The sequence below is a fragment of the Kitasatospora sp. NPDC097691 genome, assembly GCF_040302665.1.
In the GTDB taxonomy this organism is placed as follows: Bacteria; Actinomycetota; Actinomycetes; order Streptomycetales; family Streptomycetaceae; genus Kitasatospora.
In genome coordinates this window covers 1-49,750 of the sequence record NZ_JBEORY010000064.1, presented here as the reverse complement: position 1 = coordinate 49,750, position 49,750 = coordinate 1, and the positions used below count along the sequence as shown (strand labels likewise).

General features: G+C 74.0%; 43 protein-coding genes. 22 read left to right on the top strand and 21 right to left on the bottom strand.

The window, feature by feature from the left end:
- The first annotated feature begins 471 nt into the window (after positions 1 to 471).
- Both ABTY56_RS32285 and ptsP read left to right on the top strand, forming a co-directional pair.
- Positions 472 to 921: a PTS sugar transporter subunit IIA gene (locus ABTY56_RS32285; protein ID WP_350632911.1), complete on the top strand. Its 450-nt coding sequence runs from the start codon at positions 472 to 474 to the stop codon at positions 919 to 921.
- 101 nt (positions 922 to 1,022) lie between these two features.
- Positions 1,023 to 2,693, top strand: coding sequence for a phosphoenolpyruvate--protein phosphotransferase (gene ptsP / locus ABTY56_RS32280; protein ID WP_350632910.1), 1,671 nt, complete (start codon positions 1,023 to 1,025; stop codon positions 2,691 to 2,693).
- Positions 2,694 to 2,777: 84 nt separating this feature from the next.
- Here ptsP and ABTY56_RS32275 read toward each other — a convergent pair whose 3' ends face one another.
- From ABTY56_RS32275 to ABTY56_RS32265, 3 genes are all read right to left on the bottom strand, one after another.
- On the bottom strand, positions 2,778 to 4,814 hold the full coding sequence (locus tag ABTY56_RS32275) for an acetoacetate--CoA ligase (protein WP_350632909.1): 2,037 nt from the start codon (positions 4,812 to 4,814) through the stop codon (positions 2,778 to 2,780).
- 131 nt (positions 4,815 to 4,945) lie between these two features.
- A complete protein-coding gene (locus tag ABTY56_RS32270) occupies positions 4,946 to 5,494 on the bottom strand; it encodes an NUDIX domain-containing protein (RefSeq protein ID WP_350632908.1) in 549 nt (182 codons plus the stop codon).
- 50 nt (positions 5,495 to 5,544) lie between these two features.
- Positions 5,545 to 6,462: an NUDIX hydrolase gene (locus tag ABTY56_RS32265; RefSeq protein ID WP_350632907.1), complete on the bottom strand. Its 918-nt coding sequence runs from the start codon at positions 6,460 to 6,462 to the stop codon at positions 5,545 to 5,547.
- Positions 6,463 to 6,649: 187 nt separating this feature from the next.
- Between ABTY56_RS32265 and mmuM the strand changes: the two genes are divergently transcribed.
- The 5 genes from mmuM to ABTY56_RS32240 all read left to right on the top strand — a co-directional run bounded on the left by mmuM (position 6,650) and on the right by ABTY56_RS32240 (position 12,909).
- Complete coding sequence (gene mmuM, locus ABTY56_RS32260; RefSeq protein WP_350632906.1) at positions 6,650 to 7,594, top strand: homocysteine S-methyltransferase; 945 nt, start codon at positions 6,650 to 6,652, stop codon at positions 7,592 to 7,594.
- A 139-nt stretch (positions 7,595 to 7,733) separates the two neighbouring features.
- Entirely contained in the window at positions 7,734 to 8,498 is a 765-nt protein-coding gene (locus ABTY56_RS32255; RefSeq protein ID WP_350632905.1) for an IclR family transcriptional regulator, read from the top strand.
- 284 nt (positions 8,499 to 8,782) lie between these two features.
- Positions 8,783 to 9,508, top strand: coding sequence for an MIP/aquaporin family protein (locus ABTY56_RS32250; protein WP_502893230.1), 726 nt, complete (start codon positions 8,783 to 8,785; stop codon positions 9,506 to 9,508).
- 110 nt (positions 9,509 to 9,618) lie between these two features.
- Entirely contained in the window at positions 9,619 to 11,139 is a 1,521-nt protein-coding gene (gene glpK, locus ABTY56_RS32245; RefSeq protein ID WP_350632903.1) for a glycerol kinase GlpK, read from the top strand.
- Positions 11,140 to 11,313: 174 nt separating this feature from the next.
- Positions 11,314 to 12,909 carry a glycerol-3-phosphate dehydrogenase/oxidase gene (locus tag ABTY56_RS32240; RefSeq protein ID WP_350632902.1) on the top strand — a complete coding sequence of 532 codons (1,596 nt, stop codon included), beginning with the start codon at positions 11,314 to 11,316 and terminating at the stop codon, positions 12,907 to 12,909.
- 128 nt (positions 12,910 to 13,037) lie between these two features.
- Here ABTY56_RS32240 and ABTY56_RS32235 read toward each other — a convergent pair whose 3' ends face one another.
- On the bottom strand, positions 13,038 to 14,258 hold the full coding sequence (locus tag ABTY56_RS32235) for a metal-dependent hydrolase family protein (protein WP_350632901.1): 1,221 nt from the start codon (positions 14,256 to 14,258) through the stop codon (positions 13,038 to 13,040).
- Positions 14,259 to 14,403: 145 nt separating this feature from the next.
- Here ABTY56_RS32235 and ABTY56_RS32230 point away from each other — a divergent pair, with 145 nt between their 5' ends.
- Entirely contained in the window at positions 14,404 to 15,024 is a 621-nt protein-coding gene (locus ABTY56_RS32230) for a TetR/AcrR family transcriptional regulator (protein WP_350632900.1), read from the top strand.
- Positions 15,025 to 15,106: 82 nt separating this feature from the next.
- Here the strand turns inward: ABTY56_RS32230 and ABTY56_RS32225 are convergent, their stop codons facing one another.
- Both ABTY56_RS32225 and ABTY56_RS32220 read right to left on the bottom strand, forming a co-directional pair.
- Positions 15,107 to 16,495, bottom strand: coding sequence for a GntT/GntP/DsdX family permease (locus tag ABTY56_RS32225; protein WP_350632917.1), 1,389 nt, complete (start codon positions 16,493 to 16,495; stop codon positions 15,107 to 15,109).
- A 2-nt stretch (positions 16,496 to 16,497) separates the two neighbouring features.
- Positions 16,498 to 17,052, bottom strand: coding sequence for a gluconokinase (locus ABTY56_RS32220; RefSeq protein WP_350632899.1), 555 nt, complete (start codon positions 17,050 to 17,052; stop codon positions 16,498 to 16,500).
- A gap of 150 nt (positions 17,053 to 17,202) precedes the next feature.
- Here ABTY56_RS32220 and ABTY56_RS32215 point away from each other — a divergent pair, with 150 nt between their 5' ends.
- Both ABTY56_RS32215 and ABTY56_RS32210 read left to right on the top strand, forming a co-directional pair.
- Positions 17,203 to 17,898, top strand: coding sequence for a FadR/GntR family transcriptional regulator (locus ABTY56_RS32215; protein WP_350632898.1), 696 nt, complete (start codon positions 17,203 to 17,205; stop codon positions 17,896 to 17,898).
- Between the two features lie 175 nt (positions 17,899 to 18,073).
- Positions 18,074 to 18,496 (top strand): hypothetical protein, encoded by a 423-nt coding sequence (locus tag ABTY56_RS32210; protein ID WP_350632897.1) that lies wholly within the window; start codon positions 18,074 to 18,076, stop codon positions 18,494 to 18,496.
- Positions 18,497 to 18,629: 133 nt separating this feature from the next.
- On the opposite strand, the gene ABTY56_RS32205 is transcribed toward ABTY56_RS32210, so the two are convergent.
- The 4 genes from ABTY56_RS32205 to ABTY56_RS32190 form a co-directional block, all read right to left on the bottom strand.
- Positions 18,630 to 19,406 carry a metallophosphoesterase gene (locus tag ABTY56_RS32205; protein WP_350632896.1) on the bottom strand — a complete coding sequence of 259 codons (777 nt, stop codon included), beginning with the start codon at positions 19,404 to 19,406 and terminating at the stop codon, positions 18,630 to 18,632.
- Positions 19,407 to 19,425: 19 nt separating this feature from the next.
- Positions 19,426 to 23,988 (bottom strand): hypothetical protein, encoded by a 4,563-nt coding sequence (locus ABTY56_RS32200; protein WP_350632895.1) that lies wholly within the window; start codon positions 23,986 to 23,988, stop codon positions 19,426 to 19,428.
- Positions 23,989 to 24,033: 45 nt separating this feature from the next.
- Complete coding sequence (locus tag ABTY56_RS32195) at positions 24,034 to 24,909, bottom strand: hypothetical protein (protein WP_350632894.1); 876 nt, start codon at positions 24,907 to 24,909, stop codon at positions 24,034 to 24,036.
- A 193-nt stretch (positions 24,910 to 25,102) separates the two neighbouring features.
- On the bottom strand, positions 25,103 to 26,641 hold the full coding sequence (locus ABTY56_RS32190) for a hypothetical protein (RefSeq protein WP_502893229.1): 1,539 nt from the start codon (positions 26,639 to 26,641) through the stop codon (positions 25,103 to 25,105).
- A gap of 185 nt (positions 26,642 to 26,826) precedes the next feature.
- Between ABTY56_RS32190 and ABTY56_RS32185 the strand changes: the two genes are divergently transcribed.
- From ABTY56_RS32185 to ABTY56_RS32165, 5 genes are all read left to right on the top strand, one after another.
- A complete protein-coding gene (locus ABTY56_RS32185; RefSeq protein WP_350632893.1) occupies positions 26,827 to 27,936 on the top strand; it encodes an IPT/TIG domain-containing protein in 1,110 nt (369 codons plus the stop codon).
- Positions 27,937 to 28,109: 173 nt separating this feature from the next.
- Positions 28,110 to 28,676, top strand: coding sequence for a hypothetical protein (locus tag ABTY56_RS32180; RefSeq protein ID WP_350632892.1), 567 nt, complete (start codon positions 28,110 to 28,112; stop codon positions 28,674 to 28,676).
- Between the two features lie 164 nt (positions 28,677 to 28,840).
- Positions 28,841 to 29,605, top strand: coding sequence for a LamB/YcsF family protein (locus tag ABTY56_RS32175; RefSeq protein WP_350632915.1), 765 nt, complete (start codon positions 28,841 to 28,843; stop codon positions 29,603 to 29,605).
- A gap of 92 nt (positions 29,606 to 29,697) precedes the next feature.
- Positions 29,698 to 30,318, top strand: a complete 621-nt coding sequence (pxpB, locus tag ABTY56_RS32170) for a 5-oxoprolinase subunit PxpB (RefSeq protein ID WP_350632891.1) — start codon at positions 29,698 to 29,700, stop codon at positions 30,316 to 30,318.
- Positions 30,319 to 30,601: 283 nt separating this feature from the next.
- The gene (locus ABTY56_RS32165; protein ID WP_350632890.1) at positions 30,602 to 31,465 is read left to right on the top strand and encodes a 5-oxoprolinase subunit C family protein; all 864 of its coding nucleotides are present in this window, start codon (positions 30,602 to 30,604) and stop codon (positions 31,463 to 31,465) included.
- 50 nt (positions 31,466 to 31,515) lie between these two features.
- On the opposite strand, the gene ABTY56_RS32160 is transcribed toward ABTY56_RS32165, so the two are convergent.
- Together ABTY56_RS32160 and ABTY56_RS32155 are read right to left on the bottom strand one after the other, a co-directional pair.
- Positions 31,516 to 31,920 carry an aminoglycoside phosphotransferase family protein gene (locus tag ABTY56_RS32160; RefSeq protein ID WP_350632914.1) on the bottom strand — a complete coding sequence of 135 codons (405 nt, stop codon included), beginning with the start codon at positions 31,918 to 31,920 and terminating at the stop codon, positions 31,516 to 31,518.
- A 264-nt stretch (positions 31,921 to 32,184) separates the two neighbouring features.
- Entirely contained in the window at positions 32,185 to 32,955 is a 771-nt protein-coding gene (locus ABTY56_RS32155) for an alpha/beta fold hydrolase (RefSeq protein ID WP_350632889.1), read from the bottom strand.
- A 126-nt stretch (positions 32,956 to 33,081) separates the two neighbouring features.
- Between ABTY56_RS32155 and ABTY56_RS32150 the strand changes: the two genes are divergently transcribed.
- The gene (locus ABTY56_RS32150; RefSeq protein ID WP_350632888.1) at positions 33,082 to 33,615 is read left to right on the top strand and encodes a PadR family transcriptional regulator; all 534 of its coding nucleotides are present in this window, start codon (positions 33,082 to 33,084) and stop codon (positions 33,613 to 33,615) included.
- 115 nt (positions 33,616 to 33,730) lie between these two features.
- Here the strand turns inward: ABTY56_RS32150 and ABTY56_RS32145 are convergent, their stop codons facing one another.
- A complete protein-coding gene (locus ABTY56_RS32145) occupies positions 33,731 to 34,333 on the bottom strand; it encodes a DUF4396 domain-containing protein (protein WP_350632887.1) in 603 nt (200 codons plus the stop codon).
- A gap of 147 nt (positions 34,334 to 34,480) precedes the next feature.
- On the opposite strand from ABTY56_RS32145, the gene ABTY56_RS32140 reads away from it, so the two are divergent.
- Complete coding sequence (locus ABTY56_RS32140; RefSeq protein WP_350632886.1) at positions 34,481 to 35,224, top strand: class I SAM-dependent methyltransferase; 744 nt, start codon at positions 34,481 to 34,483, stop codon at positions 35,222 to 35,224.
- A gap of 296 nt (positions 35,225 to 35,520) precedes the next feature.
- A complete protein-coding gene (locus ABTY56_RS32135; RefSeq protein ID WP_350632913.1) occupies positions 35,521 to 36,363 on the top strand; it encodes an undecaprenyl-diphosphate phosphatase in 843 nt (280 codons plus the stop codon).
- Between the two features lie 96 nt (positions 36,364 to 36,459).
- Here the strand turns inward: ABTY56_RS32135 and ABTY56_RS32130 are convergent, their stop codons facing one another.
- The gene (locus ABTY56_RS32130) at positions 36,460 to 37,971 is read right to left on the bottom strand and encodes a HEAT repeat domain-containing protein (RefSeq protein WP_350632885.1); all 1,512 of its coding nucleotides are present in this window, start codon (positions 37,969 to 37,971) and stop codon (positions 36,460 to 36,462) included.
- A gap of 287 nt (positions 37,972 to 38,258) precedes the next feature.
- Between ABTY56_RS32130 and ABTY56_RS32125 the strand changes: the two genes are divergently transcribed.
- Positions 38,259 to 38,834: a PAS domain-containing protein gene (locus ABTY56_RS32125; protein WP_350632884.1), complete on the top strand. Its 576-nt coding sequence runs from the start codon at positions 38,259 to 38,261 to the stop codon at positions 38,832 to 38,834.
- Positions 38,835 to 38,988: 154 nt separating this feature from the next.
- On the opposite strand, the gene ABTY56_RS32120 is transcribed toward ABTY56_RS32125, so the two are convergent.
- On the bottom strand, positions 38,989 to 40,470 hold the full coding sequence (locus tag ABTY56_RS32120) for a DNA-binding protein NsdB (RefSeq protein WP_350632883.1): 1,482 nt from the start codon (positions 40,468 to 40,470) through the stop codon (positions 38,989 to 38,991).
- 581 nt (positions 40,471 to 41,051) lie between these two features.
- Here ABTY56_RS32120 and ABTY56_RS32115 point away from each other — a divergent pair.
- Positions 41,052 to 42,290 (top strand): aminoglycoside phosphotransferase family protein, encoded by a 1,239-nt coding sequence (locus ABTY56_RS32115; RefSeq protein ID WP_350632882.1) that lies wholly within the window; start codon positions 41,052 to 41,054, stop codon positions 42,288 to 42,290.
- 64 nt (positions 42,291 to 42,354) lie between these two features.
- Here ABTY56_RS32115 and ABTY56_RS32110 read toward each other — a convergent pair whose 3' ends face one another.
- The 4 genes from ABTY56_RS32110 to ABTY56_RS32095 all read right to left on the bottom strand — a co-directional run bounded on the left by ABTY56_RS32110 (position 42,355) and on the right by ABTY56_RS32095 (position 45,721).
- The gene (locus ABTY56_RS32110; protein ID WP_350632881.1) at positions 42,355 to 43,827 is read right to left on the bottom strand and encodes an acyl-CoA dehydrogenase family protein; all 1,473 of its coding nucleotides are present in this window, start codon (positions 43,825 to 43,827) and stop codon (positions 42,355 to 42,357) included.
- 163 nt (positions 43,828 to 43,990) lie between these two features.
- On the bottom strand, positions 43,991 to 44,074 hold the full coding sequence (locus tag ABTY56_RS32105) for a putative leader peptide (RefSeq protein ID WP_350526312.1): 84 nt from the start codon (positions 44,072 to 44,074) through the stop codon (positions 43,991 to 43,993).
- A gap of 115 nt (positions 44,075 to 44,189) precedes the next feature.
- Complete coding sequence (locus ABTY56_RS32100; protein ID WP_350632880.1) at positions 44,190 to 44,684, bottom strand: hypothetical protein; 495 nt, start codon at positions 44,682 to 44,684, stop codon at positions 44,190 to 44,192.
- A gap of 806 nt (positions 44,685 to 45,490) precedes the next feature.
- Complete coding sequence (locus ABTY56_RS32095; protein ID WP_350632912.1) at positions 45,491 to 45,721, bottom strand: DUF397 domain-containing protein; 231 nt, start codon at positions 45,719 to 45,721, stop codon at positions 45,491 to 45,493.
- Between the two features lie 403 nt (positions 45,722 to 46,124).
- On the opposite strand from ABTY56_RS32095, the gene ABTY56_RS32090 reads away from it, so the two are divergent.
- Positions 46,125 to 46,664 (top strand): PTS-dependent dihydroxyacetone kinase phosphotransferase subunit DhaM, encoded by a 540-nt coding sequence (locus ABTY56_RS32090; protein WP_350632879.1) that lies wholly within the window; start codon positions 46,125 to 46,127, stop codon positions 46,662 to 46,664.
- Positions 46,665 to 46,686: 22 nt separating this feature from the next.
- Here ABTY56_RS32090 and ABTY56_RS32085 read toward each other — a convergent pair whose 3' ends face one another.
- Complete coding sequence (locus tag ABTY56_RS32085) at positions 46,687 to 47,175, bottom strand: NUDIX hydrolase (RefSeq protein WP_350632878.1); 489 nt, start codon at positions 47,173 to 47,175, stop codon at positions 46,687 to 46,689.
- Positions 47,176 to 47,843: 668 nt separating this feature from the next.
- Positions 47,844 to 48,068, bottom strand: a complete 225-nt coding sequence (locus ABTY56_RS32080; RefSeq protein WP_350632877.1) for a hypothetical protein — start codon at positions 48,066 to 48,068, stop codon at positions 47,844 to 47,846.
- 525 nt (positions 48,069 to 48,593) lie between these two features.
- On the opposite strand from ABTY56_RS32080, the gene ABTY56_RS32075 reads away from it, so the two are divergent.
- The gene (locus ABTY56_RS32075) at positions 48,594 to 49,631 is read left to right on the top strand and encodes a polysaccharide deacetylase family protein (RefSeq protein WP_350632876.1); all 1,038 of its coding nucleotides are present in this window, start codon (positions 48,594 to 48,596) and stop codon (positions 49,629 to 49,631) included.
- Positions 49,632 to 49,750 lie beyond the last annotated feature (119 nt).

The following is a 49,750-nucleotide window of genomic DNA, read 5'->3' as shown; positions in this document are numbered from 1 at the left end:
AAGGAACGGACGCTTCCTTCGGACCGCCTTCCAGCGGACCCTCCGGGCTTCGTTCTTTCGTGTTTCCAGCTTACCAGATGTTTTCCGCTCCGTTTACCGGAGCTTTTCGCATCTGAAATCTGGCGTTAACCGCCGAGTTGCGGCGACTCGACCAACCATAGCGGGTCGGTGACCGCAGCGCGAATCGAGGCGCGCCCGGCGTCACCCGTATGGCGGCATGATTTGTTGCTCTCGCGAGCATATACAGCAATGGTCCCGATTCGCCAAGATGCCTGTAGAGTGCGGCGCATCGGCCGAGAGGACTAGACCACTCGTGGGCCGGCGGGACGCCGGCCGGCAGGTGGGCGGAGGGCGGGTTGTTCGCCCTGGAATGTTGACAGATGTCCGAAGTTGACATGATTTAGGCTTCAGCTGATCGTCGTGCCGCTCCTCGCGGCCGCTCGCTGTACTGCGCACTTGGGAGGCACAACCATGACCACTGTGACGTCGCCGCTGACCGGCCGGGTCGTCGGGCTCGCCGGCGTGCCCGACCCGGTGTTCTCGGGCGCGATGGTCGGTCCCGGTACGGCGATCGACCCGGTTCGTCGGCCCACCGAGGCGGTCGCGCCGGTGGACGGGGTCGTCGTCTCCATGCACCCGCACGCCTTCGTCGTCGTGGACGCCGAGGGCCACGGGGTGCTGACCCACCTCGGGATCGACACCGTCCAGCTCAACGGCGAGGGCTTCGAACTGCTCGTCAACAAGGGCGACACGGTGACCCGCGGCCAGGCCGTCATCAAGTGGGACCCGGCCGCCGTGGAGGCCGCCGGCAAGTCGCCGATCTCGCCGATCGTCGCGCTGGAGGCCGCTCCGGACTCGCTCGGCGGCCTGCGGGAGGACGGCGAGGCCGACTCCGGCGACGCCCTGTTCAGCTGGAGCTGACCTCTCGACCACGGACACACACCCGCCCCGCAGGAAGTGACGGGGCGGCCCGGCACTCAGCGGTTCCCGGCGGGGCCGCTCATCTCAGCGGAGACAGGTAGATGGAGAAGACACTGCGCGGCGTGGGTGTCAGCCACGGGGTCGCGATCGGCCAGGTGCGGCACATGGGGACGGCAGTGCTGGAGCCCCCGGCCACCCAGATCCCGACCGAGGACGCCCCGCGGGAGCAGGCGCGGGCCCAGGCCGCCGTGGAAGCGGTCGCCGCCGACCTGATCGCGCGCGGCAACCTGGCGGGCGGCGAGGCGCAGGCCGTTCTGGAGGCCCAGGCGCTGATGGCGCAGGACCCGGAGCTGATGGCCGACGTGTCCCGCCGGATCGCCGTCGGCAGCAGTGCCGAGCGCGGCGTGTACGACGCGTTCGCCGCCTACCGCGCATTGCTCGCCTCCGCCGGGGAGTACCTGGCCGGTCGGGTCGCCGACCTGGACGACGTGCGGAACCGGATCGTGGCCCGGCTGCTCGGGGTGCCGATGCCGGGTGTGCCGGACAGCGACGAGCCGTACGTGCTGTTCGCGCGGGACCTCGCGCCGGCCGACACCGCGCTGCTGGACCCGACGCTGGTGCTCGGCTTCGTGACCGAGGAGGGCGGGCCGACCAGCCACAGCGCCATCCTGGCGCGGGCGATGGGCGTGCCGGCGGTCGTGGCGCTGCCCGGTGCCACCGATGTCGCCGAGGGCACCGTCGTCGCGGTGGACGGCAGTTCGGGCGATGTGCTGCTGGAGCCGTCGCAGGAGAAGCAGGACGAGCTTCGGACGGTCGCCGCCGAGCGCAAGGCCGCGCTGGCCGCCTCCTCCGGCCCGGGGCAGACCTCCGACGGGCACCGCGTCCCGCTGCTGGCCAACGTGGGTGGCCCGGCGGACGTGCGGGCCGCGCTGGAGAACGGCGCCGAGGGCGTCGGCCTGTTCCGTACCGAGTTCCTGTTCCTGGACGACTCGGCGAAGGCTCCCAGCGAGGAGAAGCAGGTCGAGGCGTACCGCAAGGTGCTGGAGGCCTTCCCCGAGGGCCGGGTCGTGGTCCGGGTGCTCGACGCGGGCGCGGACAAGCCGCTGGACTTCCTGACCCCGGTGGACGAGCCGAACCCGGCGCTCGGCGTGCGCGGTCTCCGTACCCTCCTGGAGCACCCCGAGGTGCTGCGCACCCAGCTGCGGGCGCTGGCCACGGCGGCCGAGGGTCTGCCGGTGCACCTTGAGGTGATGGCCCCGATGGTGGCCGACCGCAAGGACGCCAAGGACTTCGCGACGGCGTGCCGCGAGGCCGGGCTGCAGGCCAAGTTCGGGGCGATGGTGGAGATCCCGTCGGCCGCACTGCGGGCGCGGGCGATCCTGCAGGAGGTCGAGTTCCTGTCGCTGGGGACCAACGACCTGGCGCAGTACACCTTCGCGGCCGACCGCCAGGTCGGTGCGCTGGCGCGGCTGCAGGACCCGTGGCAGCCGGCGCTGCTGGACCTGGTCGCCTCGGCGGCCGACGCCGCGCGGGTGAGCGGCAAGAGCTGCGGTGTCTGCGGTGAGGCGGCTTCCGACCCGCTGCTGGCCGTGGTGCTGACCGGTCTGGGCGTCACCAGCCTCTCGATGGGATCGGCGTCGATCCCGTACGTGCGGACCGCGCTGGCCAAGTACACGCTGGCGCAGTGCCGCCGGGCGGCCGAGGCGGCCCGGGCCGCGGACAGCGCCGAGGAGGCGCGGGCCGCGGCGCAGCAGGTGCTGTCCGGCGAGTAGTAGTCACGACGGCAGGCACACGGACACGAGAAGGGCGCCCCCACCACGGCGGTGGGGGCGCCCTTCTCGTGTGTGTCGGGGAGGTCAGGCCTGGCGGTCGACGCGGAGCTGCTCGAAGTAGCGCAGGTGCTCGACGTTGTCGACGGAGCCGGGGTTGACGGCCTGCTCCAGCGGGGTGCCGGAGAGGATGCGCTTGACCGGGACCTCGATCCGCTTGCCGGTGAGGGTGTGCGGGAGGCCGCGGACGGCGATGACCTCGTCGGGGACGTGGCGCGGGGAGAGTTCGGTGCGCAGCGAGGTGCGGATGCGGCCGATGAGGTCGTCGTTCAGTTCGGCGCCGGGGGCGAGGACGACGAACAGCGGCATCCAGTAGCCGCCGTCGGGCTCCTCCAGGCCGATGACCAGGGACTCGGCGATCTCGGGGAGGCGCTCGACCACCTCGTAGATGTCCGAGGAGCCCATCCGGACGCCCTGGCGGTTGAGGGTGGAGTCGGAGCGGCCGTGGATGACGACGGTGCCCCGGGAGGTGACCGTGATCCAGTCGCCGTGGCGCCAGACGCCGGGGTAGGTGTCGAAGTAGCTGTCGTGGTACCGGGTGCCCTCGGGGTCGTTCCAGAAGCCGGTGGGCATCGAGGGGATGGGCTTGGTGACGACGAGTTCGCCGACGGCGTCGGTGAGCGGCTTGCCCTGGACGTCCCAGGACTCGACGGCGGCGCCGAGGCACGGGGCCTGGATCTCGCCGAGGTACACCGGGAGGGTGGGGACGCCGCCGACGAAGCAGGAGCAGACGTCGGTGCCGCCGCTGACGGAGGCGAGCCAGACGTCCTCCTTGACCTCGTCGTAGATCCAGCGGAAGCCGTCGGGCGGGAGCGGGGAGCCGGTGGTGCCGATGCAGCGCACGGCGGAGAGGTCGAGGTCCCGGCCGGGGTGGAGTTCGGCCTTGCGGCTGGCGATCACGTAGGCGGCGGAGGTGCCGAGGACGGTCGCGCCGGTGCGGGCGGCGACGGACCAGAGGGCGCCGGTGTCGGGGTGGCCGGGGCTGCCGTCGTAGGTGACGATCGTGGCCCCGACGAGGAGGCCGGCCAGCAGGAAGTTCCACATCATCCAGCCGGTCGAGGTGTACCAGAGGAAGCGGTCCTGGGGGCCGAGGTCGAGGTGGAGGCCGGCCTGCTTGAGGTGTTCGAGCAGGATGCCGCCCTGGCTCTGGACGATGGCCTTGGGCAGGCCGGTCGTGCCGGAGGAGTAGAGGACCCAGAGCGGGTGGTCGAAGGGGACCGGCTCGAAGACCGGCTCGACGTCGTCGGCGACCAGGTCGTCCCAGGTCAGCGCGCCCTCGGGGGCGGGGCCGCCGAGCAGCGGGACGTGGACGACGGTGCGCAGGCTCGGGAGTTCGCGGCGCAGCTCGGCGACGACCTCGGTGCGGTCGTGGTCCTTGCCGCCGTAGTGGTAGCCGTCGATGGCGAAGAGGACGGCGGGCTCGATCTGCTGGAGGCGGTCGAGGACGCTGCGGGCGCCGAAGTCGGGGGCGCAGCTGGTCCAGATCGCGCCGACGGCGGCGGTGGCGAGGAGGGCGACGGCGGCCTGCGGGATGTTGGGCAGGTAGGCGCCGACGCGGTCGCCGGGGCCGATGCCGTGGGCGCGCAGGGCTGCGGCGAGGGAGCCGACCTGGCGGCGGAGTTCGGCCCAGGTCAGGACGACGGGCTGCTCGGTGGTCTCGTCGAGGTGGAGGATCGCGGGGCGGTCGGCGTTGGCCCCCTTCTCTCCGTCGGGGCCGGTCTCGGCGGCGCGCAGGGCGTGCTCGGCGTAGTTGAGGCGGGCGCCGGGGAACCAGCGGGCGCCGGGCATGGCCGGGTCGGCGAGGACGGCCTCGGGGGCCTGGGTGAAGCGGACGTCGAACCACTGGGTGACCGCTGTCCAGAAGCGGTCGAGGTCCTCGGTGGACCAGGCGTGCAGGTCGGCGTAGCGCTCGGCGGCCTGCCGGTCGTCGGCGGCGGGGGCGAGCGGGGCCGCCGGGGCGCCGTGCTGTTCGGCGGCCCAGGCCTGGAAGGCCACCAGGCTGGTGGCGGCGGCGCGAGCGGGGGCGGGGCGCCAGAGCGGCTGGTCCTGGGGTGGGGTGCTCACGGTGGTGGTCTCCCGGCCGGTCGGTGGGGACGGGAGGGCTTGTGGCAGACCCGTCCGGTTGGGCTGTCGGTGCAGACCATGCCATGTGAGCGGCCGTCGCGCCAGGGTCGGCCGGTGGGCGGTCGGGTGGTTCAGCGGGGGGTGAACTCTCCGCTGAACCAGCGGCGCAGGATGCTGTTGTGGAAGTCCCAGACCAGTGCGGTGTCGGCGGTGGCGAGGTACCAGCCGTCGGTCTCGTCGGTGGGCCGCGAGGGCGGGAGCTCGGCGAGCGGGCGGGCGGGGAGCAGGCCGCAGAGGATCACGAAGCGGCCGTTGGGGTCGGAGGCGGTGTGGATCAGGGTGACCTCGGCGGGGTCGGCCGCGATGCCGGTCTCCTCGCGCAGTTCCCGGACGCAGGACTGCTGCCAGGTCTCGCCGTAGTCCATGTAGCCGCCGGGGAAGGCGAGTTCGCCGTATCCGGGCTCGATGGTGCGGCGGATGACGACCAGCGCGGGGTCGTCGTCGGGCCTGGTGACGGGGAGGACGGCGACCGTGACGGGCAGCGGGTTGCGGTAGCTGATCTCGGCGCAGCCGGGGCAGGTGCGGGGCCAGGCGCGGGTGTCGGGCGGGTAGGGCGTGCCGCAGAAGTGGCAGTGGGAGAAGGGCCGGTGGACGGTCTGGGTCGCTTCGTCGGTGGTCATGGCCGGATGGTAGCCCGGTGGCCGACGGGGATCCCGGGGTGTCCGGTGAATCAGTGCGGCGGGCCCTCGCCGGGCTGGTCCTCGCCGGGCTTGTGCTCGCGGGTGGGGCGGAGCAGGGCGGGGTGCAGCAGGCCGGCGCCGCCGGCGTGATAGGTGCGGGCGCGCGGGCCGCCGCGGGTGCCGCCGCGCTGCGTGGTGCTGCCGGTGCTCTCGACGAAGCCGGGGACGGAGAGGACCTTGCGGTGGAAGTTGCCGGGGTGCAGCTTCTCGTCCCAGACCGCCTCGTAGACGGCGCGGAGGTCGGGGATGGTGAAGTCGTGGGGCAGGAAGGCCGTGGCCAGTGGGCTGTATTCGAGTTTGGCGCGCACCCGGTCGAGCCCGTCGGCGAGGATCCGGGCGTGGTCGAAGGCCAGGGTGAGCGAAGTGGTGCCGGTGCGCCCGTCGACGCCACCCCCGTGGGTGTCGGCGGGCGCACCGGCGGCTCGGGACCGGCCGCTGGGCCGGAGGTCCAGGTCGCGGACGGGGTGCCAGGCGGCGGCTGCGGCGTCCGTCCCGGCTTGGGGGTCGGGGAGGTCCGGTGCGAAGGCGAGGTAGGCGACGGAGACGATGTGCATCCGCGGATCCCGGTCGGGGGCGCCGTAGGTGCCGAGTTGCTCCAGGTGGAGGCGGCCGAGCCTGGCCTCGGCGTCGGCGGCGCCCTGCAGGCCCGTCTCCTCGGCGAGCTCGCGGGCTGCGGCCTCGTCCAGGCCCTCCTCGCCGGCCCGCAGGAAGCCGCCGGGCAGCGCCCAGCAGCCCTGGTAGGGCGGCGCGCCGCGCTCGACGAGCAGGACGTGCAGGAGGCCGCCCCGCAGGGTCAGGGCGACGACGTCGACGGTGACGGCGATCGGGGCGTAGGCGCGCGGGTCGTACGCGGCGAGCCACTCCTGCTCGGCCGCGGGCCCGCTGCCGGGCCGGTCGTCCGCTGCCATCGCCCTGCCCTCTCCGCGCTCGCTTCGGTGTTCGATTCGCTCTTCGGTTCGCTGTTCGGTGCCGTCGTTCTCGGGATGAGCACAACGTAGCGATTGCGTTCCCCGGCGGCAAATGGTTTTCCCGGCCGGTCGGGGCCTCCGCCTTCTAGGCTGTGACCAGCAACGACCGTGTCAGAAGGAGGCCGACATGCCCACTGCTCCCCCGCCGGACTTCGCCGCGGCGCTGGCCGCCGGTCCGCTGGTGCTGGACGGCGGGATGTCGAACCAGTTGGCGGCGGCGGGGCACGACCTGTCGGACGAGCTGTGGTCGGCGCGGCTGCTGGCGGACGAACCGGCGGCGGTGGTGGCGGCGCACCGGGCGTACTTCGAGGCCGGCGCGGACGTCGCCATCACGGCGAGCTACCAGGCCGGCTTCGAGGGCTTCGCGCGGCGCGGCATCGGCCGGGCGGAGGCGGCGCGGCTGATGGCGAGCAGCGTGGAGCTGGCCCGGGAGGCGGCGCGGGCGGAGCCGGGCGGGCGGCGGCGCTTCGTGGCCGCGTCGGTGGGCCCGTACGGGGCGGTGCTGGCGGACGGTTCGGAGTACCGGGGCCGGTACGGGCTGGGCGTCGCCGAGCTGGTGGCCTTCCACCGGCCCCGGCTGGAGGTGCTGGCGGCGGCGCGGCCGGACGTGCTGGCGCTGGAGACGGTGCCGGACGCGGACGAGGCCCGGGCGCTGCTGGAGCTGGTGCGCGGGCTGGGGGTGCCGGCCTGGCTGTCGTACAGCATCGAGGGCGACCGGACCCGCGCCGGACAGCCGCTGGCGGAGGCGTTCGCGCTCGCCGCGGAGGTGGACGAGGTGCTGGCGGTGGGCGTCAACTGCTGTACGCCGCAGGACGCGGACCGGGCGGTGGCGGTGGCCGCCGGGGTGACCGGGAAGCCGGTGGTGGTCTACCCCAACAGCGGGGAGCGGTGGGACGCCGGGTGCCGGGGCTGGCGCGGGGAGGCGACGTTCCGCTCGGCCCGGGTGGGCGGCTGGCTCGCGGACGGGGCCCGGCTGGTGGGCGGCTGCTGCCGGGTCGGGCCGGACGGGATCGCGGCGCTCGCGGCGGAGGTGGCCGTGCGCCGGGGGCCGTCGATCGGCGTGGAAGCCTAGGTCCCGGGACCGGGTGCCGGCTCCGGGCCGAGGGCGGGTAACCGAGGGGGAAGGTGCACGGAGTCTGTACGGCCTGGCAGACTCGTCCCGTCACCACTGTGGTCGACATTGTCGACCACCTGTCAGCGCGGAGGTTCTCATGCCCGGCCCGATCCAGTCGCTTTCCCGGGCCGCCGCGATCATGCGACTGCTGGCCGGCGGTGAGCGCCGCCTGGGCCTGTCCGAGGTCGCGACGGCGCTGGACCTCGCCAAGGGCACGGCGCACGGCATCCTGCGCACCCTGCAGCAGGAGGGGTTCGTCGAGCAGGACCCGGAGAGCGGCAAGTACCAGCTGGGCGCCGAGCTGCTGCGGCTGGGGCAGAGCTACCTGGACGTGCACGAGCTGCGGGCGCGGGCCCTGGTGTGGGCGGACGACCTGGCCCGGGCGGCCGGCGAGACGGTCTACCTGGGGGTGCTGCACCAGCAGGGCGTGCTGATCGTGCACCACGTGTTCCGGCCGGACGACACCCGGCAAGTGCTGGAGGTCGGCTCGATGCAGCCGCTGCACAGCACCGCGCTGGGCAAGGTGCTGGTGGCCTACGACCCGGTCGCGCGAGGGGAGTTGGGCAACGGGCCGTACGAGTCGTACACCGTGCGCACGCTCACCGATGCGGCGGACGTGGACGCCGAGTGCGCGCTGATCCGCGAGCGCGGCTGGGCGGACTCGATCGAGGAGACCTGGGAGGGCGTGGCCTCGATCGGCGCGCTGATCCAGGACCGGCGGCGCAACCCGGTGGGTGCGGTGTGCATCAGCGGGCCGGTCGAACGGGTCTGCGAGGACGGCTTCGTGAAGCCCTCGCTGGTGGCCTCGGTGCGCAGCGCGGCGCGCGCGATCTCGCGCGACCTCGGCGCCGGGCGGTTCTGAGAGACGCATTCATTTCGTCACGCTGAGGCGCGGACGGGCGGTCGGCCTGTCCGCGCCTTGGCGTTTTGCCCCGTTTCGGGGCGCTCCGCTCGGTAACTTCGGAGGGCGGACGGAGGCAAGGGTCACAGCTGCGTAACCCTGCCTTGACGCGGGGCCGACCTGGGGAGGAAGCTTCCGCATGACGGTCGACATTGTCGAACGATGGCCGGGAGATCACTCCCACAGCGCGCTCACCCGCGAAGCGATCGACCGGCCGCCCACCCCCACCCGCACCTCCGGGCCATATGGACAAGGGAGTCTTTGTGTCCGCGTTCTCCAACGGCGACGTCTTCGTCGGCGAAACCCTCGGCACCGCCGCCCTGATACTCCTCGGCGGTGGCGTTTGCGCCGCCGTGACCCTCAAGAAGTCGAAGGCCGTCAACGCCGGCTGGCTGGCGATCACCTTCGGCTGGGGATTCGCGGTCCTCACGGCCGCCTACATGACCGGCGCCAAGTCCGGCGCCCAGCTCAACCCGGCCGTCACCCTCGCGCTCGCGGTCAAGAGCGGCGACTGGAGCCAGGTGCCGCTCTACATCGGCTCCCAGATGCTCGGCGCGATGATCGGCGCCGTCATGGTCTGGCTCACCTACCTCGGCCAGTTCCAGGCCAACGAGGAGCCCACCCTCGGCATCTTCTCGACCGGTCCCGAGATCCGGAACCCGATCCAGAACGTGCTCACCGAGGTCATCGGCACCTTCGTGCTCTGCATGGGCATCCTCACCCTCAGCCCCAAGCTCGGGGCCGGCGGCACCGCCGTCGTCGCGATCATCGTGGTCAGCATCGGCCTCTCGCTCGGCGGCCCGACCGGCTACGCCATCAACCCGGCCCGTGACCTCGGCCCGCGCATCGTGCACGCGCTGCTGCCGATCCCGAACAAGGGCGGCTCCGACTGGTCCTACGCCTGGGTCCCGGTCGTCGGCCCGATCATCGGCGGCCTCGTGGCCGGCGGCGTCTACAACGCCCTCTACTAGAGGCCCGCTCCACAGGGCAGAGTCGAACCAGCCGCACACGGGGGCTGACCGAGAAGCGCGTCAGGCCCACCCACCCCGTAACCCCCGAACCTGAGCCGAGGACCCTCCACATGACCTCCACCGGTAACTACATCGCCGCGATCGACCAGGGCACCACCTCCAGCCGCTGCATCATCTTCGGCGCCGACGGCCGGATCGTCTCCGTCGACCAGCAGGAGCACAGCCAGATCTTCCCGCAGCCCGGCTACGTCGAGCACGACGCCGCCGAGATCTGGACCCGGGTGCAGTCGGTCGTGCGCGGTGCGCTGGAGAAGGCCGGTCTGACCAAGGACGACATCCGCGCCATCGGTATCACCAACCAGCGCGAGACCACCGTCCTGTGGGACAAGAACACCGGTGAGCCGGTGCACAACGCGCTGGTGTGGCAGGACACCCGCACCGAGGCGCTCTGCCGCGAGCTCGGCCGCAACGTCGGCCAGGACCGCTTCCGCCGCGAGACCGGCCTCCCGCTGGCCAGCTACTTCGCCGGCCCGAAGATCCGCTGGCTGCTGGACAACGTCGAGGGCCTGCGCGAGCGCGCCGAGGCCGGCGACATCCTGTTCGGCACCATGGACACCTGGGTGATCTGGAACCTCACCGGCGGTGTCGACGGCGGCAAGCACGTCACCGACGTGACCAACGCCAGCCGCACCATGCTGATGAACCTGAAGACCCTGGCCTGGGACGAGGACATCGCCGAGTCGATGGGCGTGCCGATGGCCGTCCTGCCGGAGATCCGCTCCTCCGCCGAGGTGTACGGCGAGGCCGTCGGCGACCTGGCCGGCGTCCCGGTCGCGTCCGCGCTCGGCGACCAGCAGGCCGCGCTGTTCGGCCAGACCTGCTTCGACGAGGGCGAGGCCAAGTCCACCTACGGGACCGGCACCTTCCTGCTGCTGAACACCGGCGAGAAGATCGTCAACTCGTACCACGGCCTGCTGACCACCGTCGGCTACCGGATCGGCGACCAGGCCCCGGTGTACGCCCTGGAAGGCTCGATCGCCGTCACCGGCTCGCTCGTCCAGTGGCTGCGCGACCAGCTCGGCATCATCTCCACCGCCGCCGAGATCGAGACCCTCGCCAACACGGTCGAGGACAACGGCGGCGCCTACTTCGTCCCGGCCTTCTCCGGCCTGTTCGCCCCGTACTGGCGCTCCGACGCCCGCGGTGTGATCGCCGGTCTGACCCGGTACGTCACCAAGGGCCACCTGGCCCGGGCCGTCCTGGAGGCCACCGCCTGGCAGACCCGCGAGGTCGTCGACGCCATGCAGAAGGACTCCGGGGTCGAGCTCACCGCCCTCAAGGTCGACGGCGGCATGACCAGCAACAACCTGCTCATGCAGAACATCGCCGACGTCCTGGACGCCCCGGTCGAGCGCCCGTACGTGGCCGAGACCACCGCCCTCGGCGCCGCCTACGCGGCCGGTCTCGCCGTCGGCTTCTGGAACGACCTCGACACCCTGCGGGCCAACTGGCACCGCGCCGCCGAGTGGACCCCGCGCATGGACGAGGCCACCCGGGAGCGCGAGTACAAGAAGTGGCTCAAGGCCGTGGAGCGCACCATGGGCTGGGTGGAGGAGGAAGAGAACAACTGACCGACAAGCCGGCCGGGGCCCCGTGCCCCGGCCGGCCGCCCGCTGTTCAGGCAGCGGGTGTCTCCGCGTTTCACCGGCCCGCCGCACCGGGCCGACCGGTCCCTCCCGAAGGGGCCGCACCGCACACGAGAGGAGTAACGGCGCCGCCTGACCCGCGCGCCGTACACAACCACCATGGCAACCATCCCGACCCTGGGCGCCGAGCGCACCGCCGGCCGCACCGCCTCCCGCGCCGAGACCCGCGAACTGCTCGGCAAGGCCACCTACGACCTGCTGGTGATCGGGGGCGGCATCCTCGGCACGGCCGTCGCCTGGACCGCGTCCCAGGCCGGCCTGAAGGTCGCCATGGTCGACGCCGGTGACTTCGCCGGTGCCACCTCCAGCGCCTCCTCCAAGCTCGTCCACGGCGGTCTGCGCTACCTGCAGACCGGCGCGGTCAAGCTGGTCGCGGAGAACCACAAGGAGCGCCGCGCGCTCTCCACCGACGTCGCCCCGCACCTGGTCAACCCGCTGACCTTCTTCGTGCCGGTCTACAAGGGCGGCCCGCACGGCGCCGCCAAGCTCGGCGCCGGCGTCTTCCTCTACTCGGCGCTGTCCGCCTTCCGCGACGGCATGGGCCGGGTCTCCACCGCCGCGCACGCCGCCCAGCAGGTGCCCGCGCTGCGCACCGAGGGCCTGCGCTCGGTGGCCGTCTACGGCGACCACCAGATGAACGACTCGCGCGTCGCCGTGATGACCGTGCGCGCCGCGGTCGACGCCGGCGCCGTGGTGCTCAACCACGCCGAGGTCACCGGGCTGCGCTTCACCGGCGGCCGGGTCACCGGCGCCGAGCTCCGCGACCGCCTGGACGGCAGCGAGTTCGGCATCGACGCCCGACTGGTGCTCAACGCCACCGGCCCCTGGGTCGACCACCTGCGCAAGATGGAGGACGCCGGCGCCGCGCCGTCGATCCGCCTCTCCAAGGGCGCGCACGTCGTGGTCAAGCGCCGCTCGCCGTGGCGCGCCGCGCTGACCATCCCGATCGACAAGTACCGCGTCTCCTTCGCCATCCCGTGGGAGGACCACGTCCTGCTCGGCACCACCGACGAGGAGTACACCGGCGACCCGAAGGACGTCCGGGCCACCGACGCGGACATCGACCAGATCATGGGCGAGGCCGCGCACGCGATCCGCGACGAGCACCTCGACCGCGACCTGGTCACCTACTCCTTCGCCGGCCTGCGCGTGCTGCCGGGCGGCCCGGGCGACACCGCCGCCGCCAAGCGCGAGACGGTCGTCACCGAGGGCCGCGGCGGCATGCTGTCGGTCTCCGGCGGCAAGTGGACCACCTACCGCCACATCGGCCGGACCGTGCTGGAGAAGCTGGCCCACGTGCCCGGCACCAGCCTCGGCGAGGACATGTCCCCGATCGCCCCGACCGTCCCGCTGCCGGGCGTCGGCGCGCCGAACGCGGTGGCGCACCGCCTGCTGATCGACCGTGAGCCGGGCTCGCGGATGGAGCCGCTGGTCGCCAAGCACCTGGCCAGCCACTACGGCACGCTCTCCTTCGAGATCGCCCGCATGATCGACGAGAACCCGGAGCTCGGCCGGCCGATCCACCAGGACGGGCCGGACGTCTGGGCGCAGGTCGCGTACGCGGCCGACAACGAGTGGGCGTACACGGCGGACGACGTGCTGCGCCGCCGCACCACGATGACGGTGCGCGGCCTGGACACGCCGGAGATCCGGGACGAGGTCGACGCCTTCCTCGCGAAGCGGGCCGGCAAGTAACGACTGTTCCACTGCGGGCGGGCGTTCGGGGTTTCCCCGGGCGCCCGCCCGTCGTTTCGCCCGGGTGCCGTCGTGCGGGAGCGGCGTTGCGCGGGAGCGCTGTTACACGGGGGCGCTGTTGCGCGGGGTCAGATCGGTGCGCCGGCCTTCACCACGTGCTTGAGGTGCCGCTCCGGGCGGGTGAGGACGGTGAGGTCGGCCAGCGGGTCGCCGTCGACGACGAGCAGGTCGGCGTGGGCGCCGGGCGCGAGGGTGCCGATCTCCCCCACCATGCCGAGCAGCCGGGCCGCCGTGGTGGTCGCCGAGCGCAGCACGTCCGCAGTCGGCTGGACCTGGGAGCGGAGCGTGAACTCCTCCAGCTGGGCGGGGTGGAGCGGGCCGAGCAGGTCGCTGCCGTAGACGAGGTTGACGCCCGCGCGGTGGGCGCGCTCCAGGGCGTCGAGGCCCCGGTCGCGAACCTCGGCGAGCTTGCCGACGGACGCGGGCGGCAGGCCGGAGGCGGCGCCGAGCCTGGCGGTCTGCTCGTAGGCGACCAGGGTCGGGACGAGGAAGGCGTCCTTCTCCAGCAGCAGGGCGATCGTGGCGTCGTCCAGCAGGTTGCCGTGCTCGACGCAGCGCACCCCGGCCCGCAGGGCTCGGTCGATCGCGCGCGGGTGGTAGGCGTGCACGGTGACGTAGCGGTTGTGGTTCTCCGCCTCCTCGACCGCGGCGCGGATCTCCTCCTCGCTGTACTGGACGGCGGCGATCTCGTCGTGCGGGGACGCGACGCCGCCGGAGAGCAGCACCTTGAGGTGGCGTGCGCCCTTGCGGAACTCGTCCCGGGCGGCGGCCCGGACCGCGTCCACGCCGTCGGCGATCCGGCCGAAGTTCGGCCGGGACTCGCAACAGGGCAGGGCATCGTCGCCGAGCGGGCGCAGGTCGCCGTGGCCGCCGGTCTGGGACAGCGCCTTGCCGCCGTGCAGCAGCCGGGGGCCGAGCGCCAGCCCCTCGGCCAGGGCACGGGCCATGCCGTGGTCGGCGCCGCCGACGTCACGGACGGTGGTGAAACCGCGGCGCAGCATGCGCTCGGCCTCGGCGAGGGCGCGGACGGTCGCGTAGCCCGGGGTCCAGTCGGCGACGTCGTGCAGGTCGAGCGTGGTGACCAGCAGGTGGACGTGGGCGTCGATCAGGCCCGGCAGCACGGTGCCGCCGGCGGCGTCGACCACCCGGACGCCGTCGCTCGCGGCGGGCGGGCGGCCGGTGCCGGTGGCGGCGATCCGGCCGTCGGCGGCCTCCAGCCAGCCGAGGTCGGTGCGGGTGCCCTGCTCGGGGTGGAGCAGGTGGGCGTTGGTGATCAGCAGTCGGCTCACGGCGGTGGTCCCCCTCGGGTTCGGCGCGGAAGGTTCGGCGCGGAAGGTTCGGTGCGGATGGTTCGGTGCGACAGGTTCGACGGCAGGTTCAGTACGGCTCGTATTGAATACGACTCGTACTGAATACACCATGTATCGTTCTCCTGTGAACCCACCCCCCGCCGATGCCGCCGCTCCCCGACCGCCCCGCCGCCGTGTCCACACCCGGGCCCGACTGCTGGCCGCGGCGAGCGAGCTGTTCCTCACCGTCGGCTTCGCACGGACGAGCATCGAGGACGTCTGCACCGCCGCCGGCTACACCCGCGGCGCGTTCTACTCGAACTTCGGCAGCAAGGAGGACCTGCTGCTGGCGCTCTTCGACGACCAGGCGGCGCAGCGGATGACCGAGTTGGAGCAACTCGCCGCCGCCTGTGAGGAGTTGGCTCCGCAGGAACGGGCCCGGCTGCTGGTCGGGGCGCTGCTGCGGGTCGAGCCCGCGGAGAGCGGATGGATCCTGCTGTTCCTGGAGTTCCGCCTGGTCGCCGCCCGGACGGAGGGGCTGGCCGAGCAGGTCTCCGCGCACGACCGGGCGGTTGCCCGGGCGCTGGCCGACGTCCTGGAGCGGGCGCTGCCGGAGCTGGTGCCCCCGGGTGCGAGCGCCGGGCAGGCCGCGGCGGTGATCCTGGCCGCCCGGGAGGGGCTGCTGGCCCGGACGGCGGCGGGCGGGGTGGCCGCGGAGGAGCTGTTGGAGGCGACGGCCGCGGTGCTGTCGGGCCTGCTGGGCTGAGGAACGCCGAAGGGGCGGCACCCGTACGGTCACGGGTGCCGCCCCTCGGCGATGCTGCGGCTGCGGTGGAGCCGGCGGACCGCTAGATGATCAGGCTAAGCGGCAGGATCAGGGCTATGGCGACGACCGAGATCACCGTCTCCATCACCGACCAGGACTTCAGCGTCTGCCCGACGCTCATCCCGAAGTACTCCTTCACCAGCCAGAAGCCGGCGTCGTTGACGTGCGAGAAGAACAGCGAGCCGGCCCCGATCGCGAGCACCAGCAGGGCCGCGTGGGTCGAGGACAGGTTCGCGGCGAGCGGGGAGACGATGCCCGCCGCGGTGATCGTGGCGACCGTCGCCGAGCCGGTGGCCAGGCGGATCAGCACGGCGATCAGCCAGCCCAGCAGCAGCGCCGAGATGTGCCACTTGCTCGACCACTCGCTCACCGCGTTGCCGACGCCCACGTCGATCAGGGTCTGCTTGAAGCCGCCGCCCGCGCCGACGATGAACACGATGCCCGCGATCGGGCCGAGCGACTTGCCGACGGTGTCGGAGATCCGGGCCTTGTCGAAGCCGGCCGCCCGGCCGAGGGTCAGCATGCCGAGCAGGGTCGCGGCGAGCAGGGCGATCAGCGGGGAGCCGATGAAGTCGAACACCCGCTGGACCATGGCCTTCGGGTCGTCGATCACGACGTCGGCCAGCGCCTTGCCGAGCATCAGGACGACCGGCAGCAGGATGGTTGCCAGCACCGCACCGAAGGACGGGGTGCGGTCGTGCTCGGCCGTCTGCTCGGGGGCGGTGGCGGCCGGGATCTCCAGCGGTCCGACCCAGCGCTCGGCGACCCGCGCGAACAGCGGGCCGGCGATGATCAGGGTCGGGACGGCGATCAGCAGGCCGAGGGCCAGGGTGATGCCGAGGTCGGCCTTCAGGGCGTCGACGGCGACCAGCGGACCGGGGTGCGGGGGCACCAGGCCGTGCAGCACCGAGAGACCGGCCAGGGCCGGGATGCCGACCCGCATCAGCGGCACGTTGCCGCGGCGGGCGACCAGCAGCACGATCGGGATCAGCAGGACGACACCGACCTCGAAGAACAGCGGCAGGCCGAGCACGGCCGCGATCAGCGCCATCGCCCAGGGCAGCGCCCTGGTGCCGGTACGGGAGAGCACGGTGTCCGCGATGATGTTCGCGCCGCCGGAGTCGGCGAGCAGCTTGCCGAGCATCGCGCCGAGGCCGATCAGCAGGCCGACGCCGGCCACGGTGGCGCCGAAGCCCGTGGAGAAGCTGTTGAGCAGCTTGTCGAACGGAGCGCCCGCGACGGCGGCCAGCAGGCCGGAGCCGAGCGTGAGGGCGAGGAACGGGTGCAGCTTCAGCTTGGTGATCAGTACGACGATCGCACCGATGCTGAGCAACACCGCGACCAGCAGCTGGGAGTCGCTGCCGGTGTGCGGCAGGGCCGGTGGGGCGGCCGCCAGCAGGGTGGGGGCAATTCTCACGCGAGGTCTCCATTGACGGGCCGCAGCAGCGCCGCAGCCATCTCGACGAGTTCTTCGGGGGACGGGCCCACGTCCAGGACCGTGCCGCGCTCGTCCGCCCCCAGGGGTTCCAGGGCGGCGTACTGCGAGTCGAGCAGCGACGACGGCATGAAGTGGCCGGTGCGGTGGTTGAGCCGGCCCTCGACCAGCTCGTGGCCACCGCTGAGGTGCAGGAAGAAGGCACCCGGGCAGGCCGCGCGCAGGGTGTCGCGGTAGCGGTGCTTCAGCGCCGAGCAGGTGACCACGCCGCCGGCGCCGTCCTCGGTCCGCTCCTTGAGCCAGGCGCCGATGGCGCGCAGCCAGGGGGCGCGGTCCTCGTCGTCCAGCGGGATGCCGGCCGACATCTTGGCGATGTTGGCCGCCGGGTGGAAGTCGTCCGCCTCGGCGAAGGGGAGGTCGAGGCGGTCCGCCAGCCGGCGGGCCAGGGTGGTCTTGCCGACGCCCGAGACGCCCATCACCACGATGGTGAGGGGGGCCGCGGGGCGGTCGTGGTTCTCGACGCTGAGAGCCATGGGTGGTGCTCCTTCGTTGCCTGGCCGCCACTATCGCCTCAAAGATATGACGTATTCAAGTGTCGGAAACCAAATCGTCATACTTTTAAGGTGTGGGCTGGGTCGCAGGGCGGCGCGGTCGCCCGCGGGCCGAACGTCTAGGCTGGGCGGATGGAGATCCAGGGGCTGCCCGGGCGGCTGCTTGACGAGCTCGGGCCGGCGATCGCATCCGGGGAGGTTCCCGAGGGTTCGGTACTGCGCGGCGAGGAGCTGGAGGACCGGTTCGGGGTGTCCCGGACGGTCGTCCGCGAGGCGGTGCGGATCCTGGAGGGGATGCGCATGGTGGCGTCCCGGCGCCGGGTCGGGATCACCGTGCTGCCGAAGTCGCTCTGGGACGTCTTCGATCCGATGGTGATCCGCTGGCGCCTGGCCGGGGCCGACCGGCCCGCCCAGCTGCGCTCGCTCGGTTCGCTGCGGATGGCCGTCGAGCCGGCCGCGGCGGCACTCGCCGCCGTCCACGCCACCGATGACGACCGGCGCGAACTCAGCTCACTGGCCGTGGAGTTGACGGTCACCGCGCGCGACGCCGACCTGACCACCTTCCTCCGGCACGACATCGCCTTCCACGCCGTGGTGCTGCGCGCCTCCGGCAACGAGATGTTCGCCCACCTCGGGGACACCGTGGGGGCGGTGCTCACCGGGCGGACCGAGTACCATCTGATGCCCCATCAGCCGGAGCCTTACGCGATCCGGCTGCACCGCGAGGTCGCCGACGCGATCTGCTCGGGCCACGCCGAGGAGGCCGAGCAGGCGATGCGGACGATCGTCACGGGCGCCATGGAGGAGCTCAACCAGCAGCTGGGCTGAGCGGGCAGGTGGGCCGAGCCTCCTCGCGGCCGTTTCCCGGATGGCACGATTTGACGGCAGTTCGGTGGTTTCGGACGCATAGTCCCGGTTCGGCGGGGCAGAGTGAGCCTTGGGGGCGCATTTCGTGTGCGCCCGGTCCGTACCGTCACCGAAGTCCGCGCCTGGGGGTCGCCCGATGTCCGTGCCACGCCGCCGTCGCCGCCTGCCCGACGAGGTGCGCGCCGCCGCAGTCCGGGCGGTGCTCTCCCTCGCCTTCACCCTGGTGGGCGTGGTCGTCGCGACGTTGGCCTCGTACGCGGGCAGTTGGATGCTGACACCCGCACTGATGGCCATGGGGCTGGGGGTGTTCGCCACCATGTGGTGCCTGCTGGAAATCCTGATCTCCCGCCAGATCGCGGCGCAGCGGATCCGGACACCGGGATCGGCGCACCCGATGGCGGGCAGCAGGATGCCGCCGCCCGAGCCGTTGGCCGCCCGGCCCTTCCCCCGGCCCGGCGCCTCGGCCCCGCAACAGCCGAACCAGTCGGTGTACCAGCAACCCCAGCAGCGGCCGCAACAACCGCCGCACCAGCCACGGGTGTCGGCCCCGCGGCCGTGACACGGCGGGACGGGCCGACAGTGGCCGGCGCGGTCGACGACGTGGCCGCGCCCGCCCGGCACGCCCCCGCGGAGCACCCGGTCTCCACCGCCCCGCCCGTCCGACTCACGGCGGTCCCCGGCCGGTCGAGGGGCTAGTCGACCGGCACGACCCGGTAGTGGGTGGTGATCCGGGCGTCCCCGTCCAGGACGTGGAAGGCGAGCATCGGCGGGTGGTCGAAGGAGATGCCGCGCCCGCCCTCGCAGGGCAGGGTGATGGTGGACACCACGCCGGGCGCGACCAGCACCGGCAGTCCGGCGAAGGTGGTCGCGGCGGGAGTGTGGGAGTGACCGCAGAGCAGGGCGGCCACCCGGGGGTGCCGGCGCAGCACCCGCGCCAGGCGCACCTCGCCGAACTGGCGGATCCCGTCGACCATCGGTATGTGCAGTTCGACCGGCGGGTGGTGGAAGGCAACCAGGGCGGGCAACTCGGTGCGCCCTTCCGCGAGCCGGGTGTCCAGCCAGTCCAGCGTCTCCTCGTCCAGCAGGCCGTCGTGCTGCCCGGGTACGGACGAGTCGAGCATCAGCACGTCGGCGCCGGGGAGTTCGTGCAGGCGGTTGATCGGGCCCGCCGTACGCCCCTCCCCCGGCGCCTCGCCGAGCAGCACCTCCCGGTACGGGCCTCGCGCGTCGTGGTTGCCGGGGCAGGTGAGCACCGGGTGCCGGGACGTCAGCACCTTGGCCACCTGCTCGTACTCGGCGGTCAGGCCGTGGTCGGCGAGGTCGCCGGTGGCCACCACCGCGTCCAGCGGGCCGGGCAGGGCGTTGAGGTACGCCATCACCTGCTCGGCCCGCCGCCGGGCCCGCTTGCCGCGGTCCCGGCGGTGGTCCTGGCCGAGGTGGATGTCACTGAGGTGCGCGATCGTCAGCATGCCGATCACGCTAGTCAGTTCACGGCTGGGCAGGAACCTCCGCAGGGCGCTTGAACATCCGGGTGGCGGTGATCTCGCCGTGGACGGTCGGGCCGTCCGGGTCCTGCGCGGCGGGCAGGCCGGGGCGCAGGTGCTCCTCGACCGAGATGTACTTGAGGCCGGCCCGCAGGTCGGCGTCGTTGCGCAGACGGATCACCAGCGGGAACTCGGCGAGCGCGGTGGTGTCGAACAGGCCGGTGGTGTAGATGAGCTGGACGCCGAGCGCGTCGGCGACGGCGCGCTGGAGCTCCAGCAGGTAGGTGGCGTTGGCGCGGCCGATCGGGTTGTCCAGGAACAGCGTGCCGGCGTGCCGCAGCTGGGACTGGCCGCGGTCGTTGGCGCGCAGCGCGGCCATCGTGCAGTAGAGCGCGATCGCCGCGGTGAGCAGCTGGCCGCCGGAGAAGACGTCGGACATCTGGCCGACGCCGACCCGCTCGGCGCGCAGCACCGCGTCCGGCTTGAGGATCTCGACGCTGACGCCCTTGGGGCCGATCGCGGCGGCGACCCCGCGCAGCAGCAGGGACATGCCGTCGCGGCGCAGGTCGCTGTTCTTCTTGACGGCGGCGCGGGTGGCCTCGTCGATGACCTCGCCGAGGCGCTCGACCAGGGTGGCGTGGTCCGGGTCCTCGAAGCGGATCCGGAGGAACTCCTGGCCGGACCACTCGCCCAGTCCCTCGGGCAGCCGGGACAGCCGCTGGGCGGCGCGCAGGGTGGTGAGCGAGGACTCGACCAGGCCGCGCAGGCGGTCCACGATCGAGCCGCGGTTCTTCTCCAGCTGGGCGAGCTCGTCGGTGAGCACCCGCAGTCGGGGCGCGAAGGCGGCGGCCCAGGCGGCGGCGTGCTCGGGCAGTGCCGAGGCGGGCAGTTCGCGGATCTGCTGGCGGGCGGGGGTGCGGACGGCCTCGTAGCGGGCAGCGTTGGCGTGCCGGACGAGGGCGTCGGCGGCGTCGCGGACGGCGAGTTCGGCGCTGGACAGCTCGCCGGCGGCGGTGCGCAGGCTGCGGCGGGCGTCGGTCGCGCCGTTGCGGGCCTCGGCGAGGGAGCCGAGGTACGGCTCGACCGGGTCGTCCGGGTCCTCCTGGTGGTCGCGCAGGCCGTCGCGCAGCTGGCCGGCCAGCTCGTCGAAGTCGGCGGCGGCGGACTGGGCGGTGTCGAAGGTGCGCTGCAGGTCGGCGTGCGCGGTGCGGGCGTCGTCCAGGGCCTCGCGGCGTTCGGCGAGGCGGCTGGTGGCGGTGCGCAGCAGGGCCTGGGCGTGCTCCGGGTCGGTGGGGACGAGGTCCTCGGGCAGCTCGGTGTGCGCCTCGCCGTCGGTGGGGGCGGAGCGCTCGGCGTCGCCGCGCAGTCGGCCGAGCTGCTCGCTGGCGGTGGCGGAGCGGGCCTCGATGGTGGCGACCAGTTCCTCGGCGCGGGCGGCGGCGGCCTGGCGGGCCGGTCCGTCGGCACCGTCGGGGCTGCCGAGGAGTTCCTCGGCGCGGGTGCGCACCTTGTTGGTGAGGCGGTCGAGTTCGGCCGCGGCGGCGGCCTCGTCGCCCTCGGCGCGGGCCTGTTCGGCGCGCAGGTCGGCGCCGACGCCGACCTTCTCGTACAGCTGGGAGGCGGCACGGTAGGCCTCGCGCAGGGCGGGCAGCGCGGCGGGGGCGGTGTCGGCCGGGTCGTCGGTCTGCTCTGCGGCGGGGATCTCGGCGCGTTCGGCGCGCAGCGCGCGGGTCGTCCGGCGGGCGTCGTCGGCGGCGCGCTGGGCGGCGCGGCGGTCCTCGTCGCAGGTGCGGGCGCGGTCGGCGCACAGGGCCTGGCGGCGGTCGCACTCGGCGACGTCCTCGGCGAGTTCGCGCTGGCGGCGGGCCCAGTTGGTGCGCTCGCGCAGGCGGAAGGCGAGGCCGGAGAGGGCGTCGGCGCGGCGGCGGGCGCGCTGGGCGGCCTCGCGGTGCTCCTCGTGGGCGGAGGCGGCGGCGGCGTGGTCGGTCTCGGCCTCGTCGTGGTCGGCGCGCAGCGTGGCCAGGGCGGCGGCGGACTGCTCGGCGTGCTCGCGGGCGGCCTCGGCGGCGGCGGCGAGTTCGGCGAGGGTGCCGGGCGGGCAGCTGGCGTGCCACGAGGCGAGGCGGGCGGCGAGGGCGCGGTCGGCGCCGAGGCGGCCGGCGAGCTCGCGGATGTGCTCCTCGCGGGCGCTCGCCCGGGCGCGCAGCTCGCGGCGTTCGCCGTCGGCGGCGGACTCGTCGTGCATGGCCGGGTTCGGCGGCACGAGGAAGAAGGCGGGCTCGTCGGTGATGGGGGCGATCAGGGAGGCGGCGGCGCCGACGGCCACGGTGGAGCGCGGCAGCAGGGCGGCGGACTGCAGGGCCTCGCGGGCGCGCTCCAGCGAGGACGGGTCGGTGACGACGACGCCGTCGACGAGTTCGGGGCGGGCGGCGAGGATCGCGTCGTGGTCGGCCGGGTCGACGGACTGGGCGAGGTAGCGCCAGCCGGGCAGGGCCGGGATGCCGTGCTCGGCGAGGTACTCGACGGTCGCGAGGACGTCCGGGCCGGGCGGCAGCAGACCGCCGTCGCCGAGGGCGGCGAGGATGCGGGAGTCGTCGGCGGCGGCCGTCCGAAGGTCGAACAGGGTGCGCTCGGCGGTGGCGATGGCCTCGTCGAGGAGTTCGCGCAGGTACTCGGCGTTGCGGTCGAGGACGGCGGGGGTGAGGAAGCCGGCGTCCTCCTCGGCGTCGTCCTGGTACGGGGTGAGGGAGAGCAGGTCGGCGAGGCGCTGCTCGGTGGCGAGCAGGGCGGCGGTGCGCTGCTCGCCGGCCAGGGACCGGGCGGCGGCCTTGCGGGCGTCGCCGGCGCGCTCGGCGGCGAGTTCGGCGCGCGAGGTGGCGGCGGCGGCCTCGCGCAGCCGGGCGGCGCAGGCCTCGGCGGCCGTACGGGCCTGGGCGAGTGCGGCGGTGGCGGCCTTCTCGACATCGGCGGCGTGCAGCGCGGCGCGGGCCGGGTCCACGTCGCCGTCGGCGTCGATGAAGCCGGCCGCGACGGCGGCTTCGGTCTCCTGCTCGACCTCGGCGAGGCGCTGGCGCAGGTGCTCGGCCTCGCTGCGGGCCTTCTGGGCCGCGGTGGCGGCCTCGGTGGCGTCGGACTGCGCCTTGGCGCCGTCCTTCTGGAGTTCGCCCGCGCGCTGCTCCTCGGTGTCGGCGCGGGACTCGACGGCCGCGGCGGCGACCTCCAGGGCGCGGGCGAGGGCGGTCGCGGCGCGGGCGCGGGCGGCGAGCGCCGGGGCGGCGTCCAGTTCGGCCTCGCGGATGGCGGCGGCGACCCGGGTGACCCGGTCGGCGGCGGCGCGCTGGCGGAGCACCGCCTCGGCGGCCTGCCAGGCGGAGTGCAGGGTGCGGGCGTCGATCAGCTCCCGGCGCAGCGCGGCGGCTTCGGCGGTGGCCGCAGCGAGGCTCAGGGTGGCGTGCCGGTAGGTGAGTTCGTCGGTGATGAGGGTGTGCCGGGTGCGGTCGGACTCGGCGGCGGTGACGGCGCTCGCGGCGGCCGCGACCTCGATGGCGAGGTCCTGGGCGCGGTCGCGTTCGGCGCCGGCCCGGGAGGTGAGGGCGTGGGCGAGGCGGCGGGTTCGGCGCTCGGCGGTGCGGTGGGTCTCGCGGACGGTCTCGCGGGCGGTGGTGGCCTCGGCGATGCGCTCCAGCAGGTCGAGCGAGCCGGCGGTGAAGTCGCGTTCGGCGGTGAGTTCGGAGCGGCGGCCGAGCTTGGCGGCGAAGCCGTGGACGAGGTCGGCGAGGCCGTCGGTGTCCCGGGTGTCGGTGACGGCGCGCAGCAGGAGGTCGGTGAAGTCGCTGTCGTGCTTGACCGCGAAGAGGCCGGCCGCTTCGCCCTCGTCGGCGTTCATCTCGCGCTGGTAGCGGAAGAGTTCGGGGTCGAGGCCGAGTTCGCCGAGGTGCTCGGTCCAGCGGTCGTGGCCGTCCTCGAAGACCAGGTCGAGGTGGGGGTGGGCCTTGCCGGCCTCGGTGAGGGCGTCGCGGAAGCCCTTCATGGTGCGGCGGCGGCCGCGGGCCTTCTGGTCGCCGGCCAGGCTGATCCGCTCGGCGACCGGCAGGGAGTCGAGGGTGAGGCCGGGGCCGGGGCGGAAGGAGTACCAGGTCTCGGCGAACTTGCGCGGGTCGGAGGAGACCTGGCGGCCGCGCCACTCGCTGACCTTGCCGACCACGATCAGTTCGCCGGTGACGGTGTGCTGCCACTCCAGGGCGACGTGGCCGCAGTCGTCGGCGAGCAGGAACTTGCGCAGCACGCCGGAGCTGGCGCCGCCGAGGGTGTTGCGGTGGCCGGGGAGCATGACCGAGAAGATCAGCTTGAGCAGGACGGACTTGCCGCCGCCGTTCTCCAGGAAGAGCACGCCGGCGGGGGCTGGGCGTCGGACCGGGCCGTCGGTGTCCTCGCCGAACAGGCCGATCTGCTGCGGGGCCGGGTCGGCGACCGGCTCGCCGACGCCGCGCAGGTCGAGCACCGTGTCGGCGTAGCGGGCGCCGGCCGGTCCGATCGAGTAGAGGCGGACCCGGTTGAGCTCGTACATGTGCGGCGGTTCTCCGTGCGTCTGTGGGGTGCGTCTATGGGGTTGTCAGAGCGAGTGGAACGGCAGGCCTGCGTCGGCGACCAGCTCGTCGGAGGTGTCCGGCGGCAGCAGGCTGGCGGTGCCGTCGGAGACCGGGACGACACCCAGGTCGAGCAGTTCGGCCATGGCCGCGCTGCCGGCCAGGTCGCGGACCTGGAGCTGGTAGCGGGCGGTGGTGCGGTAGGTGCCGCCGGAGTCGTCGGAGACCTTCTGCAGGAAGCCGGAGTCGACCAGGAACATCACGGCCTTGGCGACGATGCCGATGGTGGAGCCGGAGAGCCGGCGGGCGTCCTTGGTGGCGCCGGTGGCGGTGCGCCGGGCCCAGACCCGCCAGGCGGCCTCCAGGCCGGGGGCGTCGGACTGCGGGTCGGTGTTGGCGCCCTCGACGTCGGCCTGCTCCTCCAGGCGGCGGCAGGCCTGGCGGACGAAGGAGTCGACGCCGTTGACGGTGATCCGGCCGAGGTAGGTGTCGTCGGCGAGGTCCTCGGGGCGGGGGAAGGCCATCGCGGCGACGGCCAGGTGGGCCAGGCCGTGCAGGAAGCGGTCGGTGGACTCGGAGGCGGCGCGGCGCGAGTAGTCGCCCATCCGGACGGCGAAGAGCGAGTCCTCGGCGGCGGCCACGGCCATGCCGGCGCGCGGCGAGACCTCCAGGACGACCAGGCCCATGCCGGTGGCGATGGCGTCGGCGAGCCGGGCGAACGGCGGGTCCTCGCGGTGGCGGCGCACGAGTTCGGCGTACTCGACGTCGCGGGCGGGCAGCAGCTTGGCCTGGAGGCCGAAGGAGACCAGCCGGGCGGCGTCGGCGACGTCGGCCGGGGTGATCGGCGCGGGGGCGGCCGGTTCGGTCTCGGTCGCCCAGGACGTGTCGTGGTGGGTCGTCACGGGCGGTGCTCCTCGGGGCTGTTGCTGCGGGTGTTCGGGTGGGTCGTCACGTTCGGGGGTTCCGGTGGGGCGTCACGTTCGGGGGTTCGGGTGGTGCGTCACGGCGGGCGTTCCGGTGGTGCGTCACGTTCGGGCGTCCGGGCGTTCCCGTGACGCGGTCCCGTGGCGCGGTCCGGTGGCGCCGTCCGGCCGGTCAGCCGGCGTCCTTGCGGTCGGCGGCCATGCCGACCGCGTCGAGCAGGGCGCTGCCGACGATCAGGTCGGCGCCGCCGAACTCCGGATCGTGCAGCGGGGTGCCGTCGTCCACGGCGAAGAGCAGCCGCTCCTCGCCCTGGCGGTAGGCGGTGCCGACCGGTGGGCTGGCGGCGTGCACGGCGAGCAGGGCGACCAGGTAGGGCAGGTCCGGGTCCTGCTTGCGGGCGTCGGCGAGCAGGCCGGAGAGTCGGCGGGGGGCGTCCGGGGGCAGGTCGAGCAGGACCAGCGCGGCCTCCAGCTGGGCCTCCGAGAACCGGCTGTCGTCCGGGGTGGCGACCAGGTCCGGGTCGGGCAGCTCGGCGCCGAGGTGCTCGCGCTCGACCGGCGGGGTGAGCAGCAGGTCGACCAGGTCGGCGACCCGGACCGAGACCGGGGTGCGCAGGCCGACGCCGCGGGCGAAGAAGGCGCCGGTCGGGCGGACGGCCTGCTCCACCGGCAGCCGCAGCACCGGGGCGAGCAGCTGCCCGTACAGGTCGATGCCGCTGCGGGCGCCGGGGGTGGCGAAGGCCTGCCGGTCCTGCTCGGCGCGGAACAGCGGGCCGGCTTCCAGCAGGCGGGTCTGCAGCTGGGTGTGGCGGCGGATGCAGTCCTTGACGATGTCGACCAGCTCGGCGGCGCGGCGCTTGTGCTCCGGGTCCTCGGCCTCGTCGCGGGCCTTGCGGATGTTGGTGAGAATCGCGTTCTCGTGCCGGTAGCGGTCGGCGATGTGGTCCAGCGCCTCCTCGATGAGGTCCGGGATGGCGCGCATCCAGTCGACGGCCCGGACGTTGCGGCGGGTGGCGTCGAGGGCGCGGCGCAGCGTCTCGGCGTACTGGACGGTGCGGTAGCGGGCCTGCTCGGCGGCGAGCTGGGCGTCGGCCAGGCGGCCGCGGCGGATCAGCACCTCCAGCTTGACCTCGGCGGCGATCTGGGCCGAGGTGACGTCGGTGTCGAGCGCGCCGACCAGGACGTTGACCGCCTCGTCGGTGGTGCGCAGGTAGACGCCGCCGTCGGGGCCGGGGACCTCTTCGATCAGCTTGAAGTCGTAGTCGCGGCGCACGTACGCGCCGTCCGCGCCGAAGGTGCCGTAGACGGCGCGGAAGCCGCGGTCGACGCTGCCGACGTTGATCAGCGACTCCAGCACCCAGCGGGCGACCCGCTCGTACTCGGCGGCGGGACGGCCGGCGGCCTGGGCGGCGACCCGGGGCAGCAGGCGGGCGAGGACGGTGTCGCGGTCGGCCCCGGTGTCGAAGTCCATGTTCAGCGTGACCAGGTCGATCGCGGCGAGGCCGACCTCGGCCATCGCGTAGCCGCCGTACTCGCCGGCCAGGTTGACCTTGCGGTTGTCCAGGTCGTGCAGCGGGGCGGTGCAGGCCAGCGCCTTGAGCCGGCGGGCCAGTCCCTCGTCGGCGGCGGGGCCGGGCGCGGGGCGCGCGACGGCCGGGCCGGCGGACGGACGGATGCCGGGCTCGGTGGGCGGGTCTGCGATGGCGGTCACGGAGGACAAGATTAGAGGTTCGCACCGACATCGACCGAAACGGACCTTGTGGCCGGACGGAGCGGCAGGTGGGCGGCGGTCCGGGGATCGTTTTCAGAACGCGGTTTCGACGGTATTCCGCCATTCTCGAACCGGCATTCGAGAAACCCGTGAGGGCGGCGCAATGGTTCGGTGATGATCGACCTATGATCACCCGACTGGCCAAAGCGGGCCTCGCCGTCGCGCTGTCCGTGACCACCCTCACCACCGGTGCCGTCCTCACCGCCGGCGCCGCCGCAGCCGCGGCCCCCAAGGCACCGAGCGCCAAGGCTCCGGCCCCCAAGGCACCGGCCCCCAAGGCACCGACCGCCACGGCGTCGACCTCCGCGCAGCACGTGACCGTCTCGCAGTCCGGGAACTACCCCGGCGGCTTCTTCACCACCGGCACCATGTCGGCGAGCTGGGTGTCCGCCGGCACCGCGGACCTGACCGGCCCGACCCACTTCACCGTCGACCTGCCGCCGGGTGTCACCACCGACGGCGCGATGTTCTACTCCACGCCGTACGACTACACCTTCACCGAGACGCTCTCGCCGGACGGCCGCCACCTGGAGGCCGTCCTCACCGGCACCCGGGTGGTCGGGAAGAGCGAGTTCATGAAGCTCAACCTGCGCACCACACCCGGCGTGCCGATCGCCGGCGTGATCACGGTGACGGCCGCCAACCCGAACGACACCGACCCGACCGGCCACGTCTCCCGCTACGACCTCGGCACCGGCGGCTACCTGCCGGCGACCGCCCAGGCCGCCCCGAGCGTCACCGGCCTCGACACCACCACCGGGCCGGGCACCGGCGGCACCGCGGTGACCGTCAGCGGCAGCAACCTCGCCCACGGCATGGTGCTGGTCGGCGGCGTCCCGGCGCCCGGCACCTGCACCGACACCGCCTGCACGGTGACCACGCCGGGCGGCTCGGGCAGCGCCCTGGTCAGCGTGGCGACGCCCGGCGGCACCGCTGCCGCACCGGCCGGCTTCGACTACACGGGCGCCGCTCCCCCGGCCCCGCCCGCGCCGGCGGTCACCAGCCTGAGCCCGGCCAGTGGCCCGGTCGCCGGCGGCACCCGGGTGAACGTGATCGGCAGCAACCTCACGTACGGGACGGTCGCGTTCGGCGGGGTCCCGGCCACGCACGTCTCCTGCGGCCCGTCCTTCTGCACGGCCACCGCTCCGGCGGGCTCCCGGACGGGCCCGGCGGACGTCACGGTCACCACGGCGGGCGGGACCAGCGCCCCGGTGACGTACACCTACACGGCGTAGCGACCCACCGTCGGTGCCCGGGTGCCTCGGCACCCGGGCACCTTCGCGTTTCCGGACGCCTCGGGACTCCCGCGGGTCCACCACAGGGCGAGTTGAACATGTTCAAAAGGAGGGTCTAGAGTCGGTTCCGCGCAGACGGGACAAGGCTCCGCCTGCAATTCGGAGGTGCAGAGGTGTACGAGACGGACGACGACCCCGGGGCCGTCCTTCGCAAGGTGGACGACGACCCCGCGGCCGTCCTTCGCAAGGTCCGGCGTTGGCTGTGGTTCTTCCTGGTCTGCCTGGTGCTCAGTGGCCTGACCGCGTTCCCGCTGGAGACGGAGACCCGCCTGCTGGTCGAATTCACGACCGGCCCGGCGGCCCCGCTGGCCGACCACTTCCCCGCCGCGACGGCCTGGTTCGAGCGGGTCCACGCGGGCATCGCCGAAACCGACGAGCGCTACCCCTTCCTGGCCTACGGCACCGACTGGCTGGCCTTCGCCCACCTGGTGATCGGCGCCGCCTTCTGGGGGCCGCTCAAGGACCCGGTCCGCAACATCTGGGTGATCCGCTGGGCCGCGCTCGCCTGCGGGGCCGTCATCCCCCTGGCCCTGATCTGCGGGCCGCTCCGGGGCATCCCGCTGGTGTGGCGATTCATCGACATGTCGTTCGGAGTCTTCGGCGTCATCCCGCTGCTGATCGTGCTGCGAGCCCTGCGTCCGCTGGAACGTTCCTTCCGGGAACCGCAGCCCGCGCACTGAGTCGGCCCGGCCCGCAGGCCCCGTGTGGCGCCGCCCCGGGGCGTGCGGGACCGGTCGCACGCCCCGGGCCCGGCGGGGCCCGGGTCACGGACAACGGCCTTCACCCGCAGGCCCTACCATCTGGCTCAACAGCTGCTGGGAGGCGGACGGGCGTGGCCGATGCGGTGATCGATCTCAATGCGGACCTCGGCGAGGGGTTCGGACGCTGGACGCTGACCGACGACGAGGCCCTGCTGTCGGTGGTGACCAGCGCCAACGTCGCCTGCGGCTTCCACGCCGGAGACCCCTCGACGATGCGCCGGGTCTGCGCACTCGCCGCCGAGCGCGGCGTCCGGATCGGCGCCCAGGTCTCCTACCGCGACCTCGCCGGCTTCGGCCGCCGCGCGATGGACGTCCCCCCGGAAGAGCTCGCCGACGAGATCGCGTACCAGATCGGCGCCCTCCAGGTCTTCGCCCGCGCCGCCGGCTCGAAGGTCTCCTACGTCAAACCGCACGGCGCCCTCTACAACCGGGTGGTCGCCGACTCCGACCAGGCCGAGGCCGTGGTGGCCGGCGTGCTGCGGGCCGGCGCGGTCTGCGACGGACCGCTGCCCGTCCTCGGACTTCCCGGCTCCCGGCTGCTCCAGGTCGCCGAGGGCGTCGGACTGCCCGTGGTCGCCGAGGCCTTCGCCGACCGGGCGTACACCCGCACCGGCACCCTCGTCCCGCGCCGCGAACCCGGCGCGGTGGTGCACGACCCCGAGGCGGTGATCACCCGCGCGGTCGACATCGCCCGGGACGGCGTGGTGGAGGCCGTCGGGGGCGACCGGATCACCGTCGAGGCCCGATCGCTCTGCGTCCACGGCGACACCCCCGGCGCCGCCCAGCTCGCCTGGCGGGTGCGCGGCGCCCTCGCCTCGGCCGAGGTCCGGGTGGAGGCGTTCACGTGACGGCCGGCGGCTCCGATTCCGGCGCGGGTGATGGCGCCGGGTCACGGCCTGACGCCGCGCGGTCGGCCGGGTCGGGGCAGCAGCCGGGGCCGGTGCGGCGGGTCGGCGAGCGGGCGTTGCTGATCGAGCTGCCCGGGACGGCCGAGGTCACGTCCCTGTACGGATGGCTGCGCGAACAGCGGGAGGCGGGCACGCTCGGCGAGGTCGAGGAGCTGGTGCCGGCCGCCCGCACGGTGCTGCTGGACGGCGTCGCGGACGTCGACGCCGTGGTGCGGCTGCTGCGCACCGCCCGTCCGACGGTGGCCGGGGCGGCCGGGGCGGGGGGTGGACCGGTGCTGGAGGTCCCGACCGTGTACGACGGCGCCGACCTGGCCGAGGTCGCCGCGCTGTGGGAGGTGTCCGAGGAGGCGGCCGTCCGGATCCACACCGAGCCCGAGTACGTGGTCGCCTTCTGCGGCTTTGCCCCCGGCTTCGGCTACCTCACCGGGCTGCCCGCGCGGTACGAGGTCCCGCGCCGGGCCACCCCGCGCAGCTCCGTCCCGGTCGGCTCGGTCGCCCTGGCCGGCCTGTACACCGGGGTCTATCCGCACCCATCCCCCGGCGGCTGGCAGCTCATCGGCCGCACGGCGCTCGCGCTCTGGGACACCGGCCGGGAACCTCCGTCGCTGCTGGCGCCGGGCGTCCGGGTCCGCTTCACGGCGCAGCGCGCGTGAGCGGGTCAGGGGCGCGACACCGGCTCCCCTCCGGGCGGTGTGCTCGGCGGGCTCCGGACGGGATCGGGCTCCCCGCCGGCCTCGGCCCGACGACGCGGCGCGGCCTCGGCCCGACGACGCCGCGCGGCCTCGGCCCGGCGACACAGCACCGCCTCGGCCCGGCGACACAGCACCGCCTCGGCCCGGCGACACAGCACCGCCTCGGCCCGATGACCGGGACGATGGGCGGGCTGACGGGCGGAGTGCCGTTCGGAGCCCCGGCGGCCGACGGGAGGAGAGCGCGATGAGCGAGCTGGTGGTGGTGCGGCCCGGGCCGCTGACCACGGTTCAGGACCTCGGACGGCGCGGGGTCGCCCACCTCGGCGTGCCCAGGGCCGGGGCGCTGGACGGGCCGGCCCTGCGGGCGGCGAACCGGCTGGTCGGCAACGAGCCGGGGGCCGCCGGGCTGGAGACCACGCTCGGCGGGGTCGCGCTGCGGGCCGTCGGGACGGTGGTGGTCGCCGTCACCGGCGCACCCGCGCCCGTCCGGGTGGACGGGCGGCCGGCGGCGTGGGGCGCGCCGGTCGTGGTGCCGGACGGCGCGGTGGTCGAGGTGGGGACGGCGACGGACGGGGTGCGCGGCTACCTGGCGGTGGCCGGCGGGATCGCCGTCCCTCCGGTGCTCGGCAGCCGCTCGGCGGACCTGCTCTCCGGCCTCGGGCCGGCTCCGCTGGCCGCCGACGACCGGCTGCCGGTCGGCGCCCCGCCCCCGTACCGGGCCCGGGCCGAGCTGGTACCGCTGCCCGCTCCCCCGGCCGAACTGGTGCTACGGCTGCGGCTCGGCCCCCGCGCGGACTGGTTCACGGCGGAGGCGGTGGCCCGGCTGGGCCGCGACGGGTACCGGGTCTCCTCGACTAGCAACCGGGTCGGGCTGCGCACCGAGGGCCCGGCGGTCGCCCGGGCCCGGGACGGTGAACTGCCCAGCGAGGGCATGGTGTCGGGCGCGGTGCAGATTCCGCCGGACGGGCAGCCGGTGGTCTTCCTGGCCGACCACCCGACCACCGGCGGCTATCCGGTGATCGGTGTCGTCCCGGCCGCCGACCTCGCGGCCGCTGCGCAGGCCCGACCGGGAACGCCGGTACGGTTCGTGCCGCTGCGGGAGCGTTGACGGCGTTCCTCGGTACCCACCGGCGCTGATCGGCACTTGACCGCCGCCGATCAGCCCCCCAACAGCACGTCGGCGATGGCCCGTTGGGCCGGGTCCAGCGTGGTCCCGCCCTCCTCTGCCGCCCAGGCCGCGTCCTGCAGCACCCGGGCGGGCGTCCAGACTGCCGCGACCTCGCGGTCCAGCTCCAGCGCCTCCGTCAGGAGGTCGAAGCGCCGCCGCAGCGCCCCTGCGAGGTATCCGGTGGCCAGCGCGTCGTCCCAGCGGTCGCGCAGCGCCGGAAGCAGCTCGAAGCCGGGATGCCCGGCGAGCGGCCTGGGGTCGATGGCCGGCCAGGAGCCGTGGCCGCTGCCCGGGAGCGGGGCGAGGACGTTGCCGTAGTGGAGGTCCCAGTGGTGCAGCCGGTCCCCGGGTTCGGCGCGCACCGCGCGGAGGGCGGCGGCGCAGTCGGCGAGCAGGCGGCGCTCGTCCGGGTGGTCGAGGGCCGCGACGGCCGTCGCGGCGCGCTAAGACACTCGCGCCGCCACGTCCGTCAACGTCCGCAGGCCCGGCGGAACTTGATGCTTCGTCAATTCACCCAGCAGATCGGCGATCGGTCGCGCGGGCCGGCGTCTCGGACGGTGTCCCGCGCGGTGTCCCCGGGCGGTGTCACGGGCAGCCAGGGTCAGCCCAGGGCGGGCCTGCCGGGGCCGACGCCCACCGCCCGGCCGCGCCGGCCAGGGTCAGGCCGGGCCGAGCCCCGCCGCCGCCGCGGAGGCGAAGCCGTCCGGATTGTCGAGCATGATGTTGTGCCCGCAGTCCGGGACGGCGACCACCCGCACGCCCGCCGCCCGGAGTCCGTCCGCACCCATCGGCTCGCCGTCCGCCGCGGGGTGGAGGAAGGTGCGCGGAAGGTCGAGGCCGAGCAGCAGCTCGCGCATGGTCGGGGTCGTCGCGCGGGCGAGGTGGCGGGCGCTGCGGTGGAGCGCTTCCGGGCCGGCCAGCCGCATCGTGGACCACCAGAACGGGCCGACCCGTTCGGCCACCTCGGCGCGGCCGCCGGCCAGGAACTCCGCCTCGGTGTAGCCCGCGATGCCGCTGCTGCCGATCCGCTGACGGTCGGGCGCGATCGGATCCAGGTTGGCGTCCACCAGGACGAGCCGCGAGACCAGCCCGGGGTGCCGGTGGGCGAGGACGATCGCGACGGCGCCGCCCATGCTGTGGCCGATCACCTCGACCCTGCTCGGCCCGGCCGCCCGCACCGCCGCCGCGACCGCGTCGGCGTGCTCCTCCAGCGTGTACCCGAAGTCCGTCGGGCGGTCGCTGATGCCGAAGCCCAGCAGGTCCATCAGCAGCGAGCGGCGCCCGGCGAGCAGCGGGTGGGCGGCGGCTGCGGCGAAGTAGACGGGCGAGGTGGCGCCCAGACCGTGCAGGTAGAGCCGGGCGGGCTCGGCGCCGGGCAGTTCGACCCAGCGGATCAGGTCGCCGTTGGGGGTGACGGGGGCGTGGCGCATCGCACGGACTCCTCTTCCAGGAGAACACCGGGGACTCCCGGGAACGCCGAGACCATACCTCGCTGCCGAGGTATCTCGCATTCGATATACCCATGGATCGAGGGATGGCCGTGAGAAGGTGGGCCCATGTTCAAGCTCGCGATCCTCGGGTTCCTGCACGACCGGCCCTTGCACGGCTACGAGCTGCGCCGCCACCTCTCCGCGCTCTCCGGGCACGTCCAGCCGATCAGCGACGGCACGCTCTACCCCGCGATCAAGCGCCTTGAGACCGCCGGGCTCCTGGTCCGCCAGCCCGAGCCCGGCAGCGCCGCCGCACCCCGGCACACCCTGCACCTCACCGAGGCCGGCCGCGCCGCACTGCTCGACCAGCTGCGCGAGCCCGAGCAGCTGGACATCAGCGACGAGAACCGCTGGTTCACCCTGCTCGCCTTCCTGCGCCACCTCGATGACCCCGCTGCCCAGGCGGCCGTGCTCCGCCGCCGGCTGGCGTTCCTCTCCGAGCCGGCGAGCTTCTTCTACGACGGCGACCGCCCGATGGGCGCCGAGGAGTTCTCCGACCCCTTCCGGCGCGGTCAGCTGCTGATCGCCCGCGCCACCACCGAGGCCGAACTCGGCTGGCTGCACGCGACGTTGGCGGAGCTGGAGGGCGGAAAGGAGTAGCGGGCACACCGGAACGCGCGACTGCCCGTACCGGCCGTCGATCGGTCGGTACGGGCAGCGGGCGGGCGTCTCCGGCGCGTGCTCCGGAGTGCGATCGGCGCCGTCGGGTGCGCGGTCAGTGCTGGTGGTAGGCGTGGACCACGGCATGGCCGCGTCCCCGGCCGATCATCCACCTGTTGACCGGGACGGTCAGCCCGAAGGCCAGGACGAGCGAACCCGCCAGCGACACCCAGAACAGCAGGTCACCGAGGCCGGCGTCCATCGCCCCGGGGACGGTGACCATCACGGTGTTGTCGATCAGTTCCATCACCAGGATCGACACGGTGTCGGCGGCCAGCGCGACCTTCACCGCGGCACCGACGTCCAGGCCGGCCTTCAGCACGCCGCGCATGGTCAGCGCGTAGCCGAAGACGAAGGCCAGCAGGATCGAAACCACCACGGTCGCGCCGTTGTGCAGGCCGAAGGCGGTGCCGAGCACCATGCCGAGAATCTCGCCGATGGCGCAACCGGTGAGGCAGTGCAGGGTCGCCTGCGCGGCCGTCCGCCAGCTCGTCCCACCTCCGCCGACGGCGGCGTGATGGTGGTCGTGCGCACCCTGCCCCTGGTGACCGTGCCCGTGCCGGTCGTGCCGTTCATGGTGCTCGCGCTGCTCGTCGTGACCATGGTGCTCGTGGTGCTCGTGGTGCTCGTGATGCTCGTGCTGTGCGGGGTGTGCCATGTCGTCCTCCGCTTGCCCCGACGCCCGTAAGGCGCCGCTTCCCTCGCTCCGTCGGTGATCGACGTTATACCCCCCTGGGGTATCTCGCAAGCCCTTCTGGCGACGCCCTCTTCCCCCCGCGCGCCCGTCCGTGTTCGGATGAAGCGCATGACCTACGACCGACGCGAGGGCTACGACGGAACGGGCGAGGGCGCGATCACCCCGGACGGCTGCGCCGTCGAGGTGTGGAGCCGACTCCCCGCGGGCAACGCCCCGGACGTGATCGAGGCGGCCGTGCCGCCCGGCGCGCGCATCCTCGAACTGGGCTGCGGTGTAGGACGGATGACGCACCCCCTGACCGACCGCGGCTTCAACGTGACGGCCGTGGACGAGTCCGCCGCCATGCTGGCCCGGGTCCGCGGGGACGTCCGCACGGTGCGCAGCCCGATCGAGCAACTGGACCTCGGTGAGCGCTTCGACGTCGTCATGCTCGCCTCCTTCCTGGTGCACGCCGGTGATGTGACGGTTCGTCAGGGACTGTTGGAGACGTGCCGCCGCCACGTCGCCGGGAACGGCTGCGTACTGGTGCAGCGCGAGGGCGAGGACTGGCACCTGAACGTGCCGCGCGAGACCGCGATCGGCCCCGGCGCGTGGTCCCGGCTCGTCTCCGCCACGCCGGTCGGCGACGGCGTGAACGCCGTCCGCTGCGAGTACGAGTTCCCGGACGGCGTCTGGACGCAGACCTTCCTGTCCCGCCCGCTCAGCACCGAGGCGTTCGAGCAGGCGCTGGCCGAGGCCGGCCTGACGGTCGAGCGGTACCTGACGGAGGACCACACCTGGGTCCGGGCGCGCCCCTCGGAGCGGGGCCCGGCGCAGGCCTCAAAGCAGGCCTCGGAGCAGGCCTCGGAGTAGGCCCGGACACAAGCGTCGGACGCAGGCCCTGGCGCAGGCCCCTGCGCAGGCCCCTGCGCAGGCCTCGAACGGGCCGGCCCCGGCCCCGCTGCCGAAGGGGGCCCGCACGCAAAGGCCGAACAAAGGGTGAACAAAGAACTGTTACTTTCACCCCGTACCATCAGCCGCGCGCCGGGCGCGCGCGGCCTGCGGGCCGGGCGGGTCGCGGTCGTCCGCACGCCCCTTCCGACCCGCAAGGACCCGCCCATGCCGCCCCTGCCCACTGCCCGACGGATACCCCCGGCGGGTGCCCGGTGATCGCCTGGTTCCACGGGGCCGTCCTCGGCCTGATCCAGGGGCTCACCGAGTTCCTGCCGGTCTCCTCCAGCGCCCATCTGCGGGTCTTCTCCGCACTGTTGGGCTGGGACGACCCGGGCGCGGCCTTCACGGCCGTGACCCAGCTCGGCACCGAGACGGCGGTGCTGATCTACTTCCGCAGGGACATCGCCTCGATCGTGAAGACCTGGGCACGGTCGCTGGTCCGCCCGGCGCTGCGCTCGGACCCGGATGCCAGGATGGGCTGGTTCGTGATCATCGGCACCCTGCCGATCGGCATCCTCGGCAAGCTGTTCCAGGACACCATCGAGACCCACCTGCGCGACCTGCGGATCATCGGCACCACGCTGATCGTCTTCGGCCTGGTCCTGGCCTTCGCCGACCGCACCCGCGCCGTCCGCCACGCCCGTCCGATCACCGACCTCACGCTGCCGCACGCGGGCATCTACGGCTTCGCCCAAGCGCTGGCGCTGATCCCGGGCGTCTCCCGCTCCGGCGGCACGATCAGCGCGGGCCTGCTGCTCGGATACAGCCGGGAGGCGGCGGCCCGCTACTCGTTCCTGCTGGCCATCCCGGCGGTGCTCGCCTCGGGGGCGCTGGAGCTGTTCAAGATCGGCGAGGGCCCGGCGCCCGCCTGGGGTCCGACCATCCTGGCCACCCTGATCGCCTTCGCGGTCGGCTACGCGGCGATCGCCTGGTTCCTCAAGTACATCTCGAACAACAGCTTCCTGCCGTTCGTGGTGTACCGGGTGCTGCTCGGCGTCCTGATCATCGGACTGGTGGCCGGCGGTGTCCTGGCCCCGGACGCCGGCTCGGTGAAGTAGAACCGCATTTCAGAACTGCCGCGTTCCGGACCGGATCCGGAGAAGCAGTGGGCCGGGACACCCGACGGTGCCCCGGCCCACTGAACGTCGAGGACCCTAACGCCCGAACTCCCGGGCGGCGGTCAATCGGCCGCGTACGGCGGCGTGGACCTCGGCCTCCTCGGCCGGATCGGCGGCGAGCCTGCGCAGCCGCTCCAGCACACGCGCGTCGCCCGTGGTGGCGACGTGGCGCGCGGCGAGCTCACGCGTGGACTCCTCGCAGTCCCAGAGGCACTCGACGGCCGGCCCCTCGGGGAAGTGCACGTCGGTGGCGGCGAGCGCCCGGGCGGCACGTCCGCGCAGCTCGGAGGAGGCGGCCTCCCCGTAGATGTGGCGCAGGACCGGTACTGCGTCGGCGGCGGCCAGCCGCCCCGCACCGTCCACCAGCGACCCGAGCCCGGTACCGCCGACCCCCCGCACGGAGACCCAGCGGCGCAGCCCGGCGACCACCAGCGGCGCGTCCTGCGGCTCCCCGGCGTCGGCGAGCAGCTGGGCGGCGGCCTCGCCGAGCGCGCTGTCCGCGCCCCCGGTGGCCGGGTCGGCCCAGCGGCGGGCCTGCGCCAGCACCTCGGGGCCGCGCATCCGACCGAGCAGCTCCAGGGCGGCCCGGACGATCCGGTCGTCCACGTCGGCGGCGGCCACCTCGATCAGCTCGACGGCGGCCGGGTCCCGTTGCTCGACCAGGTGGCGCAGGGCCGCCCGGCGGGCGCCGGGCAGGCCGCTGCGAGCGGCCTCCAGCAGCAGCGGACGGTCCTCGGGCCGTACGACGGCGGTCAGGCAGCGGGCGGCCGCGGCGGCACGGCGGTCCACCGCGTCGGGGCCGCTCGGGGAGTCGGAGTCGCGCGCGGGCTCCGGCCGGACGTCGGGCCGGCCGAGGAAGGCACCGGCGCCGAGGCCGCCCAGGTCGCCCTGGTCGGCCCAGGCCAGCACGTCGGCGGTGGACCAGCCGGGGGTGACCCCGCTGCGGTTGACCTGGCGCTGCCAGAGGTCGAAGGGGGACTGCTCGGCCGCCGCCGACACTCTCGGGTGGTAGGCCGCCCACAGCCGCCACGGCCGGGGCTCGTACGCGTTGCGGATGAACTCACGCAGCTCGGCGTCGCCCTCGGGGCCCGGCGGGAAGTGGTCCAGCACGGCGGTGCCGAGCAGCAGCAGGCCGCGGTCGTCGTCGCGCAGAGCGAGCTCGTCGAGGGCCCAGGCCCAGTTGGCGCCCGTGGCGGCGTACTCGCGCAGCATCAGCAGCGCGTCGCGCCGGCCGTACGCGGCGAGGTGGCCCAGGACGGAGAGGGCGAGGCCGGTGCGGCCCTCGTCATCGGTGACGAGGTCCTCGGCGGAGTGGAGGTGGTCCTCGATGCCGTCGAGGGAGGCCTCCAGCTCCATGTAGAGGCGGGCGTAGTAGAGGGAGCGGCTCTCGACCTGCCAGTCGGCTCGCGGATCCCTGGTGACGCACTCCTCCAGCGCAGCGATGGCCTCGGCACGGTCGGCGGCCAGCGCATGGAGCTGCCCGTCACCACGGCCTCGCTGCAGGAGGCCTAGGAGGCTGGCACTGGGTGCTATCACTGGCTCGAACATGAGGTCAGCATCCGTTGCGGCGGTCGTAGTGGCAACGGGATTTCCGTCGCCGGGGTCACTGGTCGGTACTGCGGTGGGCGCCCGGGCGCCGGAATCACCGAAGGTTACCGCCTCGGGCCCCCTTCCGCACACAGGGCGACGGCGCCCGCTGCCACAGTGGCATATGCCAGGGGAATTTTGCCTGCGATCTGTCCAAATCGCCCACGAGGGTGAGGACGTTGTGCGACAGTCTTCTCACTACCCGAGCGACCCGCACAAAGCGGGCCGAACCGAACGATGGACCCGTCATGAACATGCCCTTAGGCGCCGCCCGTCCGCCGGGCACCGCCACGGTGGACGGCGCCCCGGCGGGCGCGAACGGCTCCGGTGCGAACGCCTCGGGCGCGGCCGGCCCGGGTGCGGGCCGACCGGAGCGCGCCGGCGGCGGGACGGGCGACGACGGCACCGGCGGCGACGCCGACAGCGGAACGGACGGCAGAGTGGACGGCACGGCGCAGGAGCCGTCCGGCCCCTACCTCGGCGGCAACGACGAGGACGGCGTCCTCGGCTCCGCCGAATGGGACCTGCTGACCGACGGCGTCCACTGGAACGCGGAGACCTACCTCCTCCTCGGCTGCGACCCGGACCACGGCCCGCTCAGCCTCGACCGGCTGCCCGACCGCCTCCCCGAGGCGGACCGGCCGCTGCTGCGCCGGATGATGACCGACGCCCTGGTGCACGGGCGCGTCGCCGCCGGCACCCTGCGGATCCGCCGGCCCGGCGGACGGCACGACAACGTCGAGTGCTCGGGCGAACCCGTCCTCGGCACCGACGGCACCGTCACCGCGCTGCGCATGCTGCTCCGCCCGGCGCCGCCGGACTGAGCCACGGCACGCGTACGACTGCGCTGAGCCGAGCTGTGCTGTGCTGACCTGAACCGACCCGCGCTGCGCCGAACCGAGCTGAGCTGGCCTGCGCTGCGCCGAGCGCGCCCGCGGCACCCCGCAGCCCCGGAGCCCCGCCCGTCGGCCCGGCCCCTCAGGTCAGCCGCGGACGGTTCTTGGCGTCCGCCACCCGCAACTCCCGCCCCAGTTCGGCCCGCAGCTCGTCCACCACCGGCAGCCCCCGGTACTCCGCGGTCAGCCGGTACATCTCGCGCAGCCGGTCCCAGGTCCGGTGCGAGGAGTTCTGGCCGATCAGGTTCATCACCATCTTGGCCTGCAGCTCCGCCGCGTCCGGCTCGCCCGTGATCAAGTGCACCGAGGCCAGCGTGATCCGGTCGAACAACGCCGAGCGCAGCTGCCCGGTGCCCTCCCGCAGGGCGATCACCTGCTCCGCGCGCCTGCGCGCCTTGGGGGCCGCCGCCCGGTCGTGCTCGGCCAGCGTGCGCAGCACCAGGGCCTGCATGCCGCGCAGTTCGGCCTCGTCGAACACCTGCATCCAGCAGGGCGGCGGCTCCGGCGACTCCTCGGCGAACAGGTCCTCGGCCTCCCCCAGCAGCCGGTAGGTGTCCTGGGAGTGCCCGATCGACGCGTGCGCCCAGGCCTCGACGGTGTTCAGCATGGCGCGCGTTCTGGGCGCCGGCCTCCCACCGGCCGCCTTGGCCGCCGACATCAGGTCCAGCGCGTCGTCGGCCCGGCCCAGGTGGACCATCTGCCGCGCGGCCCGGGAGATCGCCTCGCCGGCCCGCGGCCGGTCACCGGACTCCTTCGCCGCCTCGGCCGCGATCATGAAGTACCGCTGGGCGGTGGGCTCCAGGCCCACGTCGTGCGACATCCAGCCGGCCAGCACCGCGAGGTTGGCCGCGACCGCCCACAGCCGATGCTCCACGGCGGGCGGATGGCGGTGCGTCAACAATCCGCCGACCTCGTTGAGTTGACCGACCACCGCCTTGCGCTGCAGCCCGCCCCCGCGGGCCGCGTCCCAGGCCCGGAACACCTGCACCGAGCGCTCCAGCGACTCCACCTCGTCGAGCCCGACCGGGCCCGCGTCGTACACGTCCACCACCGGACGCGTCCCGCTCCCGGTGACCACCTGTCGCGGCCCGGGGACGGCGGCCGCGTACGCGACCGCGTCCCCGCCCAGCCAGCCCTTCAGCGAGTCGGCGATGACCGCCCCGGCCGTGAGCGCGGCTCCGGCGCCCACCAATCCACGTCGGTTCAGCATGAGGTCCATTCCCGTGAACTCGGTGAGGACCGCGGCTGTTCGATCCGGCGACCATGGCACTGCTGCGGACGGCTCCGCTCCGGACCTGGTGGGCCGGTGTCGTTCCAGACCGAGGTCCTCAGTGGTGACGACACGGCCGAGCCGCTCCGTGAACACGGCTGCCAGCACCCTCGGCACCGGATCGCGCGGGATCTCCCCCTGCTCGATCCAACGCCGTACCCTCGAAGTGTCGGTGGACAGTTGCATCTGCCCCATCGCGGCACCCCGACGGTTGACCAGCCGCGCGAGCTCGCCCTTGGACCATCCGGTCAGGACGAACAGATCGGCGAGTCGGGTGTTGGGTCCCCTGCTCAATGAAACCCCCAGGTTCCTCGGCTCCTTCGAGGCTAGAGGCTCCGGCAAGTGCCAGGCGAGCATTCGCCACCGTTCGCCAGGGCCCGCCAGGCTACTAAGCCAGTGCCCGACGGGTGTGTTGTAGGGGTGCGCCACCTCGCCCCCCGGGCCGGACGGCGTCCCACCGGCGTCGGGGCAGTCCCCCGACGGTGTCACGGGACGCTCCCGGACCTCACCCGCGGGGGTGGCGCGGCCGGGTGGCGCGGGGGCGCCGGGCACGGCCACGGCAGTCCGGCCGACCGCATTCCCCAGGGTGCGGACGGCCGGAGCACACCGCCGAACAGGGGTTCCTGACCCCGCGTCCGTGCCCGGCGCCCGCGCACCACCCGCCGCAGCGCGTCGGCGTACGAACCGCCCGCAGCACCGCACCACCCGCAGAGCAGCACCGCACCACCCACGAACGCCACACCGCATCACCGCACCACCGCAGGGCAGCACCACCCGCAGGGCCGCCGTCACGCCAGGAAGCACACGGCACCGGCCCTACCCCGCCCCCGCGGGGCCGCACCCGCCGACGGACCGGAAGGGACCTCCCTCAGCCCATGTACTCCTCAGCGACGACCCCCACGCCGACCGCGACCCGCACCGCGCTGCGCCCCCCCACCGCAGCCACCGGCCGACCCGGCCCCAAGCAGGTGCCCCCGGCGAGCCGCCCGGTGGCTCCGCGGGGCGTCGAGGGCCGGACCACGGACACCCGGGTCGTCCCGACCGGCCGCACGGCACTGGGCCCCACCGGCCGTACCGCGCTGGGGCTGCGCGCACCCGAGACCGCTCCGCCGGTCGGCGGCCGGGTCCCGCTCGCCCGCCAGGCCGACGGCCAGGTGCTGCGCGCCCGGCGACCCGGCCAGCCCGGCGGACCGGAGCGGATCGACCCGTCGGCGCTGCAGACCCCGTCGGTCCGGGCCGCGCTGGCGAGCGTCGCGCGGATATGTCCCGCGTTCACCCCGCGCCAGGTCCTGCGCGAGGGCAGCCGCCACATCCTGGTGGCGGGCACCATCGGGCGGGCCCCGGTGGTCGCCAAGTGCCTGGCGCCGCAGGCGGTGCGGAGTGAGTACTTCGAACAGTTGGTGGCCGACTTCCACCACGAGGTCGCGGTCTACCGGGCGTTCGTCCGGCACCGCCCGCCGGTGCGGCTGCCCCGGCTGGTCGCCGCCGATCACGACCGCTGCGTGCTGGTCATGGAGCGCGTCCCCGGCCGCCCGGCCGCCCGGGAGCGCCACCCGGTCAACTCGCCCACCCCGGGCGAGGTGCGGGCGCTGCTCAACACCGTCCGGACGCTGAACCTGTGGCGGCCGCCGACCGACGTGTTCCAGCCGCGCCTGGACTACCAGTTGGAGATCGCCCGCTACCACTCGGTGGGCCAGCTCACCGACCGGGACGCCGGCGACCTGCGCGGCCTGCTGCACGGCCTCGGCCACACCCCGATGCAGCTGTGCCACGGTGACGCCCTGCTCAGCAACATGCTGCTGGCGCCGTCCGGCCCGGTACTGGTCGACTGGGAGCAGGCCGGCTGGTACCTGCCCGGCTACGACCTGGCGGTGCTGTGGAGCGTGCTCTCCGGGGACACCGCGGCGCGCCGCCAGATCAGCCAACTCGCCCAGTCCGGCGGCACGATGGCCCGGGACGCGTTCCTGGTGAACCTGGTGCTGGTGCTGATGCGGGAGATCCGGCTGTACGACGTGCCGGGCGCCGGCGAGGAGCAGCGGATCATGATCCGCCGGCTCTACGACGACGCCGCGCTCGCCCGCCGGGCCGTCCGGGCCGCGGTCGGGACGCGCTGAACGGACGTCCGCGCCCGCCGGGCCCCCGGGCCGCCGGCCGGGCCGCCGCCACCGAACGGGCCGGTCACGGCCGGGCGCCACGCTCCAGGGCGGCCCGGCCGGCGGCCTCCAGGACGGCCTCGTCCGACGCCAGGTGCACCCGGCTGCTGAGGACGTCCCGCAGGTAGCGCTCCAGCGGGTGGCGTCGGCTCAGGCCGGGATTGCCGGCCAGGGCGACGGCCTGCTGGACCGCCGCCGTCGCGGCCCGGGTGACCAGCAGATGCGCCGGGCCGGTCCTGCTGACGGCATCCGGCTCGCCCCGGTCCACCCGGGGAGCCAGGCCCTCGACCAGTTCCTCGGCGCCGATCAGCTGCGCGTCGATCTCGCCGAGCGCGCAGCGGTACCGGGGCAGGGCAAGGAGCGGCTCGGTCAGGTCGGCCGGGGTGCGCCGGCCGAGGAAGCGGACCAGCCAGGACTCGGCGGCCCTGGCCACGCCGATCGCCACCGCGGAGAGGGCCAGATCGTGCCAGGCGCGCGAGAGTTCGGCCTCGGCGACGCTCCCGCCACCGTTCTCCGCAGTGCTTTCGGCACCGTTCCCGGCGCCCTTCCGCGGCTCACGGGTGCCGAGGCCGAGCGCGAGGTCGGTCGGCACCCGGACCCGGTCCAGCACGACGTCGTGGCTGGCGCTGGCGCGCAGGCCGAGCTGGTCCCAGGTGGGGTCGATCTCCAGACCCTCGCTCTCCCCGCGCACCAGGAAGGTGCCGATCCTCGGCTCGTCCTCGTCCGTCCGCGCGGTCACCGCCATCCAGGCCAGCGCCTCGGCGCCGGTGCAGTAGGTCTTCCGGCCGGTCAGCAGCCAGCCGTCGCCGTCCCGCCGGGCGACCGTCTCCGGCAGTCCGCCAGGTCCGGCGCCCGGCTCCGCCCGCAGCGTGTTGACCAGCGCGGGGCCGCGCCGGGACTCCGTGAGCAGCCGCCGGTAGCCGGCCGTGGGCCAGTCGGCGCGGCGGGCCTGCTCGGCGTGCCGGAGCAGGGTGAAGGCGGTGACCACGGCCACCGAGGCGTCCCCACGGCCGAGTTGGGACAGCACCCGGACGGTGTCGGCGAGCGTGCCGCCCGGTCCGCCGTACGCGCGGGAGACCGTGAGGGTGAGCAGTCCGGCCTCGTGGACCGCCTCGATGCCCTGGTACGGGAAGGTCGCGTCGCGGTCGTGCTCCTCGGCGCGGGCGGCGAGCAGGTCGACCACCCGGGGCAGCCCGGCCAGGGCGCTCTCGACCGCCGCGCGGTCGGAGACCGGTGCGTCGGTCGGTCGGAACGCCGGTCGGGCGGTCGGCCGAGAGGACGGCGGGGATGCCGAGGACGACGGGGACGCCGGTTGGCCGGATTCGACCTGTCCGGAAGTCGACGACGGCGAGGCCGCCCGGGAACGGGCGGCGGACGAGCGGCCACCGGACGAGCGGGGTGCCGCCGGGCGGTCGGCGGCCGCGGCCGGACCGTCGCCGGAGGGCTGCCCCTCGGGCGCACGGTCGACGGGTGAACGGTTGGCGGCGCGGGTCGTCATGATGCGGTGCCTCCGGGCGGCAGCGTGGGCTCGACGGGCGGGCGGCACGCCGTACGGGCGCGCGGTACCGACTGGCGGCCCCGGAGGTCAGTTCACGGCCCGCCCCCGGGTTCCGGCGCCGACCGGACTCGGCCGACACCCGCCGCCGGGGGACGGATCCCCCTCAGCGACCCGGACACGCCGCGCTCGCGGTGCGCCGCAGGTCCAGATGCCTGCGACGGGTCAGCAGCGGGAGACGGCACGGCATGTTCGCGACTGTACGAACCGTTGATCGATACCGTCAAGCGGCCGCCGGCCCCGGGCGGGCGTCGGTCGGCCGGCCGGAATCGGCCCCCGGGGCCCCTCCGCGGGACCCCCGGGAATCAGCCCTGCTGGAACATGTCCGCGGGGAGCGGCTTCAGCAGCTGATACAGGTCGTCCGAAATCGGTCGGTCCCAGGACGCGATCGTGACCAGGACGCCGTCGCTGCGGCCGAACTGGGCGCAGAACACGCGCTCCTCGCTGACCTTGACCTTCTTCACGATCAGCAGGTCGTCCCCGAGCATGACCGGGAAGTCCTCGGCCGAGACGAAGTCGACCGGCTCGTCGTTCTCCAGCGCCGCGAGCAGCTGCCGCACCTCGAAGGGCACGCTGTCGCCGGTCTCCCGGGCGGGCGAACCATCGGGGAGGTTGCCGATGAACATGGCCGGGCCTCTGCCGCCGAACAGGTCGTAGCGCAGGAAAATCCCCTGGCAAGAGCCGTCCGGGCCGGTCATCATGGCCGCACCGAAGTCGCCGGGCCAGTCGCCCGGGTCCATCGCGAGCACGTCGAAGTCCGGGCCGGCGGGCTGTCCGGAGCGACGGCGGAGAAAAGACATGGGAACATCGTACGTGTCCGGCACACCACGCTCGCGAGGTGGGTGGGACACCGACGGGGGACGGGCGGGAGATCGACGCTCAGAGACCAATGTTGACTCTGAGCAACCGTCCGGGCTACGTTCGGTTCAGCACGACAGCCGTTCTGGGTTTCACCCTCCGGGGGGACGGCATGTCGCAACGCGGCCCTACACGCGTATCCCTCACTGTGCACTCGTCGTGCCGAACTGCCGAGCACCCAGCTTCGTCATCGCACACAGCACGAACACACAAGCCAACAGTTCCATGCATCACAAGCCAGATCCGCGGGGCCCCGGCCCGTCGCTCCCGTGGATCTGCTCGGGACGCCGCCGCGTGGGGGCGTGCGGGTCCCGAGCATCGGTGCCGTCCTCCGAGTCGCTCTCGGAATCGGCGCCAGCCTCCCGGCGACTGCCGGCCCCTCGTGGGCCGGGACCGGCCGACGCACCCCGGTGCGCAGGGGATGACTGGGAGGATGGCCTGGCAGCGCTGCCGGGCCGCACAGCAGGCGCCGTGTCTGGCCGCGTGGGGGCGGTGGGCACGGCGTCTGCCTGTGCTCATACTCTGAGCTGCGTTTGTCTAACAGTCAACAGAAATTCTGACGGGGCACGCTCAATAGATCATCAGTTGTGATGTTCCGACCGGAAAACCGCCTGCGGAGCGGGCCCCGGTCGTCATCCGGGGCCCGCTCCGCAGTGGCTCGGCGAGCAACTCAGGCGGGCAGCTCAAGCGAGGCGCTCGGGTCAGCGGCTCGGGTGAGTGGCCCGGACGAGCGGCTCGGGCGAGCGGCTCAGGTGAGGTCGAACTCGCCGTCCCGGGCGCCGAGCACGAAGGCCCGCCACTCCGCCGGCGTGAAGACCAGGACCGGCCCGTCCTCCTGGCGGCCGTCCCGCATCCCGATGTACCCGTCCACGAACGCGATCTGGACGTCCCCGACCCCCTGGCTGCTGCACAGCCACTCCGCACCGGTGAAGTCCACCTTGGGCTTCCCGCTCGGCGCCGGCTCCCGCTGCGCCCCCACGGTCTCCGTGTCCGTACCGCTGTTGACTGCCACTGACCGATCTCCTCCCGACGGCATTCCGGGGCCAGCCTAGCCACACCGCCCGGCCCCGGTCAGCGGGTTGACGAGGACTCCCCCGGCCGAGGTCGGGCGCCGCCGGAGGGGCGGTGGAACCGCCCCGCGGAGCGTCGAGGCGTGTCCCGACCGGCGGGGGCGCCGAGCAGCTGCCAGAGTGCTGCCAGGGCGTCGCCCGGGCCGGCCAGGCACGGGCGGGCACCCCTCCGGGCGTACGGGGACCTCCGTGGCCCGTACGGGACCTCCAGGGCCCCGCACGGGAACCGGAGCGCGCCTCCTGACCCCCGGCCCGCCCCACCCGACGACCAGCCCAACGCCCCACCCAACGACCAGCCCAAGGGAGCAGCCGATGAGCCGCCGGGACGGCACCCGCGCCGATGTCATCCCCATCTCCGACGCACCCTCGGCACACCCCCCGGCACCCCGTACGCCTCCCTCGCCCATGCCGCTGCCCCGGCCGACCCCCGGCCGACCCCCCGCGCACGGCCGGGTCGGGATCGCCCTGGTCTCGCACAGCCAGGAACTGGCCACCGCGGTACGCAACCTCGCGCTCGCATTGACCGGATCCGACTCCCCCGCCCCGATCTCCGCGACCGGCGGCGACCCGTCGGACGGGCCCGGCATCAGTGCCGTCCTGGTGGCCGCCGCGACCCGCCGGGTGGACCAGGGCCACGGCGTGGTGGTGCTCGCAGACCTGGGCGGCGCCGTCACCACCGTCCGCGCCCTGCTCTCCGAGGCCGACGAGCACGGCCTGCCGTTCCCGGTCCGGTTCGCCAACGCCCCGTTCGTCGAGGGCGCGGTGGCCGCGGCCGCGACCGCCACGGCGGGAGGCGACCTGGCGGCGGTGCTGGACGCGGCGGAGGAGACCTACCGGCAGTACAAGGGCTGACCGCGGCCGGAGCCGGCACCGATCAGGGGCGCTCCTTGCCGTCCCAGGTGAAGACGGCCGGGCCCTCGCACTCCAGCGCGTGGCGCAGCCGCTCGTGCTCGGACTCGATCATCGGCGGCAGCTCGTCCAGCGCGAACCAGCCGACCTCCAGCGACTCGTCGTCGTTCACGCGCGCCTCGCCGCCGATCGCGCGGCAGCGGAAGGTCAGCACCAGGTACTGCGTCACATCGCCGTTCGGGTAGGTCACCTGCGGCGAGACGGTGACCGAGGCGAGCAGCTCGGGCACGGCCACCACACCGGTCTCCTCCTCGCACTCGCGCACCACGCCGTCGGCGGGCTGCTCACCGGGGTCGAGGATCCCGCCGACCGGCGCCCAGCGGCCGTCGTCGGCCCGGCGGGCGAGCAGCACCCGGTCGCGGTCGTCCAGCACGACGGCGACGACGGCACTCAGCCAGAGCGGGCGGTTGCCCACGAGGGAGCGGAGATCAGCGAGGAAGGGAGGAATTGCCATGGGCCGCAGCCTAGTCGGGTGGTTTGCCGACGGCGCGGACCGACGGACCGGCCTGACGTGCACCGGTGTGCTCCGGCGTGACCTGGCCTGCCGCCGCGGCTCGACCTGCTCGGCTCAGCCGGGTCAGCTCAGCCGGGTCGGCTCTGCCGGGTGGGCTCAGCCGGGTGGGCCGACTCCTCCGGTCGGTGGTCGGGCGCAGCAGGGCCGGCACGGTGAGGCCGAGGATGCGCCGGTCGAGCCGGAGCGAGCGGTGCTCCCACGTACCAGAGGTCGAGTTCGGCGGCGTGGCCGTGGAGCTGGGCCCAGTCGGGCGGCCCGGGGCGGACGGCGAACCGGACGCGCTCCCGGCAAGGGCCGACGGCAGCGCCACGATCGCGGCCAGGGCGACGACGGCGAGATTGCCACCGCGTTTCATGAGGCGAACCCGGCGCTATCCGGTCTGCCGCTCATCGCTCCCCTCCACGGCGTTTCGGGCCGTAAGAACGTATTCACAGTATGGGGGCGATGAAGACGACGTCCGAGAATGGTGAAAGAAGGGGGCCAAGGATTGTCCGACGGGGCGATATTCGGTCGACCTGACCAATTTCGCTCGATCTGCCGTTTCTAAATTCCGAACGCGGTCGACATATGGCGAACGGGCGAGGGTGACGCGGTCCGGCCGGGCTCCGCTAGAGCGCGGTGCGCCGCCGATCGCGGAGACGACCGAAGGCGATCCGGCCGAGCAGCAGGACACCGGCCGCCAGACAGCCGGCCACCGCCATCGCCCAGGCCGGGCCGCCGCTGTCCGGAACGATCACTGCGACGACGATGCCCGCAGCCAGGCAGGCCAGGCCCACCACGGCCAACGGGAGCTGGTGGGTGACCAGGGCTCCACCACTGCACGCGCGGGCCATCCGAGAGGCGCCGTGCAAGTGAAAGGGGTCACGGTCCGCATCTGCCATGAGCCCAAGGTACCCCGGCCCGACGCGGGGGGCAGCCCGCAGGGAGTTCAGGATCGAACACTCTGCGCGACCGGGGCACCCGAGCCGGTTCAGGGTGCCGCGGGGGTACCGGCAGGGGCGCAGCGGGGGCCGATCCGGGGGTTGATCCGGATGTTGATCCGGGGCCTCATCGGGGGGCTTCCCCCGAGTGTGTCCGGGGGTCGCGGTTGCGCATTCCTACTCCACAATCAGTCCACGAAAAATCCTCGTCCCCCCGGTACAACCATCCCCGTGGTGCAACGGTCTCAATGGCATTGAGTGATCCAGGAGCCGTTCGAGGGACGGGTGAGAACCCCCCACCGAGAACAGGAAAATCCAGGGGCGGAGCCGCCGACCCCTGGAGTCGGAGGCCGGGCTCCGTCCTCCGGCGGTACCGCCACGCCGCTCGGCGAACGAGGGGGAACCGTGCCGCAGTCCCAGTCCACAACATCGATCTCCATGGCCCGCGCCAGGCCCGCGCTTGGCGTGCGCGCGCTGCCGCCGCCCGTCGGGTACGCGGCGGACCGGCACGAGGTCGGCCGGCACGGCGGGGGCCGTCGCCGTCCGGCCGTCGAGGCGGAACAGCAGGACACGCGGGGCGAATGGCTGCGGTTCGCCCCCGTCCAGCCGCTGTTCCGGGCCCGGGCCGCCCAGCGCCTCGCCGTGCTGGCGTACCACGGGGTCACCGACCACCGGTCGTTCGGCGCCCAGCTCGACCGGCTCCAGCGGCTCGCCACGCCCGTCTCGCTCGCCGCCGTCCTCCAGGCCGTGACCGAGCGGCGGCCGCTGCCGCCCCGGAGCGTCCTGGTCACCTTCGACGACGCCGACCGGAGCGTCTTCACCCACGCCCTGCCCGCCCTCGACGCCCGTGGCATTCCGGCCACCGCCTTCGTCATCTCGGAGCTCATCGGCACCGAGCGGCCGTTCTGGTGGCACGAGGCCGACTTCCTCGCCCGACACGGCGGCCGCGCCCGGTCCCTCGACTGCGGCCACCCCTCCCAGCTGCTCCGCCGGCTCAAGGCCATGCCCGACCCGGACCGCCGGCGCAGCCTGCACGAGCTGCGGGTCAGCGCCGACCGCCGGCCGCCCGGCCAGGAGCAGCTCACCCCCGCCGACCTCCTCGCCCTGCGGGACGGAGGCGTCGCGATCGGCAACCACACCCAGGGGCACCCGTGCCTCGGGCGCTGCGACGACGACACCGTCCGCGCCGAGATCACCGGCGCGCACGAGGCCCTCACCCGCTGGCTCGGCGAGCCACCGACGGCCTTCGCGTACCCGGACGGCGGCCACGACCCCCGTGCCGAAACCGTTCTGCAGGAGCTCGGCTACCGCCTGGGTTTCCTCTCCGACCACCGCCTGGGCCCCCGCCTCCCCTCCCACCCCCTTCAGATCAGCCGCCTCCAGGTCGACTCCTCCACCACCACCCGCCGCTTCGACACCATCCTCTCCGGCCTCGAACCCGCCTACCGCCGCTGGCGCCGCCAAGCCGTCGCCTGACCTACGGCGCGCGGGAGATCGGAGCTGGCGACCAAGGTGCTGGGCCAGTACGAGACCTTCGCCCCGGCCGAGCCCTCGCTGGAGGCGCCGGACAGCCCGGCGGCGTTGTTCGACAAGCC

Bases quoted from the DNA above. Each gene is read 5' to 3' on its own strand.
- ABTY56_RS32285 (WP_350632911.1), top strand. From the start codon at position 472: ATGACCACTGTGACGTCGCCGCTGACCGGCCGGGTCGTCGGGCTCGCC.
- ptsP (WP_350632910.1), top strand. From the start codon at position 1,023: ATGGAGAAGACACTGCGCGGCGTGGGTGTCAGCCACGGGGTCGCGATC.
- ABTY56_RS32270 (WP_350632908.1), bottom strand. From the start codon at position 5,494: ATGACCACCGACGAAGCGACCCAGACCGTCCACCGGCCCTTCTCCCAC.
- ABTY56_RS32265 (WP_350632907.1), bottom strand. From the start codon at position 6,462: ATGGCAGCGGACGACCGGCCCGGCAGCGGGCCCGCGGCCGAGCAGGAG.
- mmuM (WP_350632906.1), top strand. From the start codon at position 6,650: ATGCCCACTGCTCCCCCGCCGGACTTCGCCGCGGCGCTGGCCGCCGGT.
- ABTY56_RS32255 (WP_350632905.1), top strand. From the start codon at position 7,734: ATGCCCGGCCCGATCCAGTCGCTTTCCCGGGCCGCCGCGATCATGCGA.
- ABTY56_RS32250 (WP_502893230.1), top strand. From the start codon at position 8,783: ATGGACAAGGGAGTCTTTGTGTCCGCGTTCTCCAACGGCGACGTCTTC.
- glpK (WP_350632903.1), top strand. From the start codon at position 9,619: ATGACCTCCACCGGTAACTACATCGCCGCGATCGACCAGGGCACCACC.
- ABTY56_RS32240 (WP_350632902.1), top strand. From the start codon at position 11,314: ATGGCAACCATCCCGACCCTGGGCGCCGAGCGCACCGCCGGCCGCACC.
- ABTY56_RS32220 (WP_350632899.1), bottom strand. From the start codon at position 17,052: ATGGCTCTCAGCGTCGAGAACCACGACCGCCCCGCGGCCCCCCTCACC.
- ABTY56_RS32215 (WP_350632898.1), top strand. From the start codon at position 17,203: ATGGAGATCCAGGGGCTGCCCGGGCGGCTGCTTGACGAGCTCGGGCCG.
- ABTY56_RS32210 (WP_350632897.1), top strand. From the start codon at position 18,074: ATGTCCGTGCCACGCCGCCGTCGCCGCCTGCCCGACGAGGTGCGCGCC.
- ABTY56_RS32205 (WP_350632896.1), bottom strand. From the start codon at position 19,406: ATGCTGACGATCGCGCACCTCAGTGACATCCACCTCGGCCAGGACCAC.
- ABTY56_RS32200 (WP_350632895.1), bottom strand. From the start codon at position 23,988: ATGTACGAGCTCAACCGGGTCCGCCTCTACTCGATCGGACCGGCCGGC.
- ABTY56_RS32185 (WP_350632893.1), top strand. From the start codon at position 26,827: ATGATCACCCGACTGGCCAAAGCGGGCCTCGCCGTCGCGCTGTCCGTG.
- ABTY56_RS32165 (WP_350632890.1), top strand. From the start codon at position 30,602: ATGAGCGAGCTGGTGGTGGTGCGGCCCGGGCCGCTGACCACGGTTCAG.
- ABTY56_RS32155 (WP_350632889.1), bottom strand. From the start codon at position 32,955: ATGCGCCACGCCCCCGTCACCCCCAACGGCGACCTGATCCGCTGGGTC.
- ABTY56_RS32150 (WP_350632888.1), top strand. From the start codon at position 33,082: ATGTTCAAGCTCGCGATCCTCGGGTTCCTGCACGACCGGCCCTTGCAC.
- ABTY56_RS32145 (WP_350632887.1), bottom strand. From the start codon at position 34,333: ATGGCACACCCCGCACAGCACGAGCATCACGAGCACCACGAGCACCAC.
- ABTY56_RS32140 (WP_350632886.1), top strand. From the start codon at position 34,481: ATGACCTACGACCGACGCGAGGGCTACGACGGAACGGGCGAGGGCGCG.
- ABTY56_RS32130 (WP_350632885.1), bottom strand. From the start codon at position 37,971: ATGTTCGAGCCAGTGATAGCACCCAGTGCCAGCCTCCTAGGCCTCCTG.
- ABTY56_RS32125 (WP_350632884.1), top strand. From the start codon at position 38,259: ATGAACATGCCCTTAGGCGCCGCCCGTCCGCCGGGCACCGCCACGGTG.
- ABTY56_RS32115 (WP_350632882.1), top strand. From the start codon at position 41,052: ATGTACTCCTCAGCGACGACCCCCACGCCGACCGCGACCCGCACCGCG.
- ABTY56_RS32110 (WP_350632881.1), bottom strand. From the start codon at position 43,827: ATGACGACCCGCGCCGCCAACCGTTCACCCGTCGACCGTGCGCCCGAG.
- ABTY56_RS32105 (WP_350526312.1), bottom strand. From the start codon at position 44,074: ATGCCGTGCCGTCTCCCGCTGCTGACCCGTCGCAGGCATCTGGACCTG.
- ABTY56_RS32100 (WP_350632880.1), bottom strand. From the start codon at position 44,684: ATGTCTTTTCTCCGCCGTCGCTCCGGACAGCCCGCCGGCCCGGACTTC.
- ABTY56_RS32090 (WP_350632879.1), top strand. From the start codon at position 46,125: ATGAGCCGCCGGGACGGCACCCGCGCCGATGTCATCCCCATCTCCGAC.
- ABTY56_RS32085 (WP_350632878.1), bottom strand. From the start codon at position 47,175: ATGGCAATTCCTCCCTTCCTCGCTGATCTCCGCTCCCTCGTGGGCAAC.
- ABTY56_RS32080 (WP_350632877.1), bottom strand. From the start codon at position 48,068: ATGGCCCGCGCGTGCAGTGGTGGAGCCCTGGTCACCCACCAGCTCCCG.
- ABTY56_RS32075 (WP_350632876.1), top strand. From the start codon at position 48,594: ATGGCCCGCGCCAGGCCCGCGCTTGGCGTGCGCGCGCTGCCGCCGCCC.